Genomic DNA, 51,466 nt, shown 5'->3' on the forward strand with positions numbered 1-51,466 from the left:
CCCAGCCCCTCCCCGCCTGCGGGGAGGGGAGACAAAGCGTAGCTTTGGCGGGGTGGGGTTCTTCGGGTTTAATAAGTAATCAAGCGGACATGATATAGGATTACTATTTGATTTTTGAACAACACGTAGGGTGTGTTATAGCGAAGCGTAACACACCATTTTCAAGGGTTTGGTGCGTTAGACTAAAGTCATAACGCACCCTACAAATACTTAATGTTTTTCATAAATCAAACCGCATTCCTATATAACTCAAAAAATTAAAGCTGTAGTTACTACAACTCTTTCTGTGTTAACTACAAAAGAAGCTGTAGTTAATAACGTTTCTACTTTTATAAGTAATGCTTAAGTTGTTGTAACTACAGCTTAAACAGTATTTATCAATGCTCAGGGTGTTATAACTAATCCTTAAGTCGTTGTTATTACAGTTTAAGCTGTTGTTATGAATGTTTAAGTTGTAATTAATAATTTTCCTCGTTTGATAAGTAACGCTTAAGTTGTTGTTATTACGCTTGAAGTTGTGCTTAGAAACATTCAAGTTATCGTTAAGGCACAAAAACACGAGCATAAATTAATTTTCCCAGTTTTTATCTGTTTTATCTGGATTTTTAACTGCCTGCTACTCAATTGCTATTCAAAACGGTAGCCTAAGAGAATCCAGCAACTCACACATTACATCATGTTACCTAAACCTAAAAAGCACTGGACTCCTTCAAATTGGGCAAGTTGGAAGCCTTTTGGTATCGGCGAACAGTACCCCAACAATTTTTGGGAGGTATTTCGCGCAATCTGGCTGTCTCGTGACAAACTACCTTATGCGTGGAATATTCTCGATAAAGGTGTCTGTGATGGTTGCGCTCTCGGAACAACCGGGATGAAGGATTGGACTTTAGATGGGATTCATCTCTGCAATGTGCGGTTGCGGCTATTGCGGATGAATACGATGCCAGCTTTTGACCCTGTGCTATTGGAGGATGTCTCGCAGTTACAGAAGCAAAAAAGTGCCCAATTACGCGACTTGGGAAGACTCCCTTATCCGATGATTCGTCAACGAGGGGAAAAAGGCTTTCGTCGTGTTAGTTGGGATGAAGCTTTAGAAGTGATTAGCGATCGCATCCACTCCACAAAACCAGACCGCCTCAGTTTTTATGTTACCAGTCGCGGTACTGTCAACGAAACTTATTATGCTACCCAAAAAGCTGTGCGGGCAATGGGCAGTAATAATGTTGATAACGCTGCCCGCATTTGCCATTCTCCCAGTACAGCAGGACTAAAAGCTGCTTTGGGTGCTGGTGCTACCACCTGTTCTTATAAAGACTGGATTGGAACTGATTTATTAGTCTTCATTGGCTCCAATGTTGCTAACAATCAGCCTGTTACCGTCAAATATCTCCATTACGCTAAAAAAGCTGGCACAAAGATTGTAGTTATTAACACTTACCGCGAACCAGGAATGGAGCGTTACTGGGTTCCCTCAATTGTAGAAAGCGCCGTTTTCGGTACAAAGTTTGCCGAAGACTTCTTCTTAATCAACATGGGCGGGGATATCGCATTTTTAAATGGCACTATTAAACATATAATTGCTAACAATTGGGTAGACCAGTCATTTATAGATTTATACACAGATGGTTTTGCTGAACTCAAAGCATCTTTAGAAAATCAATCTTGGGAAGAATTAGAGCGGCTTTCTGGTACATCCCGCGAGTCAATGTACGCTTTTGCCAAAATGGTCAAAGAAGCAAATAAAGCCGTATTTGTTTGGAGTATGGGCATTACCCAGCATGAATGCGGCGAAGATAATGTGCGAAGTATCATCAACTTAGCTCTCACCAAAGGTTTTGTCGGTCGGGAAGGCTGCGGTTTAATGCCAATTCGCGGCCACTCTGGGGTGCAGGGTGGTGCAGAGATGGGATGTTACGCGACAGTATTTCCTGGTGGTAAATCCATCACTCCAGAAAATGCTGCCCAATTGAGTCAGCATTGGGGCTTTGAAGTGCCGGCAAGTAAAGGTTTAATTGCCCCAGAAATGATTAACGCCGCACATCAGGGGGAATTAGATGTGTTGGTTTCTGTGGGTGGAAATTTTTTAGAAGTGCTGCCAGAACCAGATTATGTGGAAGCGGCGCTGAAGAAAATACCACTGCGGGTACATATAGATATTGTTCTCTCCAGCCAAATGTTGGTGGAACCTGCTGATACTGTGGTGCTTTTACCTGCGACGACTCGCTACGAAATACCAGGAGGAGTCACAGAAACTAACACCGAACGCCGGGTAATTTTCAGTCCAGAAATTCCGGGGCCGCGCATTGGGGAAGCGCGTCCAGAGTGGGAAGTCTTTTTAGAATTGGCAAGGCGGGTAAAACCAGATTTGGCAGATAAGCTAGCTTTTGCTGACACAGCTGCTATCCGTCAAGAAATTGCTCAAGTTGTCCCGCAATATGCCGGTATTCAACATTTACAGCAAGCTGGCGATCAATTTCAATATGGTGGCTCACATTTGTGCTTTGGTTGGAACTTCCCTACAGCCGATGGTAAGGCACATTTTGGCGTATTATTGCCACGCCAAAGAGAATTACCAGAAGGTTATTTTTTATTAGCAACCCGCCGAGGCAAACAATTTAATAGTATGGTGCAGGAACGCAAGGATGCAATTACTGGGGCAATGCGAGAGGCGGTGCTAATCAATGCTGCTGATGCTGCACAGTTGGATTTAAAAGATGGGGATAAGGTAATTCTCAAGAATGATTTAGGTGAGTTGTTGTGTCAAGTCTATATTGCGCCAATTCAGTCAGGAAACTTGCAAGTACATTGGCCAGAAGGGAATGTGTTATTAGATAAAAGTAAGCGATCGCTTGAAGGTGTTCCTGATTATAATGCAATAGTACGCTTAGAAAAGCAAACCTAATATTAACGCTTTCCGACTGCTACGCTCAACTTAATATAACTCCAAAACTTGCAGCCATGTCTGTCGCCAAAGATTTTGAAACCCCAGAAGATGTTATATTTCCACCAGGGGATTTAGAAAGTAATGAGCCACCATTGGAAACATACCTACATTTGCAGCAAATGCTGCTATTGATAAAATGCCTTGATTGGTGGTGGCGAGACCACAACGACTTTTTTGCTGCCGGCAATCTTAGCATTTATTACAGTCCACGCCAGCTTAAATCCCAAGACTTTCGGGGGCCAGATTTCTTTGTCGTGTTGGATACTGAACGCAAACCCCGTGATAGTTGGGTTGTTTGGGAAGAAGACGGCAAATATCCGAATTTGATTATAGAACTACTTTCAAAGTCAACCGCAGCGACTGACAAGGGCTTAAAAAAACAAATTTACCAAGATATCTTTCGCACTCCTGAATATTTCTGGTTTGACCCCAAGAATTTAGAATTTGCTGGGTTTATTTTGTTGGGTGGTACGTATCAACCTATAGAACCCAACCCACAAGGATTGTTGTGGAGTCAGCAGCTAAATTTGTACTTGGGCGTTTATGAAAATCAATTACGCTATTTCAATGCGGAAGGACAGTTAATGCCTACACCTGAAGAAATTGCACTGTGGGAAACGGAACACGCCGAACAAGAAAGACAACGCGCTGAACGCCTAGCAACCAAATTACGAGAACTGAATATTGACCCAGAAAATTTCTAATAAAGGTGCTTACTCAGTGATGTGAAGTTTATTTAACAAAAATTGGCTTGTTTGAAAGCTGATACTAGAGTTATTTCCAAGGCATAAACCAATCCGGTTAAGTTCAGTAAATTTAACATTTTTGTTGTTTATTATTAGTCATGGCAAACCTAGATTTACTACTCTATTACGACTAGCAATTATTATTCCACTGGCATCAAATTCATATTAGGATCATTTATTCTCAACAACTTCTATACCTGTCCTAGCTACTGATTTAATATCAACACCCTGAGCGTTTAGCAGCACTATTATAGTAGTATTTTGATTGGGGAGATATGCCAGCAATGTTGTGAAGCCATAAGCTATACCACTATGGCCAATTGCTTTTTCCATAGGAGATGAGAAGCGTTCTACACCTAACCCATAGCTATAGCTTTCGCCATTATCTTTAAATTTCAGCATTTCTTTCATCATCTTTGACGAAAGTAAGCTTTTTTTGACAAATAGCGCTTTAGCGAACTTGGCTAAATCCTCTGCTGTTGAAACCAATCCACCATCTCCCAAACCATTGCCATCATTGACATCGGCGTAGCTATCTAGCTTACCATCCTTATTGCGATCGCTATAACCTGTAGCTACTTCGCCAATTGTCGGTTCGCGCAATTCTGTGAAGGTATGTTTTAATCCCAATGGTTTTAAAATCTGACTGCGGATTGCTTGGGCGAGAGTTCCCCTAGTGATATTTTCAACAATCAGTTCCAAAAGAATGTAGTTGCAATCAGTATAAATAAATTTTTCTCCGGGATTTGCCTTTGGTTCTTCTTGGTACATATACGGAATAGCTTCTCTGGCTGTCCAAGGCTGCGAGCGACTTCTTTTTGCAGTAGCTTGAATAAACTCTTTTGTATCTAGGTATTCAGCAACACCACTGGTATGGTTGAGCAATTGACGAACTGTAATTTTATCGCTGTTGACAATATGAGGAGTGATGTCTCTTGGTAAGTATGTTGCGATCGCCCCATCTAATCTTATCTTCCCTTGCTCTACTAATTTCAGCACAACCACCGCCATAAAAGTTTTACTCATACTGGCGATGGAAAAACCATCCGTGGTTTTCATCCGGGTTTTTGTTGACAAGCTATTGACACCAGATGCTCCCACCCAAGAACCTTTGGGTGTAGAAATATACATTACTGCGCCAGGAATTTTTTCTTCAACAACTATCTCATTTAAGAGTGTCTGTAGTTGAGAACTTTTTCCGACGGTGGAGGTAGACATGATTTGTTTAGCAAAAGATTTTTCAATTACTTTTTGACTAATGTTATTACCCACTAGATATCCTGCTAAACCAAGAGAAATCACAAAGACTATTGCAAATAAAATTTTCCTGAAAGCCAAAAATTTTAGGTTCATTTTACTTCCTAAACAGAAACCTAGCAATTTAGTTCAACTGAACAAAGTAGTTGGTGAGCATCAAAGAGACATCTGATATACAAATAGCATTACTCTGTTTCCAGATTAGTATCAAAATTTCAATTTACCAACTCTCATAAATATGACAATGCAAACTAAAAGCAAAACCCAAGCCACTGTTTGGGTAATGGAAAAAGGTCAAGTCCGGCCTCGTTTAGATCATCTCACTACTGAGGAACCTTTGGAAATTCGCCTTACCCCTTTCCAGAAGACGGTAGCTGTAACAATGCGAACACCAGGGGCAGATTTTGAACTAGCAGCTGGTTTTCTCTACAGTGAAGGAGTGGTTAGCCGCAGAGAAGATATCCGACGGATAAGCTACTGCGTTGATGAATTAGTAGATGGCGAGCAACGCCATAATATCGTAAATGTAGAATTGCGGGATGGGTTGATTCCAGACTTACAGCCTTTGGAACGTCATTTTTACACTAGTAGCGCCTGTGGGGTGTGCGGTAAAGCTAGCCTTGAGGCTTTGCGTATGCGGGGATGTCCCATGATTCCTTCTGGCCCAACGGTAACACCTGAAATCGTATACAGCTTACCTGATAAGCTCCGCGCGGCTCAAGGTATCTTCAGGGCTACAGGAGGTTTGCACGCTGCGGCTATCTTCGATACTCAAGGAAATTTATTGAACCTGCGGGAGGATGTTGGGCGACACAATGCTTTGGATAAATTGATTGGTTCAGCTTTTCTCAGTGACGAGTTGCCTTTAAATAATTGTATTGTCTTAGTGAGCGGACGCTCTAGTTTTGAAATTTTGCAAAAGTCTACAACTGCTGGAGTTCCCATTGTTTGTTCTGTTTCCGCTCCCAGTAGTTTAGCAGTGTCTGTCGCCAAAGAATTTGGGATTACCCTAATTGGATTTTTGCGCGGAGAACGGTTCAATATTTACACTGGTTTACAAAGAATAAACACCCTAGAGCAACAGTAGACTCTCAAACCTCCATTCAATCAACCATTTTTTGTACCTAAGATTATATTTAGGATTTGTCTAATGACTAATGAATTTTCATCAAATATTGTGTCAATGTAAACGCATCTACACCCAATTCAGTCCGCTCTTGGGCGGCTATTATACCTGCTTGGGAATGCCACCAAGCAGCAGTTGCTACTATATCTTCTACGGGAATCTGTTTAGTTGCTGCTTGCGCCAACAATCCACCCAGTAGCCCAGTTAACACGTCACCGCTACCGCCACGCGCCAGGGCGGGTGTACTTTCAGGAACGATCCAAACACCACCTTGAGGGTTTGCGATCGCAGTTCTTGCCCCTTTCAACAACACCACCGCTCCACTTTGCGCTGCTGCTTCCTGTACTGCTTTCACCCTGTCATTTTTGGCATCGGCGACATCAGGAAACAATCGCTGGAATTCGCCAGTGTGGGGTGTGAGTACGGTTACGGCAAGACGTTTTTTTAAAGTAGCGATCGCTCCCATTTGTGCGAGGATATTTAAACCATCGGCATCGAGAATTAAAGGGCGATCGCTCTTAATTACCTCTTGGACAACGGGAGTAGCATCTCGTGTTAAACCGGGGCCACAAGCGATCGCATTAAAGGAACTCAGATCGGTGTTTTCTGGTAATTGTAGGTGAGCAATGGCTCCACTTTCCGTCTCTGGACAACCGACAATTAGCGCTTCTGGCAAGTGTGACACCAAAAGAGATTTCAACGATTCGGGTACGGCAATGGAAAGCATCCCCACACCACTAGCCCTAGCACCCAAACCAGTTAAAATTGCTCCACCTGCATAGCGCCGCGAACCACAAATCAACAGTAAATGTCCTTCCTGATATTTGTGGGTAACTGGTGGACGAGGTAGAGGTAGAGTAGCGAGTGCCATTGCTGGCGTAATGCGTTTAATCCTGGGTGCGTCTTTTAAAACAGCTTCTACATCAGCTAAAGGAATATCAAAATCGATTAACTCAGCTTTGCCGAGATATTCCAGCGCCCGATCTTGGAAGAAAGCTAGTTTCCATAAACCTAAACAAAAAGTATGAGTAGCGCGAATGGCAGTTCCTAATACAACGCCAGTGTCGGTGTGTAAACCTGAAGGTAAATCGATACTATAAATTGGCACAGACAATTCATTTAGCTGATTAATTGCAGAGGCGATGGGATCGGTGAGGTTTCTTTCTAAACCAAACCCAAACAAGCCATCAATCAACAAATCAGAATCTGGCAGTTGCTCAATTGTTTGATAAATTGGAATGCCCAAACTTTGAGCATATTGTAAGTGCTGTGAAGTTAATTCCTTAAGCTTAGAGAAAGGAGAATAAATCCAAACCTCATCCCCGCGAAAGTATAATTCACGGGCTACTACTAAAGCATCCGCGCCATTATGACCGGGGCCAACAAGAATTCCGACACGATATCCCCTTTTTAAAGAGATGTTTGAAGGAACATAGCCTCCCTTATTAAGGGGAGCCAGCGCCGTCTTCTCCCAAGGGGAGACGCTAAGGGCGATGGAGTCTCCCCAAGTGGAGCGACTGGCGTAGGTTGGGGGGATCTCTTGAATGCGACGAGCAATTAATCCCGCCACCTTTTCCATCAAAGCTACTACAGGCATTCCCGCAGCAAAGATGCGATCTTCAATATCGTGCATTTGCCCAGCAGTTACTACCACTTGCGAAATTTTTTCTTGCCTATTCTGCATTAGTGTTGATTCCTGTTGAGGGTAGCGGGGCCTTTAGAGGATGTTTGAAAAGTCCTCTCATTGGTAGCAAAACATTTCAGATCCCCCTAAATCCCCCTTAAAAAGGGGGACTTTTATTCCGATTCCCCCCTTTTTAAGGGGGGCTAGGGGGGATCTCTAAGTGCCTAAAATCACAGCCAAATACTTTTCAAACAACCTCTTAGACCATACTGAGTTATGAGTTTTAAGATAACTGAAACCTTAGCAGATTTCAAAACCCTTCATACAAAATAACCGTTAATAGTATCAGGACAAGGAAATTATTTCAAATAACTCCCCTTTATAAGGCAACGGTGTACACACAAGTCGCAAAAACTTCATCCACCAAAGATTCGCGCTGCATTACGCTGGCGTGACAAAGCTAAAACGCATTTGTTATTTCGGGGTACTCATTTGTTATTTCGGCATACTCATTTGTTATTTCGGCATACTCATTTGTTATTTCGGCATACTCATTTGTTANTTTCGGCATACGCATTTGTTATTTCGGCATACGCATTTGTTATTTCGGCATACGCATTTGTTATTTCGGGGTACTCATTTGTTATTTCGGCATACGCATTTGTTATTTCGGCATACGCATTTGTTATTTCGGCATACGCATTTGTTATTTCGGCATACTCATTTGTTATTTCGGCATGTCCATAACACACCCTACGAAACTACTAGAAGAGTTGAAACCTATACTGGTCATACTTGTGTGTACACCGTAGCCTTATAAAGGGGAGGGAACCGGATTTTCTGTTTCCACCCTTTACAAGGGGGGATTAAGGGGGGGTAATTCAACTAGCACCTTAAGTTGACACCTATAGGAATCATATTTGATTTTTGAAAAAATATAAGTATTTGTAGGGTGTGTTAGACGGAACGTCGTAACGCACCATCAGCTTGGGATGGTGCCGTACTCTCCCTGCTAACGCACCCTACCTAAGATTTCAAAAATCAAATACTAGTAGTCTGTCAAATTCATTTTGACGGTTAGAGAGACGCGATAAATCGCCGTCTCTACAGGAAATTTATCCATCAATTATTTATTGACAGACTATTAGTCCTATATGAGCATTGTTATGCCCTTACCACGCGATCTATTTACCTGAAAATAGCTGTAATTAAAAATTATTTGTTGAGTCTACTTTGTTTCTGCAATTGGTTGCACGCGCAAACCCTCCGTCTCATCAACCGTAGGATTGGCAATCAGCGATTCATTTCCTGTCAGACCGGATGTAATTTCTACTTCAGTACCATAATCTCGCCCAACGCCAACTTTTTGATAATGTACTGTTTGGTTTTTAGTTATAGTTGCTACCTGTGTACCTTTGGCATCAATGACTAAAACACTATCAGGCACAACAAAGGGAGGATTAGTGCGGTTAATGGCAAATTTGACACTGGCATACATCCCAGGTCGCAGCGCCCCGTCCAAATTATCGATTTTTAGTTGTGTTAGCAAAGTACGAGTATTTGGATCTATGGCGTTGCTAGTACGTACTACTTTACCCGTAAATACTCGTTGTGGTAACTCTCTGACTGTAATTTGTGCTGTTTGTCCAGTGTTAAGTAAAGCTGATGAACTTTGGGGGACATTCACGTTCACATTTAGGGCATCGTAAGCAGCAATGGTATAAAGGCTGGTATTTCCAGTATTTGTACTACCATTACCTGATGTAATCAGAACACCTGTATTTACGTTACGGGCTGTGACTACTCCTGCGAAGGGAGCAGTGACTTTCTTATAAGACTGCAATATGGTATTACGCTGGTAGTTTGCTTGAATGGCGTAGGCGTTAGCTTGGGCTACCTTCACATTGGCAGAGTCAGAACTGATAGTATTTTGTGCGGCTTCAACGTTGGCCAGGTTCGCCTGATATGTGGCGTATTTTGTATCTGCATCTTGTTGAGCTACTGCACCTTGCTTGACAAGAACTTGCCAGCGCTCCCAGCTTTGACGGGCAATTAATAAATTAGCACGGGCTTGCTTCAAATCAGAAACACCTTTAGCTAAACTAGCACGGCTTTGCAGCACGTTAGCTTGTGCTTGGATTAACTCTGCCTTTGCTTGCAAAACTTGCTGATCTATGTCTGGTGAATCGATTTCTGCTAACAACTGACCAGCGCGGACGCGATCGCCAATATCAGCATACCATCGCCGCAAATACCCAGTACTGCGAGCATAGACGGTGGTTTGATTAAGGGCTACAACACTCCCAGGTAGTTCCAAATTGCTAACACCAGTAGCGCGACGGGGAGTCATAACGTTAACTGAGGGGATAGTGCTAGCTTCCTTGACTGCTGCTTGTAATTCTGACCTTTGGGTTAACCGAGGCAAAATACCTATGGTTAAGAGAGTACCAAAAAAAACAACACCAATTACAGCCCAACCAATTCCACCAATGCCGCGTCTTTGTTTTCTAGAAGTCGTTTCTTGTTCAGAATCAGGAGATGGAGGATGTTGAGAATCCATAGTTTAGCTGTCCCATATTATCTAATTTGCATCCATTCAGCAGCTAGAGTCATTACCAATGATGGTAATGACTATTTTGTGAGTTGCTTATGATTTGCCTTGGGATGATGACAAGGAGTAGGCAGTGTGTGGATCGGAGAAATTTAAATCGTCATCATCCTCAATAGGACGAGGTTGTTGACGGCGGAATATGCTATACACCACAGGTACAAAAATCAGAGTAGCAACTGTTGCAGCTGACAAACCACCAATGACAGCGCGACCCAAAGGTGCATTCTGCTCGCCACCTTCACCAAGACCGAGAGACATTGGCACCATACCAATGAGCATGGCTAAGGCAGTCATTAACACCGGACGCAACCGCGTATATCCCGCCGCTTGTGCTGCTTGATAGGCATTTTGTCCTTCTAGACGCTGTTCATTAGCAAAAGCGATCATCAGAATACTGTTTGATGTCGCCACACCTATACTCATAATTGCACCCATTAAGGAAGGAACGCTGAAGGTCGTGCCGGTGACAAATAGCATCCAGACAATACCAGCCAAGGCACTCGGCAGTGCCATCATGATAATTAGGGGATCGAGCCAAGATTGGAAATTTACTACCATTAAGCAGTAAACCAGCACGATTGCAAACACAAGTCCTAAACCGAGTCCCAGAAAGGAAGAGTTCATTGTTTGCACTTGCCCACGAATATTAATCTGACTACCGCGAGGCAATTTTTTCTGATAATCAGCGATAATTCGATTCACATCGCGAGCAACTCCCCCCAAGTCACGACCGGAGGAGTTAGCGTAGATATCGAAAACCGGCTGAATATTGTAGTGATTAACAACTTGCATTACTCTATCGCGTCTGACAGTAGCCAAATTACCCAAAAGTTGGGGTGCGGTTTGACCGTTGCCAACGGGCATATTCTTGAGGCTGTCAATAGAGTCAATTTTATACTGGGGAACTTGGACAGCAAGGGTGTAACTCACGCCTTTTTTGGGATCGAGCCATTGGTTGATTGCGGCTTGACCGCTTGAGCTTAAAGAAGTGAGGACGCTATTAGCAACATCACGCTGTGTCATTCCCAGTTGTTGAGCCTCGGTGCGGTCTACATCCAGGTGTAACTCTGGAGCATCGACAACTTGCTGCATGTGTACATCTACAGCCCCAGGAACGCGCGTCATCCGGGCTTCGATTTGTTTGGCTATTTCAAAATTGCCCTTTGAGTTTTTTAGAGGCCCAGATATTTGCACGTCAACAGCAGCAGGTAAACCGAAATTCAGAATTTGAGTAACAATATCTGCTGGCTCAAAAAAGAAGGTATAGCTGGGAAATGTCGCTTTTAATTTCTGGCGGAGTTGCTTAACATAAGAGAAAGTTGAACCAGATTCTTTTAGGGATACAAGAATATCAGCATCAGCCGGGCCAATTGTGGCTCCGTTGTAGCCATAAGTAAGGTTAATACCACTGTTGGGTAAGCCGATGTTATCCAGAATTATCGAGAGATTTTCTTTTGGTACAGTCTGGCGGATAACATTTTCGACTTGGCTGACAATTCTTTCTGTCTCTTCTAAACGAGTGCCAGGTAAGGCACGAACGTGGAGACTAAACTGACCACCATCGACTTGAGGGAAAAAGTCTTGACCGACGAAGGGTAGCAAAACTCCGGCACTGACTATAAAAGCACCAAACAGCACAAAAACTATGCGGCGGTAATTTAATGCTGAGGTCAGGACATTGTAGTACCAACTGCGAAATTTCTCAAATACTCGGTTAAACTTCTCGTGTTGCTGCCAGATCCAATCTTTTTTATTTGTGGTTGTGGCTGTAGTTTGGTGGTTTTCATGACCATTACCATTATCGTCTAAGGCTTCGGTGTGGCGATCGCCATGACCATTACGATCCTCGCTTTCTCTGTGCAAGTGAGCTTCATAAGGTAGCAGATAGCTGGCCATTGTCGGGACTACAGTCCGAGATAGCACATAAGAAGCAAGCATACCAAATACTACCGCCATCGCTAGCGGCACAAATAGGTACTTTGCCACTCCACTGAGAAACACCACCGGCACAAAGACTATACAAATACATAATGTGGCGACGAATGCTGGTGTGGCGATTTGCTGCGCCCCATCTAAGATTGCTCGCTTGATTGCTTTACCTTGTCCGAGATTTCGGTGGATATTTTCAATTTCTACTGTGGCATCATCGACAAGAATACCGACAGCTAAGGACAAACCACCCAAAGTCATAATGTTGAAAGTTTGTCCCAAACGACTCATTACGATAATCGAAACCAGCATCGACAGGGGAATCGATACGGCGACAATTACAGTGCTGCGCCAACTTCCCAGAAAAATCAAAATCATCAGCGCGGTGAGAACTGCTGCAATCAATCCTTCTTTGAGAACGCCTTGAATGGAAGCTTTCACAAATAGAGATTGATCGAACAAAAACGCTAAATTCAGTTCTGGGGGTAAGGTGGATTGGATGCGAGGCAAAGCTTTTTTCACCCGATCGACGATCTCAATTGTCGAGGCACTGCCACTCTTAAGGATACTAAGTAAACTCGATCGTCTCCCATTCTGACGGACAATGTTCGCCTGCACACCAAAGCCATCTCTTACTTGCGCGACATCACGAATGTAAGTCACATTGCCATTAACTTGCTTAATTGGCAAGTCGTTGAGCGCTTCCACCACGTCTGGACTATTATTGATTTGCACGGCGAACTCACGAGTGCCTATCTTCATCCCGCCCGCCGGCAAAACCAGGTTTTGGGCGCTAACAGCGTTAGTCACATCTTGAGCAGAAATACCTTTAGCCAACATCGCCTGGGGATCGATATCAACCATTATTTGCCGAGCTTTACCGCCATAAGGCAGAGGTACACTCGCTCCTTGCACTGTTGCTAGTTGGGTGCGGACGAAGTTGGTAGCATAGTCGTTGAGGGCTTGTTCTGGCAAGCTTTTGCTACTAACACTCATCTGAATAATCGGCACGCTGGAAGCGTTGTATTGAATGATGAATGGCGGTGTAATACCGGGTGGCAAAGGGCGGAGAATGGTTTGACTGACAGAGGTGATTTGAGCGACTGCTGAGGCTATATTGACGCTTGGTTGGAAAAAAACTTTGACGACGCTAACACCACTTAAGGATTGAGATTCAATGTGTTCGATGTCACTAACGGTTGTTGTCATGGCGCGTTCGCTAATTGTCACGATTCGCTCTGCCATTTCCTCAGATGTTGTGCCAGTATAAGTCCAAACTATACTGACAACTGGAATATTGATTGCGGGAAAAATATCAACCGCCGTGCTAAATATCGTTATTACACCCAAGATCACAATCATCAAGGCAGCGATCGCGAATGTATACGGAAGACGTAAAGCAATTTTTACGATCCACATGCAATTTCCTTTTAAATGGGTTTAGCGCTCTACTGTTGCGAAAAAATAATTTAGAATCTTTATTTTTACAAGTACAAGTAACTTTTCTCAAGATATTGTATATGACAATTCTCTGCCTCGCAAAAATCACAAGCTGAATTGAGCCTCTTCTTGTCGAGTTTTAGGGGCGGGGATCGTCAAAGTTAAACCAATAAAGTGATATTTAAACCACCGCCAACCCTAGAAAAACCAAAGTTTATTCATCATTCTCTGCTCAATGCTGACATCGCTGGAATCTTTGTGTTACAACTTGGCAGATCGATTTGATACATGGAGTGAGTGAATCAGATTTTGGGAATAATCCTCATAGTGTTTGAAAGCATCGTTTTAGTTAGGCTCACGCTATGAGAGCGCGATTTCTAGGGAAAAAGCGGATTTTTGGCTGTTTATTTCTTGTATTTTGCTGGATTTTGTGGATATGTTCGGCATTAATTCCAGCCTACGCAACGTCTAGCGGTTCTATTGATACTCTGCGACAACAGCAGCAACAAATGAACCAGCAGCATCAGAGTGTGATTAACGAGCGCGATCGTTTAACAAATCTTCAACAAGAGGCTCAAAAACACCTCACTGGTTTAAAGCAAAATCTGCAAACCACAGATAGCTATATTCAAGAGAGCGAATCTCGATTACAACTCGCTACTCAACGCCTCCAGCAGTTGGAAACTGATTTAGCTGTAGCACAACGTTCCTACGAGGAGCGGCAAATAGCAACAGTAGCACGATTGCGTTATCTCCAGCGATCGCCAGCATCTGTAGGATGGGCTGTTTTGCTCCAAAGTCGAAATATCAGCGATTTTATCAGTCGTCGTCATCAGTTGAAGTTAGTGTATCAGGCAGACCAGAAAATTTTGGTAAAACTCAACGCCCAAGCAATCCTGCTTAATAAACAAAAAACGAATGTAGAACAGCAAAAAAATGAAATTGCTTTAATTCGTGAGCAAATGCTGGCACAAAAAGCCGATTATCAAACTCAGGCGCAGTCACAATCAGAAATGATTCAACGCCTCAATAGCGATCGCCTCGCCTTGGAAGCAGCACAAAATCAGCTAGAAAGAGATTCCAAAAATCTGGAAGTCTTGATTCAACAAAAGGTAGCAGAAGCTGAAGAGGCGCAAGCAAAAACCAACAGCCGGACAACTATAATTCGGGGAACTGGTGTAATGGCATATCCTAGCGATGCTGCTACTAGCAGTCCCTTCGGTTGGCGGATACACCCAATCCTTGGCTATCGTCGCTTTCACGCTGGGTTGGATTTTGCCGCTAGCTATGGCAGTAAAATTCGAGCAGCCGATTCGGGCAGAGTAATTTTTGCTGGGTGGTATGGTGGTTATGGCAGAGCGGTAATTATCGACCACGGCAATGGTATGACTACACTCTACGGTCATACCAGCGAGTTATATGTTACCGAGGGACAAGCAGTTGAACGCGGACAAGCGATCGCTGCTGTCGGTTCCACAGGTTTCTCAACTGGCCCCCACCTCCACTTTGAAGTCCGTCGGAATGGTACACCCGTAGACCCAGCTAATTATCTGTGAACCCAAAAACCAAGTTTCTATAGGCTGCAAATTTTATCACAGACATGCTATAATGTTTAAGACTAAAGGGCGCGTAGCTCAGTGGATAGAGCAACAGATTCCGGTTCTGTGGGTCGGGGGTTCAAATCCCTCCGCGCTCGTTACCTTTGTAAGACTAACCACAAAATCGAAAGGTTATTTTCTCTCAAGGGATAAACCAAATTAACCCGATGAGACAGAGTTGTAAAGGAGAGCAGCAAGACAGAAAAATTATAAGTTAGACCTAGTAATATAATTTTTTGTTATAAGTTACTTATAAAACCTGTCTCCGATAATTCCTAAGAACTTGCTAGAAAATTTTTAATAAATATAATCTATACTAAACTTGACTTTTTTAAAATCTTGTGCATCAACAATGTGCTGATTTTATAATATTTTATAATATTTTATAATAGCGCTGTATCTGCGTTAAAGTGCTATTACCTGTATTCATGTATACACTTCAGTATGCAAAACTGGGCGTTGCAGAATATAAATAGAAATTAGGGCAATCCCTATGAAATGTCCAAGGTGTGAATCAACTCATACTCGTAAAAATGGGCGGCAACGCGATCGACAAAATTAGGCGTTACATAATTGCGGGATGATTTTGGAATTTGCATCAATTAAGAATCACCGCGTCTTTACGTCTCCGTGTCAGTCTCAATTATCCCATTATTCAGCAATGCCTAAGTTTTTCGTGAGCAACCAAAATAATTTTTTCGGTTTCTTCCCAGCCAATGCATTTATCAGTTACAGAAATACCATATTTTAATTCTTCTTGTTTCCCAGTAATTGGTTGACTACCTTCATACAAATTTGATTCCAGCATCATGCCAACTATTGATGTATTACCATCCACTATTTGCTGAACAATATTTTCTAAGACAGCACCTTGTAATTTGTAATCTTTATTGGTATTGCCGTGGCTACAGTCGATAACAATTCTCGGTGGTAAATTTGCCTGTTTTAACTTTTCTTCTACCAATTTTACATTTGCTGGATCGAAGTTAGGTTGACTACCACCCCTTAAAATTACGTGCCCGTAGCCATTACCTTTAGTTTGAAAAACGCTGACTTGTCCGTTTTGATTAATTCCCAGAAAATTATGTGGGTTTCCAGCAGATTGCAGGGCATTCAAAGCTACTTGGATATTGCCATCAGTACCGTTTTTAAAACCCACAGGCATCGAAAGTCCACTTGCCATTTCGCGGTGAGTTTGGGATTCGGTTGTGCGTGCCCCAATGGCAGACCATGTAATCAGTTCGCTAATATATTGAGGGATGATTGGATCTAGTGCTTCTGTACCCGCAGGTAGTCCTAATTCTGTAATTTTTAATAACAGATCCCGTGCAATTAATAAACCATTCTCTACATGGAAAGAATCATCCATATCTGGATCGTTAATCAATCCTTTCCAACCAACAGTTGTTCTTGGTTTTTCAAAGTACACTCGCATAATTAGTAGCAGCTTATCCTGAACTTGTTCGGATAACGCTTTCAACCTTTCAGAATATTCGAGCGCTGCTTTTGGATCGTGAATTGAGCATGGGCCAACTACTATAAATTTTCTCCGATCCTGAAAATCTAGGATACCTTCTATTTCCTGCCTGTATGCTAAAACTCTTTGTTCGGCTAATTGTGTTAAAGGTAATTTTGATTTGATTTCATTGGGAGTTAATAAAATGCGATCGTTCTCAATATTAGCGTTGTCGATATTACTGTTAAATAATTTGTTGTGCATGGGGATGCTCTGACAATTTTATATACGCACTTCAATTCAGGAGTGTAACACAAACTCATGAAATTTTAAAACAGCTTATTTCTGGCTTGACAAATTTATAGTTAAACTGTATGTGATGAAAAAAATAACTGAAAAAGGGAAATATTTCCCCCTTTTTCTTTGCTATTGTAATACTGGCTCAGTCATGATATATCATTATTGCCATACAAAAACTTTGGCTTCGTATGGTCCCAAATCAACTGTGATGCCTTCTTCAACAGCTTCGACATCATAATTGCCTGTCCACTCGTGCCATGTTCCACCGCTTCCTAAATTAGCAACATGATAGCCACCGAGAAAGTTTTCTGAGAAATTTGCTATTACGACTACACGAGAACCTTCATCATTCCAACGAGTATAAGCTAATACTTTTGCATCTGCATTCTCGTGGATAAAATCAATATTTTCTGTGTAGAGAGCGTGATTACTTTTACGCAGGTTGGTTAAGCCTTTGTATGATTCAAATAAACCACGATTTAAATCGTTACCTAATAGTGTCCAGTCAATTTTGGATGATTCAGGTTGTTTCGGTTTATACTCTCCAAATTCCTCTCCCATCCAAATTAAAGGTACACCAACAGCAGTCATTAAGATGGCGACTCCTAACTTAGCCCGCCTGAAGGCTTCTTCGTCAAAAATCTCACGGTTCCCCAGTTCTACCATGACATGGTTATGGTCGTGGTTGGTGAGGTAATTTACTACATTCGTGGCACCTAAGAAGCCTTGACGTTTGCAGTCAATGACATCTTTGAGACGCTCTAAATCAAATGTATCACCGCAGATATGTTCTAGAATGCAGTGATAGAAACTGTCATGCCAACAACCATCCATTGGCCCATCTATATTAGTAATGCTGGTAGTTTCAGGAATGTGTTCGGCAATATTATAAAAAGGCTTCATGCTAGCAGTATTTTTAGCTTCCTGAACAATCCAGTGCATGAAGTCGTAATTAGCAATTTGCCGTGCTGCATCATAGCGAATACCATCAAGATGATATTCTCCAATCCAAAAACGAATTACCTCACTAATAAATTTCCGTGCTGGATGAATCTCTAATTTTTCGTCATAATGTTCGTAATTAAACTCAGGCCCCCAGTTATTATCAGGATCGCGAGGTTCATGATGATACCAATAATCGTGGTCAATTTGTGTTAAAGGAGCAGATGCTTCTGAGTGATTATAAATACCGTCAATAATTATACGAATGCCTCTGCCGTGACACTCATCAATCAAATTTTTCAATTCAGCAGTAGAACCATAACTTGATTCTGTTGCAAAAAAGTGGCGGGGATTATAACCCCAACTATAATCACCAGGATATTCTTTGAGTGGCATTAACTCAATAGCATTAATTCCTAGTTCACATAAATAATCTAACTTTTCAATGACGTGTTTATACTTGCCTCGTGCATAAGGATCGTCCTCACCACCAGAAAAGTCACCAACGTGTAATTCATAAATTACTAATTCGTGGTCAGCAGGTAAAGGTTTATCATCATGTTGCCAATGGTATGTATCGGTAATCTTTTTTCCATCTTTTACATGGATAACACCATCATCTTTTCCACTCAGTTCATCTATATCAGTTGCACAGGGGTCTGTAACATCAACCCATTGTTCTGGTTCAAAAAACCATGAATTTGATTGGACACGAAATTTATATTTATAATCGCCATCTTCTAGTTCAACACTTGTACGAAAATAACCATCATCACCTTTTTCCATTGGAATTTCTTGCCAATCAGAAAAAGAACCAATTAATGCGGCTCCTTTGTTGTAAGGTGCAAATAAATTAAATTCAATTGGCTTTGCCATAGAAGTGTTTGTAATATCAAGGGTTCATATAAGTATTCTCTAATGCTCAATTGAATTAGCAAATCGCTCTAGAGAAATAATTATATAAATAGCGCTTCTATCTTCAGGAGTAATTTATAAATACCTTATAAAAATCATTGTTTTTTGACAATTTTTGACTATCGATCGGATTGTTTTTTTGAATTTGTATATAAATTTTATATTATATGTTTTTTCGTTAAAAATACTACTAGCTTTAAAATATTTTTGTAGTAAAGCACAAAGTTTTAATAAATAAATTAATGGCTTTTTGTTGAGTTCTGAAATAGCAGATATTTAGCAATCAATATCTGCTATGGGACTTCCAAATAAAAAAATATCCCAAATTTTCTTGTGGGACGGGCAAGATGCCCATCCCCAATATTAGGATGGGCATCTTGCCCGTCCCACAAATGAATAATTTATTTCTTGGAAAGCCCTATTTCAGATTAATCAATTTTGCCGTTAGTTTGTTGTAGATAACTTAAAAACCAATTTGCCGCCGTCGCTCTGCGAGTTTGCCGAGGCCCAAATTCTCCAATTTTGTAACCTTTGAAACCAAGTTTCTCCTTGAGCATTTGTTTATTTTCAGCAGGAATAGAACGGGTCAACTTGACTATTGCAGGGCGAGACTCTATGAAATCTGGTGGTTGGGGGTACTCATCTTGCCATTCTGGTGCAACTTGGCTATTTTCCCATTGTGCAGTTGAGGAATCATAGCGATATCCTAAATAATGCCATAGCAACTGGTTAACTGTGGCATCATCAAGTTTATCGTCAATAATTGCCCAAATTGTTTCTGTATTTAGTGGTGGCAGGTTAGACATGTGTGATTAAAAACAGATAGTGTATACATAAACTAGGTAGACTGGAATCGTAAAGATTAGACCAGTTTATGCAGAATTCTACAGCACTACCAAAGATCGTCCGTGCCCATGTATTCATTTCTGGCCGAGTCCAAGGAGTGGGCTATCGCTATTCCACTGTGGATACAGCTAGACAGTTGGGATTAACCGGTTGGGTGCGAAATCTCCCCGATAGTCGAGTAGAGGCAGTCTTTGAAGGGGCGCGAGAGGTTGTAGATAACATGGTTCGCTGGTGTCATTCTGGGCCACCTGCTGCTGTGGTTAAAGATGTTGTGGTTGAGTATGAAGTCCCTGAAGGGTTACAAAGATTTGAAGTTAAGCGGGTTGAATAGAAAGTCATGCTAATATGCAGCTTTAGATACTGCATTTGCTGGGCATTAAAATCACATAAATTAGCGATCGCTAATGACAATATGAGGATGGGCTAAATTTGCAATCATACTTTGTATGGTAGTTCTGCACGCACTTTCAAATTTCATCGACTGCGATTTTGTTATCAGCGATTCAACTCCGAGTTATTGGTATGAAGGGCGTTGTCTCCAAAGTGGCGATCGCTTAAAATTACCCCGCACCTCAATGTCTGAAGCGATCGCCCACGGACTAATGCAACAGCTTGCTAAAAATGACTGTTATTCTCGTGAAGGCAAGATGTATGGAATACTGTTGGTTGAACTGCTTAATGGCGAACAACGAATACTAAAAGCTTTCTCCGGTCTTTTAAATGGTTGCAGTGTAGTTGAAGGGTGGGTTCCACCAATTCCAGGACGGGACGAAGTTGCTTTGGAGGAAGCCCGCACTTTAGCACAGTTGGACGCGATTAAACAGGAAATCCTTAGCCTGAAGCAACTAACCGAACGCCAGCAATATGAAACTTTATCCGATGATTTTGAGCAACAATTGCAAGCAATGAGCGATCGCCATCGCCATTGCAAACATCAACGACAGCAAAAACGCCAGCAAATCTGCAATATACTTACTCCAGAAGCACTCGCGATTGCCCTTGAACAACTAGACGAAGAAAGTCGTCAGCAGGGAATTGAACGACGACAACTTAAACGCCAGCAAAATGAAGTATTACAGCCCCTTCAGCAGTTAATTGCAGCAACGGATACGCGAATTAGCGAACTGAAACAACAGCGTAAAGCGCTATCCCGTCAATTACAAGCTCAGATGCACGCTACCTATAGCCTGACTAATTTTTCGGGGCGATCGCTATCATTGCAACAATTGATGCCGGGAGGTTTGCCTACTGGTACTGGTGACTGTTGTGCCCCAAAGTTACTGCATTATGCAGCAACACACAATTTAAAACCAATAGCAATGGCAGAGTTTTGGTGGGGTGCGTCTTCAGTAAATCAAGATAAAATTCAGGGAGAATTTTATGGCGCGTGTATTGAACGATGTCAGCCATTAATGGGATTTTTACTCTCAGGGTTAAGACCTAACCCCCCGGCCCCCTTCCCTGCAAGGGAAGGGGGAGATGTCATACCGATTATTTATGAAGACAAATGGTTAATTGCTGTAAACAAACCTGCTGGGTTACTTTCAGTACCTGGGCGTTATAGCGATCGCCAAGATAGTGTTTTGAGTCGCTTGCGTCATCTGTTACCGGATGGGATGATGCTTGTATCTGTGCATCGCCTAGATCGGGAAACTTCTGGGATTTTGTTGTTAGCACGCGATCGCCAAACCCACCGACAACTCAGCCAGCAGTTTCAGCAACGCCAGATTCACAAGGTTTATGAAGCCATACTTTCTGGTGTTGCGATCGCTGAACAAGGTGTAATTGACTTGCCATTGTGGGGAGATCCTGAAAATCGCCCTTATCAAAAAGTTGATTGGCAAAACGGTAAACCCAGCTTGACACAATTCCAAGTAATGGCGAGAGAACAAGATTACACTCGCGTAGAATTTACGCCGCTAACAGGACGTACCCATCAATTGAGGGTTCATGCAGCTGATACGCGAGGACTTGGGATAACTATTTTAGGCGATCGCCTTTATGGATGCGATGCAGTTACCAGTCGCCTACATCTGCACGCTAGGGAACTTCGCTTCAAGCATCCGCAATTAGAAAAAACCTTGTATTTACAAGCAATTACGCCTTTTTGATAGAATATCTCATTGACGATGATTAATTATTTGGTCACACGTCTAAAAAAATACTCTAAGCTAGGTTAAAAGGTACACAAGTGTAATACTAGGTTCCATGTCATTAACACTTCTAGGATTATTGGTATTAGTAGCCGGACTTATTGCTGCATTAGTACAAGCATTAATTGCAGAGTCTCAGGTGAGGGAGAAGTTACGTAGGTATGATACATTAGCTGACAAGGAAGAGTATCAACGGCAATTGGCATCAAATATTGATTTACTAGAAAATCAACAGCTATCTCTTAATACCCAAATCATAAATCTTCAACAGCAATTTTCTGAACTTGATGCAAAAACTTATCTTCAATCTATAGATTATTATGAGCCAAAGTATGAGTTTATCAGTTCTGAAGACTACATACATAGACTGAAGAATATCAAGTTACAACAGGAAAATATGGTAAAAAATAACCAAGCGTATATTTGTGATACTAAATGGACTGTTGGTGATAGTACAAGAAAAGGCGACAAAATGATAAACGACATTCTCAAATTGGTTGAGCTTGCGTTTGAAGAACGATGTAAGTATGCGGTAAAAGAAGTTAGATATAACAATGTTGACTCTTTGAAAAAGAGAATAAATAATACATTTAATAAATATAATAAATGTTTAAAAACCTTAAATTCTAAAATATCAGAAGAATATTTGCAATTGAAACTAATTGAGTTAGATTTACAGTACGAGCTAGAAGATAAAAAACAGCAAGAGCGTGAGAGAGAGCTAGAAAATAAAAAGCAAAACAAAGAACGTGAATCAATTGACAAGGCCAGACAGAAAGCTGAAGAAGCTGAAGAAAGAGAAATACTTCATCAACAAGAGCTTGAAAAAGTTAGACAAGAAATAGAACTGACTGAAGGCGAAAAGCGACAACAACTATATTTGAAAATTCAGGAACTAGAACGACAAATTGCTGAAGATAAAAGTGATCAAGAAAATGCTCTTTCTGAATCTAAAAGACTCAAGTCAGGATACATTTATATAATCTCTAATATAGGCTCTCTTGAACGAGATGTATACCGAATATGTAGAACAATTCGTAATAAAGAAGATGAATATATTAGGGACATGAACCCCGCAGTTCCATTTCAATTTGATGTCCACTTCAAAATATTCTCGGAAGATGCTTTTGATACATTGCAGCGCTTACATCAACGTTTCGATGATAAAAAGGTGAATACAGTTAACCCAAAGAGAGATTTTTTCAAAGTTTCAATGGATGAGATTGAGCAAGCTGTTAAAGAAATTCAGAAACAAACTGGCGTTTTAAGGATTGATGTATTTGAACGAGCGCCTCAAGCATACGAATATCGCCAAACTCTTGCAGCACGTAAAAAGCATCAACACCTCACCATCGACAATTCATATTTAGAAGAGGATGGAATAGCATAAGTTATAAATAAAATGTAAAAAATTTACAATACATTCAGTCTAGACAGAGTAAACAATTCTAAAACCAACATGGTTGAACATCTCACTTACATTTTTTTGGAAGCGGTAACTTGATCGGCACAGGTCAGGCTCGTTGCGCCATGAGCCACCACGCATTACACGAGTTTGATTATCACTACAGTCCCACCAAGTATCTCCACTATTTGGTGCATGATTATAATTTTCATGCCAATGGTCTAAGCACCACTCCCAAACATTTCCGTGCATATCAAATAGTCCAAAAAAATTAGCAACCTCCAAACTACCCACAGGAGTAGTTATTTCACGATAAATTCCCTTTCTTTCTGATCTATAAGAGTAACCACCATCATAATTAGCTAGATCGGAAGTAATAGTTTCGCCGAAATGAAAAGGAGTTGTGGTTCCAGAACGACAAGCATATTCCCACTCTGCTTCGCTAGGAAGACGATACTGTTTGCCTGTTTTTTCAGATAAGCGATCGCAAAACTCAACAGCATCAAACCAAGAAACTTGGGTAATAGGATGACTTTTGCCTCCATTGCGTGACGGGCGAAGTTTTAAGTTTTGACGAACTTCTCGTAAAGTAGCAACTTCTCTCCATTGTGCTTGTGTAATCGCGTACTTGCTTATCAAAAATGGTTTAACTATTACTTGATGTTGAGGTCTTTCATTGGAATATCGCCTACCTTCAGATTCTGGTGAACCCATCCAAAACTCTCCACCTGGAATATAGACCATTTCTAAACTTACCCCGTTACCAAGGTCTTGAGTTAAGTAGTAGTTTTGTCTTCGACTACGTTTAATCTCTTTGCCTTGGGCATCTACTATCACAACTGTAAATTCAAAAGGCTGAGTTCCCAGAATAGGTGGAACAAGCAACTTTGTATGTTGTTCTTCCTCCAAACTTTCCTCACGTTGACTGGGAGTAGGAACAATACTAACTGCTTGAGTACTCTTACGTTCAATAAAATCGCTATTCCGTTGGTGAAATTCTAAAGTGGAAATCTCTGCAATAATAGCATTTAGTTTTTGCCTAGTCTCCAAACCACTAAATTCACTATTCGCAAGCATCCTAACAAATGTCAATAATTGATCTTGTCCTTCAGAGAATACGAGTTCAATCAATTCTGTAAAAAAGACAATATTACTTTTCTCAAAGGAGTTGATTCTAGTATTCAAATGATCAAATCCCGTAACCATCAAGAGAGCCTTACGCTCTCCAGTCTGTAGAGTAGCTGGCATCTTGACTAGCAACTGTAGCAATTGGGATTTGATACTCATACATCATAGAACCTTAGATACTTGTAGGATTTCTCTAAAGCGAGGTATTCCTTGCTGCCTTAAGCAAGTTTACAAGCTCTAAGGGTAAATCGGCTAAGATGCTCTCTACCTGTATCCCCTCGTTTCTAAAGTAACGCTGCTGAGTTGTTGGTTCAAGTCTATTACCCCCAGCATGATGCAGAGCAATAATCTGCCAACTATCATTAAAAACTGGAGAACCAGAGGAGCCTTGCAAGGTAGAAGTTGTATACTGCACAACATTACCACCTACGTATTGAACAAAATTGTTCTGGAGCGAAATCTGCTTAGGTTGTCCTGATGGGTGCTGAATTATATTAACTCGGCTACCAACACTAATCGCTTTAGATGTAAGTGGCAACCAACCCCATTTTTTTCCAGGTTCTCCTTCGAGTTGAACTAAAGTGTAATCAAGAGCTTGGTTGGTATGAAAAGCTCCATTGGGTTTAGGGCGATACTCATCGGTTTGTTGAGCTTCTCCCTGAAAATTCTCTTCGTAGTTAAAACGAAAAATTGTATCTGCCAGTAGATTTGAGCTAGGCAGAACATGATTGTTAGTCAATAATAAATCTTGAGCCACAAGAAATCCGGTTCCTGACCAGCGTTCTTGGCTAGTTATTACCCCAATATAGGCAACTGACCGCGCTACCTGAAGTCCCTGCTGTAAAAATGAGATTGGGCGTAGAGTATTCTCACCAATTATTTTCTCTAATACATCTGAAGTCGTTTTCCCTCCCCGCCACTCATTGATAGTAGGTAATCTTGCGATCGGAGTCATCATGTCATACTTAGTCAGCAGCATATCCAAAAACTCTTGCTGCTGCACTCCCATAAAGCTTTTCAAAGTATTCAATAACTGCCCCAACGCCTCATCGTCATAAGTTAAACGCCCGTAATTAGATAGATAGCTAACGATCTCACTAACTGCCACAAATGAAGCACCCGAAAGATCGATCATGGGTATTAACTGTTTCAGACCTGCTAGCTCCAAAATTTGCTGACGCGATCGCTCTGTAGCCAGTTCTGGTAAATCTTTGAGGAGAGTTATTAATTGTTTGCGATCTTCTATTTCTAAGTTGAGCATGTTTTTAGTCTTTGAGTGAAGTTGATAAGTTGGTACGAATAAAGCTTTTCCTTGCTTTTTGGCATTCTAAACGAACGATAAACTGTAGTTGAGATGGACAATTCTACTTTTTCGCGTTGTTCTCACCTGGAGATACTAAGAATCGACTTGCTTTTTTAATTTGGATGTGATAATTTTTGCTTGTAGTTAATTCAACGGTTAGCCTATCGATTTACCGTATTTAAGGAAATAAATATCACAGTTAAAAGACTTCCCAATAAAAATATCCAACGAATTATTGTGAGATTACTTCACAAGGTTGGATGATTTATTCCTTGAAAATCCCTAGTGAGTGGTAAGAACGAGAGTCCTGGAGTTTACTTTTAGACTCTCATTCTTATCTTTTATTTAATCAAAGGAGTATAAAAAAGTTGTTGAATGAGTTCAAAAATTTATTATTTTTATTGCCACAATACTCAATCAAGCCCTTTAATGCCTTATTTGTTGCTACTTCCTGGTTAGGTTTAGCGATTTCTGGCTGCGCTCCAAGTAATGAAAATACTAATATCACTGCTAAAACTGTCAGTAACCAGACTCAAGAGAAAACCAATTTGATTCGTCTGGGATACCAAAAAGGGGGTGTAGTACCGGTTGCACGTCAAAGAGGAGAGTTAGAAAAGAAGCTGGCAGCTGAAAATATCAAAGTTGAATGGGCTGGCCCCTTTGATCGGTGTGCTACCTTACTTCAGGCAATTAGCGCTAATCAAGCCGATATCGGCGGGTGCGGAGACATCCCTGGATTGTCAGCGATCGTTGCCGGTCAGGATCTTTGCATTGGCGCTGTCCAGCGTCCCAGAGCAGAATCATTGGTCAATGCGATCGTAGTGCGTGGTGATTCTCCTATCCGCAAACCTGCTGACCTTGTAGGTAAAAAAGTTGCAGTCAATCAGGCTGGTGCAGGTGAGTATCTATTATTAAAAGTATTAGAAAAAGAGAAAATTCCTAAAGAAAAAGTTCAGCGTATATTCTTAGCTCCAACTGATGCTGCACCCGCCCTCTACCAAGGAACTGTAGACGCTTGGGCAGTTTGGGAACCTTATGTTTCAGTTGCTGAATTAGAGCATGGTGCTAGGAGAATCACTACAACCCATCCAGCCCCTACCTACAGTCTAATGCTTGTCCGTAATGAGGCTGCGGCTAAATCTCCAGAGGCGGTAAAAGCAGCTTTTAGTGGTTTAAGCGAAGAATACAATTGGTTGAATGCAAATACAGCAAAATCAGCAGAATTTCTAGTCAAGGACATCAAAATTTCCCCAGTCGTAGCCAAGCAGGTAACTGAGAATCAAGGGTCACAGCTACTCGTAACACCTAATGCTGATGATGTTGCCAAAATTCAGAAAACTGCTGACTGGATGCTAGAGCAAAAGATTCTACCGAAAAGGGTAGATGTTGCTACTACCATCTGCCCCACGGCTAAATGATGGGGGCAGGGAGTAGGGGAAGAAAGAATAACTAAATTAATGCCCAATTCCCAATTCCCAATTCCCAATTCCCAATTCCCAATTCCCAATTCCCAATTCCCAATTCCCAATTCCCAATTCCCAATTCCCAATTCCCAATTCCCAATTCCCAATTCCCAATGTAATTAAGGAGATACACTATGCCGATTGAATTTATTGGAATGATTGGAACGCGACAAATATCTGAGTTAGATGGGCCGAGAGTTGCAATCACTGGCGGTTCCATAGATGCCGCTTATGTTCGCAAGTTTGCTAAAGCACATGAAGACGGTGGCTTCGATCGCGTACTAGTTGGTTATGGTTCAACTGGCCCTGATGGCTTAACTGTGGCATCATTCGCGGCAGCAGCAACAGAACGGTTAAAGTTTTTAATCGCTCATCGCCCTGGTTTCGTGGCTCCGACACTCTTTGCACGCAAGACAGCAACTTTGGATCATTTTACTAATGGTCGCATCGCCGTACACATTATTACAGGTGGTAGCGATGCTGAACAGCAGCGCGATGGTGATTGGCTCGATCGCGATACTCGCTATCGCCGTACAGATGAATATCTTGACATTGTGCGCCGAGTATGGGTTAGTGATATTCCCTTCGACTATGACGGCGAATTCTATCGGTTGAAAGATGCTTACTCAGATGTGAAGCCTCTGCAACAGCCCCATATACCCGTGTACTTTGGCGGTGCTTCTGGTGCAGCAGTACCTGTGGGTGCAAAGCATAGTGATGTGTACGCTATGTGGGGAGAACCCATTGCAGCAATTAAAGAGCGGATACGTGAAGTAAAAGCTGTAACACCACCGGGGCGATCGCCACGCTTCAGTGTATCTCTGCGGCCGATTTTGGGTGATACTGAAGCCAAAGCTTGGGAACGGGCGCACTCAATTCTATCGCGTATTAAGGAAATTCGGGCGGCAAAAACAGCAAATCAACCGCCGTTAACTCCCTACTTGAATTCAGCGCGTCCGCAAGCAGTAGGTTCAAATCGGTTATTACAGTTTGCTCAAGAAAGTGAAATTTTCGATAAACGTTTGTGGACTCCAATTGCTGCCGCGACTGGTGCTTATGGTAATACTACCGCCCTCGTTGGTACACCTGAGCAAGTAGCAGAGTCCCTTGTGGATTATTATGATGCGGGGGTAACAACTCTGTTGATTCGGGGATTCGATCCATTAGAAGATGCGATCGCTTACGGTCGCGATGTGATTCCTCTAGTCCGGGCAGAAGTGCAACGGCGGGAGCGACAAGCAGCTGTTATTGCTTAATACAGCTTTGCATAAAATTTTAGTGTTTTTAAACGCAGAGGTACGCAGAATCTTTTCAAGCAATTTAACTACTCGCCATTCCTAGCTTAAATACCTGAAAACTGTTGTAAATAATTTGATTATTTCCAAACTGCATGACTAAAGTATTAATTCTTGATGCCAACCAACAACCGTTGTATCCAGTCCGCATCAGCCGTGCTAGGCTGCTATTGTCACAAGGTAAAGCTACTGTATTCCAGCGATATCCCTTTACTATCATTCTGAAGGAGTCTTTATCTCATCTAAAACTTGAGCAACTTGGCTTCAAAATTCACCCTGACATTAAAATAACTCGTAATTCGTAATTAGTTAATCTTAGTCGCCTCCCAAACCGAGGAATATAGATGACGCACACTATCTTAGAACCATTGCCAGAAGACCAATGGTTTATTGAGAGCCAGGAACTACGATCCTTTGTAGCAACAGTGCGAGAAATTAGCGCGATCGCAGATGACGATCGCCCCCAAACTCTCGCCAGATTAGAACCATATTTCCAAGAACTCCTTGCCCAACAGGAATGGCTACCTGAAAAGTTTGCCCAAATTAATCCTGAAAGCAAGATGGGTGGCGGTATAGGTCAGTGGTTACTTTATCGCGCTAAAGACCGTTCCCTCTCAGTCTTCAGTTTGGTGATTCCCCCAGGTTCCACGACTCCCGTCCACGACCATTTAGCCTGGGGATTGATTGGTTTATACAAAGGCAATCAAGAAGAAACAGTCTATCGCCGTGTAGATAGCGGTGATGCTGAAGGACACGCACAATTACAAGTAACTGAAGTGCGTAGGCTTCAACTAGGGGATATCTACCGCCTCTTACCCCCAGATGGTGATATCCACGCCGTCAAAACTACATCCCAGAGCGCATCTGTATCTATTCATATTCTGGGTAATGATACTGGCTGCATCTTGCGTCACCAGTTCATCCCAGAATCTCATAGCGTCAAATCCTTTCGCTCTGGATATTCTAACGCTCCCTGTAAAGAGGAAGAAGAAAAAGAACATGCCCAGGTACGATAGACCACAACCCCCTATATTCGAGCAAGTTGAAGACGAACGTCTGCACCGCAAACAACGCCTAGCTGCTGCTTTTCGCCTGTTTGGTAAATTTGGTTTCAGCGAAGGAATCGCAGGGCATATTACGGCTCGCGATCCAGAATTTACAGACCATTTTTGGGTCAATCCATTAGGAACATATTTCGGTCATATCCGAGTTTCTGACCTAATCTTAGTTAACAGAGAAGGTGAGGTGGTTAAAGGCGATGCTGAAGTAAATCGAGCCGCTTTCGCCATCCATTCTCAGATTCATGAAGCTCGACCTGATGTAATTGCGGCGGCTCATGCTCATTCCCTTTATGGTAAAGCCTGGTCTAGTTTAGGTCGTCTCCTTGACCCCTTGACACAAGATTCTTGTGCTTTTTACGAAGATCATGCCCTATTTGATGATTTCACCGGTGTGGTTTTAGAAACTTCTGAAGGTCAACGACTGGCAGAAGCTTTGGGGCCAAAGAAAGCGATAATTCTCCGTAACCATAGTATTTTAACTGTGGGACAGACGGTAGATGAAGCTGCCTTTTGGTACATTAGTTTAGAGCGATCGTGCCAAGCCCAACTGCTGGCAGAAGCTGCGGGTAGACCCACTATTATCAAACACGAAACAGCCCGTTTAACACAAACTCAAGTTGGATCGCGTACAAGTGGGTGGTTTGGTTTCCAGCCCCTTTACGACAGAATTGTCCGTGAGGAGCCTGATTTCCTCAATTAGTCATTAGGCATTGGGGATTGGGCATGGGAGCAATGCGATTTTGTGAGCTTGGTGGGATTCGTTGGCTAGAAATAAAGTCCAGCAAGGGTTATGAAGGATTAGCCGCATGGTCATGAACCCTGACAACTTAATGACAATGTAGGTGCGAAACCTACCATCCAGGTGCAGGATTGAAAGCACTTTCCCAAAGGCAACGCGACTAGCCATCAATCCGTAAAGCGGGAATGAAAGGTAGCTCTACTGATAGCCTAAGTTGGTATATATCAAGCATAGTATCCATGAGTAAAGCGATCGCTTAAAGATGCGTTTGAATCACCGTTACAAAAAAGTAGCAAAATCAGGCTGCCGCTACAACCAAAAGGTGAAGGATATAAGGGGCTGGCAAGTCGATATTCCTAAATCGAAAGGTGGAAGGAATGATTACAAAAATCTACAACTACTTCACAGACATTGCCATGATATGAAAACTACCATCTTTGGTAGTAGGTATGCATGACTTGTATCAAATGATTGAGGAGCCGTGTGATGTGAAAATATCAAGCACGGTTTTGAAGACCAGCAGGGTTGGTGACAGCCTTGCTGAGTTTAACGATCGAGAACAAGCGATCGCTAAAAATTGGATAATTTTACTGAGTCAGGAGACTTAAAATTACTTTTTAGTTGCATTTAAAAATTTTACAGGTTATTACCCAGAATCAGTTCATGTTGATAAAATTTATCGAACCAGAGACAACCGAGCTTGGTCTAAAGAAAGAGGTATAAGTAATGAGTGGTCCGCCCTTGGGAAGACCTCCAGAAAAATTTCCGCCTCCATCCATACTTCCGCCCAAGAGGGGCTTTGCTTCTAGGATAAAAATATTCCCGCCAGGGATTCCGCCCTCCCGAATCATGAAGGCTGCGGCTGCCAAACAGCCGATGCCACCACCCAACAGGTAGGCATTAGATTTTTTACCCATGTCAACTAAGTAAGAGCAAAGGTTGGTTTAATTGTGTCTTACGTCTTTTGTCAGCCTAAATCTAAAGTTCTTGACGTGTCGGACGGATGATGATTTCATTCACATCAACATCATCGGGCTGCTCAATGGCATAAACGATCGCACGGGCAATAGCATCTGCATCAATGGCGATCGCATAAAGTTGATTAATTCCTGCTGCTGTATCTTTATCGGTAATAGTGCTGGTTAACTCAGTAGCAACGGCTCCTGGTGAAATATTAGTTGAACGGATTTCACCATTTGACTCTAGCCGCAACCCTTCAGAGATCGCTCGCACTGCGTACTTGGTAGCACAATAGACTGCTGACCCCGCAAACACCTTATGTCCGGCCACTGACGATAGGTTAATGACATGACCAGACTTTTGCTGACGCATAATCGGCAAGACGGCAGCAATCCCATAGAGAACGCCCTTGATGTTGACATCGATCATCCGATCCCACTCCTTCACCTTTACTTGGTCGAGGGGAGAAAGGGGCATCAAACCGGCATTATTAATTAGTACATCGATCCGGCCATAAGTACTCAAAGTTTTCTTCGCCAAGGCTTCCACCTGGGAGCGATCTGTCACATCTATCACTTGATAGGTTGCAGTTCCTCCTGATTTAGCGATCGCTGTAAGCAGTTCTTTCAGCCGATCTTCTCTGCGGGCGGCCAGCATCAGTTTGGCTCCACTAGCAGCAAGTCGCTTCGCTGTGGCCTCACCTAACCCACTGCTGGCTCCGGTGATGATTACCACTTTGTTTTCAATAAGAGACATATTGATTCCTGTGGGTTAATGAAACGTTGGGTATTATTTAAGCTGAACTCAGCATTATTTAATCATATCAACTAGATTGTAACTGGATCAACGTTTTTGTACCGGCAGCGTCACTAATCCTAACCGCTATCATCACACCATTTGAGTCCTGTCCTGTTAAAACTTCTGTTGGTGAATCGATCGTGTGAGCATAGGTTACTTCATGTTTTCCCACTTCAATCACCAAATCATCTCCCTTTCCAGGGCGATCGTAAACCATTGCCATCAAAGGTGCGTTTTGAATCAGTTCTGCATTATCGAGTTCTGAATCGATGATTTCGATTGAAATATACCGTCCACGATTACCACTTGAAAACAGATCAAAAAATTCACCCCATCGCTCACGCGGCACAGATTTTTTGATGTCAATTTTACTTACCATGATGATTCCTTTAAATATCTTCAGAAATTAAATATGCGTTATCCAGAACCGAATGGCACTAAGAAAACCGGAAACGGTTATCAATTAAGCGCTTTGCAACTGCTTACGTAATTCATGCCGTGCTTTGATCGTTAAGGGGTAAGCTTTCGCTTCCAACCAACCCGCCAACACTCCAGCAATGGGGCCAGCAATGATAATAGGAGCTATTCCGGGAATAAAAAGCACTTCAGCCCCTGCTAAAATGCCAAATAAACCTCCGACGAAAGTACCCCAATAAGCACCTCCTGTAGCTCCAGCAATGGCCGTATCTTTCCAGGTGAGAAATCCGCGCACATGTTCAGTGGTTTGGTAGTCTTTGCCAATGATCGAGAGCTTTTGCATATCGAAGCCTTCTTTTTCCATCTCCAATACAATCCTTTCTGCTTCTGCATGGGAGGGGAAACGAGCAACAACTGTATGTGTATATGTCATGACTTTGTTTCTCTTCTTTATGTCAATTCTTCGATAAGCTTGCTTTCAGGAGGCAGAGGGTAGGATTCCTCTTGCCTTCTTCACTTATGTCTTACTTCTCGGTAGTTTCCGCAGCAGCTTCAGCATCTAGTCTGGCAGCGATCGCTTCTAAAGTTGCTTTTTCAGCTTCTTCCATTGTCGCCATTGCTAAGAAAGCTACGGTATTTGCATGGTTTTCAGCCCTATCTGCCCGATGTTCGAGTTTTTTGACTTTGCGACTGGTTTTCCATTCCTCAACCTTCGACTTCACCTCAGATTCTTTTTCCTCGAATTGAGCTTTGAGCTTTGTCCGGTACTCATCGAATTCTTTTTTCTTACCGTCTAGCCTTGTCTTCGCTTCATCAAGTTGAGATTCAATCTCAGCTTGAGTTTTTTTCGGTACAGATTGAATGCTTTCCCTGAGTGATTTTGCCCGTTCTTCAACCGCTTCTAAATTGTCATGAAGTTTTTTAGTGAAGTTATCAATGGTAATACTCATGGTGCTTCCTATCGTATTGTTTAATCTCTGGAATTTGGCTCTATCCTCATCAAGTTTTTATTGAATACTAAATTGAGTTTTATCACCACAAATTCAATTCTTACAAATTTCGTTAAACATAACCTCTATCTTTGGAAAGTTTTAGTAGAACTTATACAAATCACACACTATTTAAATCATTTTTAAAACATAATTTATCTGGCTAAAATATAGCTATAAAAAGTAGTCAAAATACTATGCCGATAAAGGAATAGAGTTTTAATGATGAATAAAATTTAAAATTTATTTTGCCCACAAAGGGCAAGGTTTTAAACTAATATTCACCACCGCATCGTACAGAATTAATACCTGTTTTCTGACTCCTGAGTTCTGAATTCTTCTTCATAAAAGTTTTGCAGTATTTCAATCACTAACTAAATGCGATTCCATTGGTGGCTCAAGTGGTAACGCCAACCAAAACAAAAGGTATAGGAACAAAACAAGTCCAGGTATGATGACTGCTAAAGCAACTGTGACAATCCGTACTCCTTGAATTGGTAATTGCCAGCGCTGTGCAACTGCTGCACACAATCCTGCAATTACTTTGTGGCGACGACTGCGGTGAAAAGCAGGAGTTGGTGTTCCTGAAATATTTGCTTTTGTTGGCGATGGATTAACTTTTAGAACTAAAGAAATAATGAGTCCTATAGAACCCAAAATAGCCGATGGAATGGTAATCATTTCCAGCCAGTGAGCGAAGACCATCCCTGAAAGTATTCCTCCAAGCCAAGAAGGGGAAGGACAATGATAAACTATAACTTCTGCCTTACAAGCAAAGCGATCGGCCAAACTTATTCCTCCCCAAGCTAGTAGGAGTGGGGCAGTTCCGTATAAGATACATAAGCTCAATAAAACCAAGTGCCAACGCTTCGATTGCCCTCGTAGAATTGCAATTGAAGCCAGCGCTGGGCCAACAAATAACAGGATCAAAATCAAAGGATAGTAAATCAAAGATTTTCTGGGATAGGTTTTCTTGAATTGGATTGAATAACTCGTTTGGGTCGATTGAGAAACTTTAACTGTTCAAACCAAAGTAGTGCGATCGCACCACCCCCTAAACAAATTGCTAGGTCGATTGGGTGTAAAAATGAGAAGCTAAATAATTGACGTAAGAACGGAACATACAGCACTAATAAAAGAAAAATCAGTCCCCCACCAATCACCCACTAAAGGGCATTGTTAGGAGATTTCAGAATTTTTAGGCTGAGGCGCGATGAAGAACTTTCGCTCAAAATTAAGAATAAATTTGCCAAAATCAAGGTTGTAAATGTTAAAGCATTCACCAACCGCAATTTTTGTTCGGGAACGGCTCTTGCAAAGATATTCGTACTTTGAATACGTTGATCGAGTTCAGCGTCACTCATGAGATCCAGAATGGCTCCCATTTGCATCAATCCAATTTGACGGGCAATGGTTTGAGCGGTTCCGGGATAATCACCCGTAATCATCACTACTCGAATACCTGCGGTATAACATTCTTGAATTGCCGCCGCAACGTTTGGACGCACTGGATCGGACAATCCCACTAATCCGACAAATTGAAAAGGAAAGTCATGTTGCTCGTTGGGTAAATGCTCAGGATTTAGGGATGGATGAGGCGGCAAAAATGGGGGCGGTGCATCAATAAGAGACGCTTTGGCAACACCTAACACACGCAATCCTTGATTTGCCATTTCACTGATTTGGGTTGCCAGAATTCTCTGCTGTTGGGGTGTGAAATGACAGAGATCCGCGATCGCTTCCGGCGCTCCTTTCGCTGCAATTTCATACTGCTTACCATCGGGTGACTGCCAAACGTGAGACATTGCCAATAGATGCGGTGAGAGCGGATATTCTCGCAACAGTTTCCAATCGTCGTGCAGATGTTCGGTATGTGCGAGATAATGAGATCCCAATTCCTTAAACGCTTTCTCCATTGGATCAAAGGGATCTCTTTGACTCGCCAGAATGGAGAACTCGACTAATTCATGAACTGCTTCGGGGAGAGTCTCTCGTGAATGCAATTCCAAATTATATGGCTGAGGATTTTCTGTCTGGTTATATGCAAATAGCTGTTGCACAGCCATCTGATTCAATGTTAGTGTCCCGGTTTTATCCACACACAGAACGGTTGCAGAACCCAAGGTTTCAACAGCTGAGGCGCGACGAGCTAAAACGTGTTTCTGAGAAATGCGCCAAGCACCCAATGCTAAAAAGATGGTAACAACAACCGGAAATTCATTCGGCAAAATTGCCATTGCTAAGGTAATACCTGCAAGAAATCCCTTGAGCCAATCTCCTCGCGTGATTCCATAAATAACAACGATCGCTATACACAATAATAAAGCGATGCCAAACAAACGGCTCACTAACCGAGTCATTTCTTGTTGTAGGGGAGTCGGTTCCGGCTTGAGTTTTTGTAAGGCGTTGCCAATCTTGCCCATCTCTGTTTGAGCGCCCACCGCTTGGACTTGAGCAATTCCCTGTCCTTGAACTACCAATGTGCCAGAATATACAAAGGGCAACTCATCTCCGCCAGGACGCGCCATTTGCATACTGCCCACAGCTGCAACTTTGCGAACAGGTAGCGATTCCCCGGTTAATAACGACTCATCGGTTGAGAGATTTGAGCAGGAAAGCATGATTGCATCCGCAGACACGCGTTCGCGAAGCGTCTCTGAAAGAGAATCGCCTTCTGCTAGAACTAAGATATCTTCTCGAACAACTTCTCGCCCTGCAATCCGTTTTCGCTGTCCATCCCAAATTACTAAGGCGCGAGGACTGGAAAGATCGCGTAATGCTTCTAGGGCGTGTTCGGTTTTACCTTCTTGGTAAAGGCTGATCCCTGTGATGAAGAAGACGAAACCCAGCAAAATTAAGGCTTCTTGTAGATCGCCTAAAATCCAATAGATGATCCCACCACCAACCAGCAAGAGGAAGATTGGATCTTGAACGGTTTCCCAAGCGAAGGATAAAATACTCCGAGATCGCGACGAGGGGAGTTCATTGTAGCCATCTTGCTTGAGCCGAGCGATCGCCTCTTGCTCAGATAAACCAACCACGGTATTGAGATTGACGGTTGAAACCATAATTCTGCTTTTTCCTCTGAAACATAAAAAACAGATCAATAGCGGTTCTCAATTACATGAAATACAGACCTAACCCCCTGCCCCTTCCCTACTAGCGTTGGGGAGTAAGATTCAAAGCCTCTCTCCTTTTAGGAGAGAGGTTTGGAGAGAGGTCAAAGTGTATTGCTTCCATTCGAGAAGCGCTATAGATTCTCACCGGCTGCTAAGTCCATCAGTGGTTCGCCCGGCCATCTCAGTAGGATGGATACAATAGAGCGCCATTTCTTCCGCACGACCCCAGGCATCAATCCAGGTGCGATTAATCGCGGGTGAAAGCGTTGGATTTTGGGTTTTGACAAATTGCATCACGCGATCGATGTCTTGCTCAATAGTGATGTGTTCAGCAAGACCTGTTACAGTAACGCTACGCCAATGCTTTTGATCGTGGATTTCTTCAACCTGCAAACAAACTTCTGGATTCGCATCCATATACTTGGTCTTCATCCCAACCGTAGTAAAGATGTAGATGTTTGGCTCTTCAAAATAATAGCGCATAGGTACAACAGAAGGATGTCCTTCAAAGGCACAAGCTAAGTGCCCATGTCCTACTTTCTGCAAGAGTTCATGTATCTCTTTTGTACCCATTTCATCGATATCTAACATAGTGATTCTCCAGAACAAATATTTAATTGATTAATCGAGTCGCAAATGTGTTATTGACATTTTGCCTACTTTCATCGTTGTTTTATAGCGTTTCAAAAATGGTGATAATAACTGAGATATGCCTTTTTTAACTGCTTTTAAAGACTTAGTTATCCATTTCTAGGACTTGACCCAAAATCTGTTAAGCGATTGCTGTCGCAGACGGCAAGCCGTTCGCAGATGATGGCTGTTGGTAAATAGCTAAACAAGCAAGCATAGCAAGGAACTCATCAAAATCCAGGGGTTTGGTGAACCAAATATCAATCAAGAGGTGAAAAAGCACTTTTGCTCTCTTGTTAATTTTCTATACCATGACATAGTGTTGTTTGATTTCTAGGGTTATTTGTTTGATTACAATATAAAAAGTAAGAAAAATGTCAAATATAAATTTAATTTTTTCTATAACGGCGACTAAAAAAATACTATGTCAAAAGAATGAGATTTAATGTGATACTTTTTTGGTAAAATATAGCTGTTATCATAAAAATATAAAAACACCGACAACGCTACACGTTATACCCTGAAATTCTGCCAACAACTTTAGTAGCAATAACCAACTAACTAATGAATAAATCGGCGGTCTTCTATCTTTTCAAGGAATGAGAGGGATAGCCAATTTTTTTTGAGGTTATAGACAAACTTTTATCAAGACTTTTGTCGCGTCTTCGAGCTTTTTATTACGATATATGAATTCACGTAGGCAGCAGCAGCCTATGGACTTGCATTTTTGGTTATAAAGATTATCTGATAAGAATGTAATTGAGCCAAGATAAGTTTTGTACCATATTTAATCAATTGATTCAATTCATTCAATAAATCAAACAACAGCCTGTCAGGGTAATCGTAGAAGCAGAGTTGTTAATTCACTTCAAGCAATCCTCATATTCAATATACGCAAATACTTTGGAGATAACCATTATGAGTTTGCATAATCTAGCAGTTCTCCAGCCCTATCTCAGCTTTTTCCACCCGATTACCATGTGGATTTTATTAGTCGTTGCCCTCTACGCCATGTATCTGAGTGTGCAAGTTCGGCGGACGAGGCTGGCAGAAGGAGAGTCTAAAAAAGAACTGGTAAAGAGTCGCTTTGCCATCCGCCATCATCAAATTGGCTCGATCTTGCTCGCGCTAATGGTAATGGGGGCGATCGGGGGGATAACTGTTACCTATCTTAACAGTGGCAAAATTGTGATTGGCCCCCATCTATTTGCCGGGTTAGGAATGGTGGGGTTGATTTCCACATCTGCTGCGTTAGTTCCCTTCATGCAGAAGCATGACTGGGTTCGCAGCATCCACATTTCGCTGAACCTGATTTTACTGGGATTGTTTGGCTGGCAAGCTGTGACAGGGGTGCAAATTGTCCAGAAGATTTTGAGCCAAATGATGAAGAATGGCGCAGGATGACGAGTATTCAACCTGCTGGGCTAAAGTGTTTCAGCCCAACTGCTTTATATGTCAGTCACACAACTTGAGGAGAAAAATATGAAGAATCTTTTTCTAAGATTATTGCTAGGAATATTATCATTCATTTGTATTTTGGCGATCGCACCCATCCCCGTCGCATCTGCTAGTTCGATGCCCCAAGCCCAATTATCGGAAGCGATCGATCATTTTTTGACTTCTCTTCCTAACGATTATTACACGATCGCAAATACAGAAGCTCTCAAAAATATTATCAAAAACGATAATGCAACATTTAATGCAGAATTAATTGATGTCAGACAGCCTTCTGAATATAACTCCGGTCACATTCCCAATGCCATTAATATCCCCTTGCAAACCTTAATTGCCAATCTTGATAAAATTCCCCAAGATCGCCCTGTAGTTCTCTACTGCACAACAGGCTATCGAAGCGCAATGGGAGTTATGACTTTGCAAATATTAGGACGTACTAACGTGCATGGTTTTCCTCCTAGCATTCAAGGTTGGAAAGCAGCAGGAGAACCTTTACAAAAGTAGGATGCGATTACACAAATAAAGGGTTTAATACCAGATAAAACAGCGCCAAAGCCAATAGTAAGCGGATCGAGCGATCGACTGATCCAACATTCGTTTTTATAGCTTTAGGAATAGGAATCGAAAGAAATTCAAAAGGCACTTTAAAAAGTCGTCAATTAATGATGATTTACATAGATTTAGAGAGGAATAAAAATGAAATCAATTTATCGTTTCATTGGAGCAACACTCATACTCGGAATGCTAGTCTGGACGTTGACTATTAATCTGGCGATCGCGCCAGCGAGAGCTACCATTCGTCAATTAGAAGAAGCCCCAGGACAAATGGTTTACCAATCTAGACAAACCTTGAAAGATCAGCACGGGAATAACTGGCAGGCGATCGCCTTTAAACGTACTCCTCCCAATGGCAAAACTAGTCTTGAACTCCGTTTGGTGGGGTTTATTAGTGCAGTAGAAATTGACCGCAGTAAACCTTTATTGTTGGCTGATTCAATGGGTAAAACACTTGCTGCGGATGATACCTCCAGTACTCTGTTCACTGATTTATCTGCTCCCGAATCTAATGTAGGACAGTATGATATTCAGCCCTTGTTACCGCAGTTGCAGCCAGAAATTCCTCTAAGCTTGACAGTGCCAGCGATCGGTGGTGAGGCGATTAATCTATCGGTTCCACCATCCTTTGTACAAGATTGGCAAACACTCTTTTCTTCAAGAGAGTAGCTAGAGTTGACTAGTCGCGCAAGTATAGAGAAAAGGCTGACGGGGTGACAAAGCCGATGAAGCAAAGAAAATAGAGGAGCGTGACAGTTACGCGATCGCAGTTTTGTTGATGTGAGCTACGATCGGGCTGTAGTTGTGGTGAAAGGCGATCGCTACTTTTAGCCATCAGGCAACAGCAAACCCTGTATATTGTCGAACTTAATGATTTCTCGATATCCTATTCGGGTATCCATTGAACAATAACTTCACTTTCATCATCAAAAAAAATTAATTTGACAATCTGATTTGTAAGTAAAATATGTCCTAATTCTATCGTCAATATACTGTATGCGATCGCGAAGCGTCTGCCTGAGCAGAAGCGCTGCTGCAAGTAGAACGCATATATCTAGAGTTCCAGGGTATCAAAAATGTCACGCAGAATCTGTGCAGAATGAATCAGCTGTTGTTGTTCCGTGTCATTGAGGGTAAGGTTGACCCTCTTAATCACACCTTTTTCATTCACCACAGAGGGCAGACTGAGACAAACATCGCTAATGCCGTAGAAGTCATTCACCAGGGAGCTAACGGTAAGAATACGCTCTTGTCCGCGCAGAATAGCTTGGACAATTTCAGTCGTTGCCAGTCCAATAGCGTAGGAAGTACACCCTTTGCGTTTGAGGATTTCGTAGCCAGCGTTTTTAACACGCTCAAAAATCTCCTGTAGTGCAGCCTTGTCTACTGCTGAACTACCCTCTCGGTCATAAAGGGGCATTCCGGCAATATTCACCTTGCTCCAAACGGGTACTTCACTGTCGCCATGTTCACCAATGATGTAAGCATGAACGCTGCGTGGATCAATGCCCATTTTCTGCGCTAACAGGGTACGAAAACGGGCAGAGTCAAGCACCGTTCCAGAGCCAATTACCCTGGCAGCAGGAAAACCGGAGAGTTTTAGCGTCACGTAAGTCATAATATCTACTGGATTGCTGACAATCAGCAGGGTGGCATTGGGACAATATTTGACGATATCTGCAATCAAGCTCTTGAAGATAGCAACATTGCGTCCAACTAGCTCCAGGCGGTTTTCTCCCGGCTTCTGACTGGCTCCAGCAGTAATAATCACTATGTCTGCATTCTGTCCGACATCAGCAACAGTGCCAGCTTTAATCTCAATAGGCTCGACAAAAGGAATGCCATGCATCAGATCCATGACCTCTCCCTGAAGCCGCTCTGTCTGAATATCTTGAAGAATCAACTCATCAAAACAGTTTTGGATCATCATGGAGTAGGCACAGGCCATACCTACCTGTCCAGCACCAATAATCACACCTTTGCGAGGACGGATGCTGACTTTCTTTTCAACACTGGGATTGGACGTAAAGAGGGTTTCAAACATATTCACTGCTGCAATAACTTCTAAGCGATCGCCAATACCAAGATATGAAGCAAATTGTGGACGCAATGCTAAAACCTCGACGGGGCTGGTTCAAGAAGGTGTTTTTGATACCCAAATGACGTATTAATAGTGATTTACGCGCTTCGTTAACCCAGATGACGAAATTTTACTGTAATTTAAGCAACAGCAAACTCAGTTAACTTACGAGTTTCTGGATCGTGGAAAGCTAGAACAATATCCTCTTTCGGCACATTTTCCTTTAATAACTCAGTAGCAATTCCTTCCTCCGTCCAATCTTCCTCAATATAAATCTTCTGATTTTTAATGCGAATATGAACTTGAATATTTCTGATTTTTTTCTTCCCTTCCCAACCCATAAACAGCCAAAAATATTGATCGTGTATCTCGTCAAAAACAAGGCAACTTTCTCGATCTAAATTGGCTGAACCAGAAACCCATTCGTGATATTCTGTTAATATTTTTTTAATATAACTACGATATTTCTCTAATTTATCCATTGTAAAATTTCCTCCTTTTCCATATCGACAACAATCAAAAATAAGAGCGATCGCTTTTTGGTGTGGTTTATGGAGTGCGATCGCGCTGCCGCCTACGGCAGATCGCTAATTTTATAGAGACAGTCTGCACTACAATATCGGCGATGACTATGCCCAACTCAAGCATCGCACTAGCTAATATACTTCATCATGAGATCCCAAATTTATGAGTAATATCGCTTCTTCTTGATCTTCAGGATTTTCCACAAATTCAAATAAAAAGACGATAACTATAATCAATTGATGATGACAATACAATTGCATCGACTCGCAAACATTAAATTACCTTAGCGAAGCAAAGCAGGTTGGAGTAATTCACATCAAGATTGTAAGGCTTTTAACCTTGCCCGCAGTTGGGCGATTTCCTGCGCCATATCTAAGACCATTACCGCTCCGACGAGATTGACTCCTAAATCCTGGCGTAACCGTTGAATTTGAGCAATTCGGGCAATTTCTCGCGATCGCAGCATGGAACCAATCGGCTCAATCAATCCCACTTGCACATATTGTTCAATGACGATGGTTGAGGTTTCCGTCACCAAAGCTGCATATTCAAAGGTATAAAGGCGATCGCCTTCTGGAGAAATAACCGTAGTGGAGAGTCTAAACTCGCTCATAATTTCATCTCTTCTATTGCAGAACGGGGGTTAAAACTGCTATTAGACTGAATCTTTTCATAGCAATCCTGCTCGATTTCGCTCAACTCCTGCGGCGACACGATCTGAAGTTTCAAAATTAGATCGGTTCGATTTCCTTTCGGCAATATCCAACCTTTGCCTCGCAGCCGCAGCGATTGCCCGGAATTTACCCCTTTTGGAACGGTCATCATCACATCACCATCTGGGGTTGGCACGTGAATTTGAGTACCTAAGACGGCTTCATCGGGGCGAATGGGAACTTCACAGGTTAGGTTATCACCTGAAAACTGAAAAAATGGATGGGGAAATAATTCGATTGTGAGATACAAATCCCCTCGCTGTGGAGAAAAAGGACTGAGGCGACCTTTTCCTTTAATCCGAATCCGACTACCTGGTTTAGCACCTGGGGGAATCCGAACGTTAATGGTTTCATCATCCAACTGCAACCGTTTTTGCACACCATGAAATGCTTCTGAAAAGGAAAGTGCGATCGCAGCTTCAGTATCAGGTGCTGGTGCTTGGCTACGAAATCCAGTAAAATCGTCAGGCTGCTGAGTCGAGGTGCGGTAATGAGTCCCACCTGCTCTTTTTCTGCCGCCTAAATTACCAAGCAAATCATTGATAAAGTCATCAAAGTTGCCATATTGGTCAAATCCTGCGGCATTTGCGTTGGTTTCTCCAGGAGGAGCAACCAACGCAAATGCCCCTTGCTTCCAATATTGTCCAAACTGGTCATACTTTTCGCGCGTTTCTGGATTCGATACAACCTCGTTGGCTTCGTTGATGGCTTTGAATTGTTCCTCTGCTTCTGAATTACCAGGATTTACATCAGGATGATGTTTACGAGCAAGTTTGCGGTAAGCTCGCTTGATTTCTTCAGGAGTTGCAGTTTTGCTGACTCCTAAAATGGCGTAGTAATCTTTGAAATCGGTTGCAGTGGGCATGATTTGATACTCAAAATCTGATTATTCTGCGATCGCAATATTCTTGGTAAGTCAAAATAATTCATAATTAATAATTCAGTTAGAATTGCTTGTATTTGTAGCTGCTTGGGCGTGGACAGCACTAGTAATTTTCATGACTGCGATCGCTTGTCCTTTTAGAATTACTCTAAGCTCGTGAGACGATTTCCTTCCTTCACTACTTTGGGCGACTAGCGTTTGATTTACTGTATGAATTAATTGATTACGATATAAATTGTAATTAAAAGTAATAAAAAGCTTGAATATGTAATAAGGGTTAAAGGTATAAAAGATACCTTTAACCCTATAAATAGCAGACTTTATATCCTCAAGAGTTCTTGGGTGAGGTTGCTGGATTCTGCTTCACTCATGGCTTTTAATCGTGTTGTGCTGTATCTATATATCTACAGCTTATGCCCTGATAGTTTTTTTACTCAACTGCCAATTTTTCAAACATCTTCTAAGAGGCTGTTTGAAAAGTCCTCTCGTTGCTAGCAAAACATTTCAGATCCCCCTAAATCCCCCTTAAAAAGGGGGACTTTGATTCTTCCCCCTTTTTAAGGGGGGCTAGGGGGGATCTCTAAGTACCTAAAATCACAGCCAAATACTTTTCAAACATCTTCTAAGCAGGACTGAGAGTTTTTTGCAAGTTATCAATTTTGTCTTGAGAAAAACTTGTTCTAATTAACTTTCCTCCAAAACGATTAATTTCTGCAATTATTTTCTCTAGATTAGCATTGGAAATTATAACAAACAATGATGAAGAATTTGGTTTTAAAGATTCTTCAACTTCTGTTAAAAAACTACCATCAAATACGCCCTCTTTAATAGTAAGAGCGCGATGAAAGAAAACTGCGCTGATGATTCCACCCCAGAGTTCATTACTCAAGTCTCCAGGTTCCACTAAATCATGATATGGTTTAACCCTAATCTTACCAACCGCATTTTTGGTAATCACAACTGCATCTTTCAAATCTGCTAAGTTTTCTCGCTCAAGTTTCAGTAGTTCTAGAAGTACTTCATCTGCTTTATATTTGTCATCAAAACTGACTACAACTAATTCACTCATACTCTGCGATTACCTCCAATATATTAATGGTTGAAAATCTTATTTAATCATTTTTTTGTTGGATCATCACCAACCTGAATAATTAACTTACCAAAATTTTTGCCTTGTAGTAAACCAATAAAGGCGGTGGGTGCATTTTCCAGACCTTTTACTACATCTTCTTTGTACTTGAGTTTGCCAGCTTGTAACCACTGAGAAACATCATTGATAAACTCTGGCTGACGCGCTTGGTAATCACCAACTAGAAACCCTTCGATCGACGCTCGTTTAATCAAGAGAGGCATCAGATTTGGCCCAGGTGGTGGAGTTTCGGCGTTGTACTGGGAGATTAAACCCACCAAAGGAATTCTCGCGCCCAGATTGATCTGTTGCAACACTGTTTCTAAAATTGCCCCTGCTGTATGATCGACATAGATATCAATTCCATTTGGGCAAGCCGCTTTCAATGCAGAATTCAGGTCTTGAGTTTTGCGATTAATGCCAGCATCAAAGCCTAATTCATGCACAATGTAATCACATTTCTCATCGCTACCAGCAATACCCACAGCGCGACAGCCTTTGATTTTGGCAATTTGACCGACAACTGCACCCACAGCACCAGAAGCCGCAGAAACCACAACAGTTTCGCCTGCTTTGGGCTGGCCAATATCTAGCAAGGCAAAATAGGCTGTCATTCCAGGCATACCAGCAACACCTAAAGCAGATGAGATTGGTAATTGTTTGGGGTCAAGTTTTCTCAAGGTTTCGCCTTGGGATATTCCATAAGCTTGCCAACCGTCATACCCCAGCACAAAGTCTCCCTCGGCAAATTGGGGGTGGTTTGATTTCACCACTTGGCTGACAGTGCTACCCACCATGACTTTACCTAATGCTGCGGGAGTTGTATAGGAAGCGCGATCGCTCATCCTTCCTCGCATATATGGATCGAGGGATAAGTAAATCGTGCGGGTGAGTATTTCTGACTCTCCCAGTTCTGGAATTGCCGTTTCAATAAGGGCAAAATCGCTTTCTTTCGGTTCGCCCGTTGGGTAACTTTTGAGCAGAATTTGTTTGTTTATGGAGTCAGACATGGATGTCTCCTTCATTTATATATTGCCTTATCGATCGTACAGTGGAAGAATTCACCTTCTGACTCAAAGCGATCGCGCCCCTCTGGAGAATCAAAATACCAACCAACGCGGAGGCGAGTCGGGATTGTGTAGCCGTCAAATGTCCTGCTTTCGTCGATGATTCCACCAAAATCAACATAGTGGCAATCTCCGCCTTCGGGATTCCCCCAGCGACGGATTTTCATTCGCTCTAACATACCTTGGTTATTAACTGTTAAAGTGAGTTCGGCTGGTTCGCCGAGTGCTGTGAAGTTAGCCTGTACTACCGATGCGCTTAATTCCGTCCATGATACATCAGAGCGACAAAGGACAGAAGGTAGCCACACCGCCTCTGTCTGAACTCGTCCCACACACGATCGAGTGATATCCTCTCCGCTTCTCTGTATGGTATTCCACGAAGCATTTCCAGCACCATCTACGACGCGATCGCATCCCAAAATCGGCAAGCCGTTCATCTCAGTCGTCGCCTGCCAAATCATGCCTCGATCCCAGCAAATCACTTCTTCCGCTTTAAATGAATGCCAATGTTTTCCGAGTTTCATTTCTCCCTGCATCCACAATCTCACTGCTGAGGCTAGCTGCGTACCAGGAGTGATCGCCTTCTCCAGATAGCGACGGGCTACAGGGGGAAGATTGATTAGTAATTTGGGCTGGAAAACTGCATTATCGATGGATGCCGATTGCCACAAATCATCTAGAGAAATCTCTTGAGGTTTAGTAATAGCTTCAACCATTGTGACCATCTACTCTATTTATTCTTTGACTGTGACAGGCGGTTGGGTTATTTCCTGTATGAGTTGATTAAATATAATACAAAGCTTAAAAACTAAAATGGATATAAACCATGAGGAGAATAAAAATGCGATCGCACACTGTCCCCTCTGGGGAATCGTAACAATATTGAAATAATTCAGATATGAAACTTTCTTTACTTTTCTTGTCGAAGTTAATCAAATAACCCCAGAAATGAAACCGTAACTTGTCATAATGCAGGGGACTAAATAAGACATCAGTCACCATCCAGTTAAAACCTGTTTGGGGCGATCGGCTTTTTACAACTACTTGCAAATAAAATCTTGATTGGAGTTGTGATGTATACAAATAATGGATTTCCTACTAATTTTTCATCCCTCCAAGGACTGCGAGTACTTGTTGTAGATGATAATGTCGATTGCTGCGATTTAATTAAGCTACTGTTGCAACTCTATGGTGTTGAGGTACAAACAGCGTTTTCAGTCCAACAAGCTTTGAAAATATTTAGGCAATGGCAACCTGATGTCCTCGTGAGTGATATTACTTTGCCACAAGAGGATGGTTTTGCTCTGATTCAACAAGTGAGAACCAAAGCAGGAGAGGGAGGGAAAGTGGTCTTAGCCATTGCTATAACGGGCTATGCTGATGAAAAAATGACCAAACGTGTGCTGTCTGCTGGATTTGATCTGTTGTTCACCAAACCCCTAGATTTTGATGAGTTCCTTGCTGTGCTTGCCTGTTTAGCAATTTGCCAACAGTCCTCTTATGCGATCGCTCAACGGATTTTGGGTGATTTCTCTAGACACAGCGATCTAAGTCTTGAAAAGCAGTTAGCTCCGGCATTTCCAAGTTAGCTAATCACGGGAAAACCCCACAACCAGGGGATGAAAATCCTTATTCTCCTCTTTCCTGTTCCCTGTTCCCTATGTTCAAGCTAGCGTCACCATTTTTGAAACACAATCAACAAATTAATCTAATTTCGTGAACCAATTGTCGGTCAAGAATCTATCCTTGCATATATGCGTGAAGAATGCTACGGACTCAAGCTGCTTCCCGAAGGAGGGGTATCTGAGTCAGCAGCAGAAGGGTTCACACAAATTAAAGTCACAGGGAAAGTGCAAACTTCCTGGTTTGGTGACAATGTGGGAATAAACCTAGCATGGCGGTTTTTGATCGATCCTCAAGGCAAAATTTTCTTTTTGGCAATTGACATTCTGGCTTCTCCCGAAGAACTGCTAAACCTCGGCTTAGTAAGAAATTGACGGATTAGGATTTAAGACTCTAACCACGAGCGAGGAGGCAGGGGAGCAGGGTGCAGGGGAGAAAGATTCTGGAATTCCCCTGCCAGAAAAATTTCTTAAGCTCGATCGCAATTATGATTTAAACGGATCATAATTTTTTCCGGCTCGGTCAAATTTTTAAAACCATAACGGCGATAAAGTCCATGAGCATCTTTTGTACCTAACATCCACCTTTGAACATCTTGCAATTCTGGATATTCCAAAATATATTGTACAAACCATTTTCCTAAACCCTGTCCCCGATAAGGCTCCAGAATAAAAACATCTTTTAACAACGCAGAAGTTGCATAGTCAGTGATGACTCTCGCAAAGCCAACTTGTTGATTATCTTCATAAAGCCCAAAAGATAAAGAATTGTTTATTGATTTTTCCACAGTGGCTAATGGGATCTTTTCAGCCCAATAGGAAGTTTGTAAAAAATCATGAATCATTTTAATATCCAACTTGGATGGATCGGTGCTGATGTAAAATTTATGTTTTAATTCTTCGTTCATATATCTGAATCTTCTATTTGATATATAGTAATTAATTCTAATTCATTCTTATAGTCAGTGCGTTGCAGCCTGAGATGATGAAATTACTGAACCATTAGTTGGAGAGCAGAAGCTATATTCAGTGTTCAAGGATATGGATGCATCTAGCATTAATTATGAATCAGCCTACAACAAAATCTTGGCAAGAAGTCCGCGCGGCTTTTCAAAAAATCTGGGGTTATGAAGATTTTCGTCCGCCACAGGGAGAAATTGTCAGCAGTTTATTGGCACAAAAAGATGCGCTGATTATTATGCCCACAGGTGGCGGGAAATCGATTTGTTTTCAACTTCCTGCATTGCTACAAACAGGATTAACTTTGGTAGTCTCGCCCTTAGTGGCACTGATGGAAAATCAAGTGCAGGAACTACGAGAAAGCCACCAAAAAGCAGCACTTTTGCATAGTGAATTATCTTCATCTCAACGTCGTGCAACTCTGCAATCTTTGGAACGTCAACAGCTAAGATTACTTTATTTATCACCAGAAACTTTGCTCAGTGCGCCAGTGTGGGAAAAATTATGTCACCCGCAATTGCAAATTAACGGTTTGATTTTAGATGAAGCTCATTGTTTAGTGCAGTGGGGTGATACTTTTCGCCCAGCTTATCGCAGATTAGGGGCGGTGCGTCCGGCATTGCTAAAATCAAAACCACCAGGAACAAAAATTAGCATCGCCGCTTTTACCGCGACTGCTGATCCCTTAGCCCAAAAAACTATTCAAACAGTTTTACAATTACAGCAACCAGAGATTTTCCGTTTAAATCCTTACCGTCCGAATTTGCATCCCAGCGTTCGCATTGCTTGGACACCACGAGGTAGGAAACAACAATTATTAAAGTTTATTCAAAATAGACCTCAACAATCGGGGTTAGTTTACGTTCGCACTCGGAGAGATAGCGAAGATTTAGCCCAATGGTTAGCAGAGATGGGTTATGCTACAGCTAGTTATCATGCAGGATTGGGTGCAACAGAACGCCGTGAAGTAGAAGCAAGCTGGTTAAGTGGCAAAATACCCTTTGTGGTGTGTACCTGTGCCTTTGGTATGGGGATTAATAAAAGTAATGTCCGGTGGGTTGTTCACTTCCACGCACCACATCTGCTTTCTGAATATGTGCAAGAAATTGGCCGGGCTGGAAGAGATGGGAAACCGGCTGAAGCGTTAACATTGGTGAGTGAACCTACGGGGTGGTTAGATCCAGAGGATAAGCAAAGACAGCAGTTTTTTCAAGAGCAAATGCGATCGCAACAACAAATAGCGCAGCAACTTGTGAAAAAATTACCAAAGCAGGGAGAAGTGAATGCTGTAACCCGACAATTTCCTGACGGTGCTACGGCGTTGGCTTTACTTCACAGCAGCGGTCAGTTAAACTGGCTCGATCCTTTCCATTACACCATTGGGCAAAAAGCGGGAAATCAGCCACCGACGCAATTACATGCTGCTAAACAGATGCATCAATATCTGACTACAAAGCAGTGTCGTTGGCAGTTTTTGTTAAACGCTTTTGGTTTTGATAAAGACGCAGCTAACTGGCGTTGCGGACATTGTGATAATTGCCGTCAATAAGTCACGCTAGGGACTATTTTTAGTGCAGGCTGCTGGTTCGTAGTTGCGTACTTGCCACCTTACTCTCCTGATTTAAATAAAATTGAGCGGTGCTGATCTTGGCTAAAAAGTCGTATCCGCAAGCAACTGGAGTACTTTCCTACCTTGCGAGCGGCGATGGAGCATGTTCTGAGTTTAGTGTCCTAATCAACCTGGCGGTTGCTATACCTCAAAACCTGTATTTTTTGGGGTAAGCGTCTCGCCCGCCCTGATTAATAAGCGTGCAAGATGCCTACCCCACAAAATTGAGTAATTTATTTGTTGGAATTCCCAGTGCTTTGCGCTCAATTAAGGTGCAAGAGCATTACCCCGAATTAGACTACCAATGGTTTTGGCAGTAATTTTCAATTGGGTAATGGGATTAGCTGGGACAACTGTCTTATACAGATAGCTATCGAATGTTAGCCGTTGTACATCAAGGTCATCGCACATTTCCACGAACGCTTCGCGGGTAGCGTTGGAACGATAGAATACATTTTGCAGAATGTCCAGCACTTTGTAAGTGAGTCCATATCTCTTATCCCAACGCTTCAGGTAAACCTTGAGGTCGCCTTCTGTAGGAATACGGCTACCACTATTAGATGCTTCTACAATAGTTTCGGCACACATCCGCCCAGATTTAGCGGCAAAATAAATACCTTCACCAGAAGATTTGGTAACATAACCAGCAGCATCTCCCACCAAAGCGATGCGACCAACAACACGACGGGGACGGGGATGTTCGGGAATGGGGTGGGCTTCGACTTTGATGATTTTACCGCCTGCTAGCTTCTCGGAAGCACGGGCGCGGATACCAGCTTGTAACTGTTTGATGCTGGCTTTATTGATGTGCATCGTACCAGTACCGACAGCTACGTGGTCATGTTTGGGGAAAACCCAAGCGTAGAAGTCAGTAGAAACGTCATCACCGACATACATTTCGGCGAGGTCGTTGTAGTAGGCCATTTTGTCTTCGGGTAAGCGAATTCGCTCTTGGAAAGCGATCGCATAATTGTAATCCCCAGCGTCCATTTCTTTAGCAACGCGAGAATTAGCCCCATCTGCCCCAATGATTAAATCCACCTTCAGAGTTTTGGCAATACCCTGCGATATCCCTTCTGTATGGTCAACGTAATGGATGGTATAGGGGTCAGTATTATTTCCTGGTATATCAAGTTTGTGAACAGTGGCATTAATTAAATTTGCACCTAGTTTTGCCGCGCGATCGCGCAAAAAGCCATCTAGCACTTCCCGGCGGCACATTCCTATATATTCATCTTCATTTACCAGATTAATATCAACTTCCCGATTAGAAGGTGAAATCATTTTCATCTTCCGTACCCGGCGATCGATAATCTCTGGTGGTAAGTCAAATTCACTCACCATACATAGGGGAATTGCGCCCCCACAAGGCTTTGCATTGTCTAGCTTCCGCTCAAACAGGTAGGTTTCAATCCCAGAGGCTGCCAGTGTTTCTGCGGCAGATGAACCAGCAGGGCCTGACCCAATAACAGCAACCCGTAGTGTCAAAGGTCTTTCTCCCAATCTTCACATTTACCCAGAGCATACTACCACGGTCTTTCTAGTGATTTGGCGCTTTACCTTCAGGTTTCTGCTTAAATGCAATATTCCTTAATGTTTCGATACGAATTGAGGCATTGGGAATTGGGAAAAATGAAGAATATTACCCAGTCCCCAATCCCCAATCCCCAATCC

General features: G+C 42.2%; 47 protein-coding genes, 1 tRNA gene and 4 pseudogenes. 22 read left to right on the top strand and 30 right to left on the bottom strand.

Features of this window, described 5'->3' with window-relative positions; genetic code table 11:
• Positions 1 to 676 precede the first annotated feature (676 nt).
• The gene (locus CDG77_RS13590) at positions 677 to 2,902 is read left to right on the top strand and encodes an FdhF/YdeP family oxidoreductase (RefSeq protein ID WP_094329895.1); all 2,226 of its coding nucleotides are present in this window, start codon (positions 677 to 679) and stop codon (positions 2,900 to 2,902) included.
• Positions 2,903 to 2,958: 56 nt separating this feature from the next.
• The gene (locus CDG77_RS13595; RefSeq protein WP_094329896.1) at positions 2,959 to 3,648 is read left to right on the top strand and encodes a Uma2 family endonuclease; all 690 of its coding nucleotides are present in this window, start codon (positions 2,959 to 2,961) and stop codon (positions 3,646 to 3,648) included.
• Positions 3,649 to 3,861: 213 nt separating this feature from the next.
• Here CDG77_RS13595 and CDG77_RS13600 read toward each other — a convergent pair whose 3' ends face one another.
• Complete coding sequence (locus CDG77_RS13600; protein ID WP_094329897.1) at positions 3,862 to 5,043, bottom strand: serine hydrolase domain-containing protein; 1,182 nt, start codon at positions 5,041 to 5,043, stop codon at positions 3,862 to 3,864.
• Between the two features lie 142 nt (positions 5,044 to 5,185).
• On the opposite strand from CDG77_RS13600, the gene fdhD reads away from it, so the two are divergent.
• Entirely contained in the window at positions 5,186 to 6,034 is an 849-nt protein-coding gene (gene fdhD, locus CDG77_RS13605; protein ID WP_094329898.1) for a formate dehydrogenase accessory sulfurtransferase FdhD, read from the top strand.
• Between the two features lie 67 nt (positions 6,035 to 6,101).
• On the opposite strand, the gene CDG77_RS13610 is transcribed toward fdhD, so the two are convergent.
• From CDG77_RS13610 to CDG77_RS13625, 3 genes are all read right to left on the bottom strand, one after another.
• A complete protein-coding gene (locus CDG77_RS13610) occupies positions 6,102 to 7,757 on the bottom strand; it encodes an NAD(P)H-hydrate dehydratase (RefSeq protein WP_094329899.1) in 1,656 nt (551 codons plus the stop codon).
• 1,168 nt (positions 7,758 to 8,925) lie between these two features.
• The gene (locus CDG77_RS13620) at positions 8,926 to 10,257 is read right to left on the bottom strand and encodes an efflux RND transporter periplasmic adaptor subunit (protein ID WP_094329901.1); all 1,332 of its coding nucleotides are present in this window, start codon (positions 10,255 to 10,257) and stop codon (positions 8,926 to 8,928) included.
• Positions 10,258 to 10,344: 87 nt separating this feature from the next.
• The gene (locus tag CDG77_RS13625; protein WP_094329902.1) at positions 10,345 to 13,656 is read right to left on the bottom strand and encodes an efflux RND transporter permease subunit; all 3,312 of its coding nucleotides are present in this window, start codon (positions 13,654 to 13,656) and stop codon (positions 10,345 to 10,347) included.
• Positions 13,657 to 14,039: 383 nt separating this feature from the next.
• Between CDG77_RS13625 and CDG77_RS13630 the strand changes: the two genes are divergently transcribed.
• Positions 14,040 to 15,233 carry a murein hydrolase activator EnvC family protein gene (locus tag CDG77_RS13630; RefSeq protein ID WP_094329903.1) on the top strand — a complete coding sequence of 398 codons (1,194 nt, stop codon included), beginning with the start codon at positions 14,040 to 14,042 and terminating at the stop codon, positions 15,231 to 15,233.
• Between the two features lie 67 nt (positions 15,234 to 15,300).
• Positions 15,301 to 15,373, top strand: a tRNA-Arg gene (locus CDG77_RS13635).
• Between the two features lie 557 nt (positions 15,374 to 15,930).
• On the opposite strand, the gene CDG77_RS13640 is transcribed toward CDG77_RS13635, so the two are convergent.
• From CDG77_RS13640 to CDG77_RS13650, 3 genes are all read right to left on the bottom strand, one after another.
• Positions 15,931 to 16,995 (bottom strand): 3-deoxy-7-phosphoheptulonate synthase, encoded by a 1,065-nt coding sequence (locus tag CDG77_RS13640; RefSeq protein WP_094329904.1) that lies wholly within the window; start codon positions 16,993 to 16,995, stop codon positions 15,931 to 15,933.
• A gap of 195 nt (positions 16,996 to 17,190) precedes the next feature.
• Positions 17,191 to 18,849 carry an alpha-amylase family glycosyl hydrolase gene (locus CDG77_RS13645; protein WP_094329905.1) on the bottom strand — a complete coding sequence of 553 codons (1,659 nt, stop codon included), beginning with the start codon at positions 18,847 to 18,849 and terminating at the stop codon, positions 17,191 to 17,193.
• Between the two features lie 467 nt (positions 18,850 to 19,316).
• Positions 19,317 to 19,694, bottom strand: a complete 378-nt coding sequence (locus CDG77_RS13650) for a DUF1823 family protein (RefSeq protein ID WP_094329906.1) — start codon at positions 19,692 to 19,694, stop codon at positions 19,317 to 19,319.
• Between the two features lie 68 nt (positions 19,695 to 19,762).
• Between CDG77_RS13650 and CDG77_RS13655 the strand changes: the two genes are divergently transcribed.
• From CDG77_RS13655 to CDG77_RS13665, 3 genes are all read left to right on the top strand, one after another.
• Complete coding sequence (locus tag CDG77_RS13655; protein ID WP_094329907.1) at positions 19,763 to 20,065, top strand: acylphosphatase; 303 nt, start codon at positions 19,763 to 19,765, stop codon at positions 20,063 to 20,065.
• A gap of 115 nt (positions 20,066 to 20,180) precedes the next feature.
• Positions 20,181 to 21,845, top strand: coding sequence for an RluA family pseudouridine synthase (locus CDG77_RS13660; protein ID WP_094329908.1), 1,665 nt, complete (start codon positions 20,181 to 20,183; stop codon positions 21,843 to 21,845).
• A gap of 97 nt (positions 21,846 to 21,942) precedes the next feature.
• Positions 21,943 to 23,277, top strand: coding sequence for a DUF4041 domain-containing protein (locus CDG77_RS13665; RefSeq protein WP_094329909.1), 1,335 nt, complete (start codon positions 21,943 to 21,945; stop codon positions 23,275 to 23,277).
• A gap of 39 nt (positions 23,278 to 23,316) precedes the next feature.
• Here CDG77_RS13665 and CDG77_RS13670 read toward each other — a convergent pair whose 3' ends face one another.
• Together CDG77_RS13670 and CDG77_RS13675 are read right to left on the bottom strand one after the other, a co-directional pair.
• A complete protein-coding gene (locus CDG77_RS13670) occupies positions 23,317 to 24,579 on the bottom strand; it encodes a formylglycine-generating enzyme family protein (RefSeq protein WP_094329910.1) in 1,263 nt (420 codons plus the stop codon).
• Positions 24,580 to 24,613: 34 nt separating this feature from the next.
• Complete coding sequence (locus CDG77_RS13675) at positions 24,614 to 25,681, bottom strand: trypsin-like peptidase domain-containing protein (RefSeq protein ID WP_094329911.1); 1,068 nt, start codon at positions 25,679 to 25,681, stop codon at positions 24,614 to 24,616.
• A 410-nt stretch (positions 25,682 to 26,091) separates the two neighbouring features.
• Between CDG77_RS13675 and CDG77_RS13680 the strand changes: the two genes are divergently transcribed.
• From CDG77_RS13680 to CDG77_RS39100, 7 genes and pseudogenes are all read left to right on the top strand, one after another.
• A complete protein-coding gene (locus CDG77_RS13680; protein WP_223269804.1) occupies positions 26,092 to 27,141 on the top strand; it encodes an aliphatic sulfonate ABC transporter substrate-binding protein in 1,050 nt (349 codons plus the stop codon).
• A 179-nt stretch (positions 27,142 to 27,320) separates the two neighbouring features.
• Positions 27,321 to 28,442, top strand: a complete 1,122-nt coding sequence (locus CDG77_RS13685) for an LLM class flavin-dependent oxidoreductase (protein ID WP_094329912.1) — start codon at positions 27,321 to 27,323, stop codon at positions 28,440 to 28,442.
• 134 nt (positions 28,443 to 28,576) lie between these two features.
• Complete coding sequence (locus CDG77_RS13690; RefSeq protein WP_094329913.1) at positions 28,577 to 28,786, top strand: RRXRR domain-containing protein; 210 nt, start codon at positions 28,577 to 28,579, stop codon at positions 28,784 to 28,786.
• Positions 28,787 to 28,825: 39 nt separating this feature from the next.
• Positions 28,826 to 29,497, top strand: coding sequence for a cysteine dioxygenase family protein (locus CDG77_RS13695; RefSeq protein ID WP_094329914.1), 672 nt, complete (start codon positions 28,826 to 28,828; stop codon positions 29,495 to 29,497).
• Positions 29,481 to 30,242 carry a class II aldolase/adducin family protein gene (locus tag CDG77_RS13700; RefSeq protein ID WP_094329915.1) on the top strand — a complete coding sequence of 254 codons (762 nt, stop codon included), beginning with the start codon at positions 29,481 to 29,483 and terminating at the stop codon, positions 30,240 to 30,242. Before CDG77_RS13695 ends, CDG77_RS13700 begins: the two co-directional genes overlap by 17 nt.
• Positions 30,243 to 30,543: 301 nt before the next feature.
• Positions 30,544 to 30,738, top strand: coding sequence for an HNH endonuclease (locus CDG77_RS37570; RefSeq protein ID WP_223269805.1), 195 nt, complete (start codon positions 30,544 to 30,546; stop codon positions 30,736 to 30,738).
• Between the two features lie 169 nt (positions 30,739 to 30,907).
• Positions 30,908 to 31,040 (top strand): annotated as a pseudogene (locus tag CDG77_RS39100) (transposase); the annotation flags it as partial.
• A gap of 50 nt (positions 31,041 to 31,090) precedes the next feature.
• Here CDG77_RS39100 and CDG77_RS38855 read toward each other — a convergent pair.
• From CDG77_RS38855 to CDG77_RS36480, 10 genes and pseudogenes are all read right to left on the bottom strand, one after another.
• A pseudogene (locus CDG77_RS38855) lies at positions 31,091 to 31,198 on the bottom strand (oleate hydratase); the annotation flags it as partial.
• Between the two features lie 61 nt (positions 31,199 to 31,259).
• Positions 31,260 to 31,997 (bottom strand): SDR family oxidoreductase, encoded by a 738-nt coding sequence (locus CDG77_RS13715; protein ID WP_094329917.1) that lies wholly within the window; start codon positions 31,995 to 31,997, stop codon positions 31,260 to 31,262.
• Between the two features lie 67 nt (positions 31,998 to 32,064).
• Complete coding sequence (locus CDG77_RS13720; protein WP_262985155.1) at positions 32,065 to 32,388, bottom strand: DUF5335 domain-containing protein; 324 nt, start codon at positions 32,386 to 32,388, stop codon at positions 32,065 to 32,067.
• Positions 32,389 to 32,502: 114 nt separating this feature from the next.
• Entirely contained in the window at positions 32,503 to 32,889 is a 387-nt protein-coding gene (locus CDG77_RS13725) for a general stress protein (RefSeq protein ID WP_223269806.1), read from the bottom strand.
• 91 nt (positions 32,890 to 32,980) lie between these two features.
• Complete coding sequence (locus CDG77_RS13730) at positions 32,981 to 33,406, bottom strand: hypothetical protein (RefSeq protein WP_094329919.1); 426 nt, start codon at positions 33,404 to 33,406, stop codon at positions 32,981 to 32,983.
• Positions 33,407 to 33,808: 402 nt separating this feature from the next.
• Positions 33,809 to 34,396 (bottom strand): PspC domain-containing protein, encoded by a 588-nt coding sequence (locus CDG77_RS13735; RefSeq protein WP_094329920.1) that lies wholly within the window; start codon positions 34,394 to 34,396, stop codon positions 33,809 to 33,811.
• Complete coding sequence (locus CDG77_RS39005) at positions 34,393 to 34,608, bottom strand: cation transporting ATPase C-terminal domain-containing protein (protein WP_333783402.1); 216 nt, start codon at positions 34,606 to 34,608, stop codon at positions 34,393 to 34,395. Before CDG77_RS39005 ends, CDG77_RS13735 begins: the two co-directional genes overlap by 4 nt.
• A 3-nt stretch (positions 34,609 to 34,611) precedes the next feature.
• A complete protein-coding gene (locus CDG77_RS13740) occupies positions 34,612 to 36,513 on the bottom strand; it encodes a cation-translocating P-type ATPase (RefSeq protein ID WP_223269807.1) in 1,902 nt (633 codons plus the stop codon).
• A 192-nt stretch (positions 36,514 to 36,705) separates the two neighbouring features.
• Positions 36,706 to 37,173 carry a pyridoxamine 5'-phosphate oxidase family protein gene (locus tag CDG77_RS13745; protein WP_223269808.1) on the bottom strand — a complete coding sequence of 156 codons (468 nt, stop codon included), beginning with the start codon at positions 37,171 to 37,173 and terminating at the stop codon, positions 36,706 to 36,708.
• 163 nt (positions 37,174 to 37,336) lie between these two features.
• Positions 37,337 to 37,477 carry a hypothetical protein gene (locus tag CDG77_RS36480; protein WP_190233972.1) on the bottom strand — a complete coding sequence of 47 codons (141 nt, stop codon included), beginning with the start codon at positions 37,475 to 37,477 and terminating at the stop codon, positions 37,337 to 37,339.
• A gap of 635 nt (positions 37,478 to 38,112) precedes the next feature.
• Between CDG77_RS36480 and CDG77_RS13750 the strand changes: the two genes are divergently transcribed.
• The 3 genes from CDG77_RS13750 (at position 38,113) to CDG77_RS13760 (ending at position 39,873) form a co-directional block, all read left to right on the top strand.
• Positions 38,113 to 38,598, top strand: coding sequence for a DUF4079 domain-containing protein (locus CDG77_RS13750; RefSeq protein ID WP_094329922.1), 486 nt, complete (start codon positions 38,113 to 38,115; stop codon positions 38,596 to 38,598).
• 78 nt (positions 38,599 to 38,676) lie between these two features.
• Positions 38,677 to 39,153, top strand: coding sequence for a rhodanese-like domain-containing protein (locus tag CDG77_RS13755; RefSeq protein WP_094329923.1), 477 nt, complete (start codon positions 38,677 to 38,679; stop codon positions 39,151 to 39,153).
• 192 nt (positions 39,154 to 39,345) lie between these two features.
• Complete coding sequence (locus CDG77_RS13760) at positions 39,346 to 39,873, top strand: DUF3122 domain-containing protein (protein ID WP_094329924.1); 528 nt, start codon at positions 39,346 to 39,348, stop codon at positions 39,871 to 39,873.
• Positions 39,874 to 39,883: 10 nt separating this feature from the next.
• Here CDG77_RS13760 and CDG77_RS36485 read toward each other — a convergent pair whose 3' ends face one another.
• From CDG77_RS36485 to CDG77_RS13810, 9 genes are all read right to left on the bottom strand, one after another.
• Positions 39,884 to 40,039 carry a hypothetical protein gene (locus CDG77_RS36485; protein ID WP_190233973.1) on the bottom strand — a complete coding sequence of 52 codons (156 nt, stop codon included), beginning with the start codon at positions 40,037 to 40,039 and terminating at the stop codon, positions 39,884 to 39,886.
• Between the two features lie 219 nt (positions 40,040 to 40,258).
• A complete protein-coding gene (locus tag CDG77_RS13770) occupies positions 40,259 to 41,314 on the bottom strand; it encodes an L-lactate dehydrogenase (protein ID WP_223269809.1) in 1,056 nt (351 codons plus the stop codon).
• A 110-nt stretch (positions 41,315 to 41,424) separates the two neighbouring features.
• Positions 41,425 to 41,766 (bottom strand): XisI protein, encoded by a 342-nt coding sequence (locus CDG77_RS13775; protein WP_094329925.1) that lies wholly within the window; start codon positions 41,764 to 41,766, stop codon positions 41,425 to 41,427.
• Between the two features lie 359 nt (positions 41,767 to 42,125).
• Positions 42,126 to 42,422 (bottom strand): chaperone modulator CbpM, encoded by a 297-nt coding sequence (locus CDG77_RS13785; RefSeq protein WP_094329926.1) that lies wholly within the window; start codon positions 42,420 to 42,422, stop codon positions 42,126 to 42,128.
• On the bottom strand, positions 42,419 to 43,387 hold the full coding sequence (locus CDG77_RS13790) for a DnaJ C-terminal domain-containing protein (protein WP_094329927.1): 969 nt from the start codon (positions 43,385 to 43,387) through the stop codon (positions 42,419 to 42,421). Before CDG77_RS13790 ends, CDG77_RS13785 begins: the two co-directional genes overlap by 4 nt.
• A gap of 640 nt (positions 43,388 to 44,027) precedes the next feature.
• Positions 44,028 to 44,474 carry a DUF1269 domain-containing protein gene (locus CDG77_RS13795; RefSeq protein WP_094329928.1) on the bottom strand — a complete coding sequence of 149 codons (447 nt, stop codon included), beginning with the start codon at positions 44,472 to 44,474 and terminating at the stop codon, positions 44,028 to 44,030.
• 47 nt (positions 44,475 to 44,521) lie between these two features.
• Positions 44,522 to 45,544 (bottom strand): NADP-dependent oxidoreductase, encoded by a 1,023-nt coding sequence (locus tag CDG77_RS13800; protein ID WP_094329929.1) that lies wholly within the window; start codon positions 45,542 to 45,544, stop codon positions 44,522 to 44,524.
• 11 nt (positions 45,545 to 45,555) lie between these two features.
• Positions 45,556 to 46,317: a DUF6544 family protein gene (locus CDG77_RS13805; protein WP_094329937.1), complete on the bottom strand. Its 762-nt coding sequence runs from the start codon at positions 46,315 to 46,317 to the stop codon at positions 45,556 to 45,558.
• Positions 46,318 to 46,402: 85 nt separating this feature from the next.
• On the bottom strand, positions 46,403 to 46,684 hold the full coding sequence (locus CDG77_RS13810) for a hypothetical protein (RefSeq protein WP_094329930.1): 282 nt from the start codon (positions 46,682 to 46,684) through the stop codon (positions 46,403 to 46,405).
• On the opposite strand from CDG77_RS13810, the gene CDG77_RS13815 reads away from it, so the two are divergent.
• Positions 46,675 to 47,190, top strand: coding sequence for a response regulator (locus CDG77_RS13815; protein ID WP_094329931.1), 516 nt, complete (start codon positions 46,675 to 46,677; stop codon positions 47,188 to 47,190). The genes CDG77_RS13810 and CDG77_RS13815 overlap by 10 nt on opposite strands.
• A 123-nt stretch (positions 47,191 to 47,313) precedes the next feature.
• Positions 47,314 to 47,598, top strand: a pseudogene (locus CDG77_RS13820) (ketosteroid isomerase family protein); the annotation flags it as partial.
• A 95-nt stretch (positions 47,599 to 47,693) separates the two neighbouring features.
• On the opposite strand, the gene CDG77_RS13825 reads toward CDG77_RS13820, so the two are convergent.
• Positions 47,694 to 48,131, bottom strand: coding sequence for a GNAT family N-acetyltransferase (locus tag CDG77_RS13825; protein WP_094329933.1), 438 nt, complete (start codon positions 48,129 to 48,131; stop codon positions 47,694 to 47,696).
• 155 nt (positions 48,132 to 48,286) lie between these two features.
• Here CDG77_RS13825 and CDG77_RS13830 point away from each other — a divergent pair, with 155 nt between their 5' ends.
• Together CDG77_RS13830 and CDG77_RS13835 are read left to right on the top strand one after the other, a co-directional pair.
• Positions 48,287 to 49,732 (top strand): RecQ family ATP-dependent DNA helicase, encoded by a 1,446-nt coding sequence (locus CDG77_RS13830; protein WP_094329938.1) that lies wholly within the window; start codon positions 48,287 to 48,289, stop codon positions 49,730 to 49,732.
• A 24-nt stretch (positions 49,733 to 49,756) separates the two neighbouring features.
• Positions 49,757 to 49,918, top strand: a pseudogene (locus CDG77_RS13835) (transposase); the annotation flags it as partial.
• Between the two features lie 141 nt (positions 49,919 to 50,059).
• Here the strand turns inward: CDG77_RS13835 and chlP are convergent.
• On the bottom strand, positions 50,060 to 51,280 hold the full coding sequence (chlP, locus tag CDG77_RS13840) for a geranylgeranyl reductase (protein ID WP_094329934.1): 1,221 nt from the start codon (positions 51,278 to 51,280) through the stop codon (positions 50,060 to 50,062).
• Positions 51,281 to 51,466 lie beyond the last annotated feature (186 nt).

It is taken from the genome of Nostoc sp. 'Peltigera membranacea cyanobiont' 213, from assembly GCF_002245975.1.
GTDB lineage: Bacteria > Cyanobacteriota > Cyanobacteriia > Cyanobacteriales > Nostocaceae > Nostoc.

What these genes read in the sequence shown, in the direction of transcription:
- CDG77_RS13690 (WP_094329913.1), top strand. Translation starts at nt 28,577, where the DNA reads ATGACTAAAGTATTAATTCTTGATGCCAACCAACAACCGTTGTATCCA.
- CDG77_RS13795 (WP_094329928.1), bottom strand. Translation starts at nt 44,474, where the DNA reads ATGAGTGAATTAGTTGTAGTCAGTTTTGATGACAAATATAAAGCAGAT.
- CDG77_RS13725 (WP_223269806.1), bottom strand. Translation starts at nt 32,889, where the DNA reads ATGACATATACACATACAGTTGTTGCTCGTTTCCCCTCCCATGCAGAA.
- CDG77_RS13700 (WP_094329915.1), top strand. Translation starts at nt 29,481, where the DNA reads ATGCCCAGGTACGATAGACCACAACCCCCTATATTCGAGCAAGTTGAA.
- CDG77_RS13660 (WP_094329908.1), top strand. Translation starts at nt 20,181, where the DNA reads ATGGTAGTTCTGCACGCACTTTCAAATTTCATCGACTGCGATTTTGTT.
- CDG77_RS13670 (WP_094329910.1), bottom strand. Translation starts at nt 24,579, where the DNA reads ATGAGTATCAAATCCCAATTGCTACAGTTGCTAGTCAAGATGCCAGCT.
- CDG77_RS13640 (WP_094329904.1), bottom strand. Translation starts at nt 16,995, where the DNA reads ATGCACAACAAATTATTTAACAGTAATATCGACAACGCTAATATTGAG.
- CDG77_RS13830 (WP_094329938.1), top strand. Translation starts at nt 48,287, where the DNA reads ATGAATCAGCCTACAACAAAATCTTGGCAAGAAGTCCGCGCGGCTTTT.
- CDG77_RS13600 (WP_094329897.1), bottom strand. Translation starts at nt 5,043, where the DNA reads ATGAACCTAAAATTTTTGGCTTTCAGGAAAATTTTATTTGCAATAGTC.
- CDG77_RS13620 (WP_094329901.1), bottom strand. Translation starts at nt 10,257, where the DNA reads ATGGATTCTCAACATCCTCCATCTCCTGATTCTGAACAAGAAACGACT.
- CDG77_RS13775 (WP_094329925.1), bottom strand. Translation starts at nt 41,766, where the DNA reads ATGGATAAATTAGAGAAATATCGTAGTTATATTAAAAAAATATTAACA.
- CDG77_RS13785 (WP_094329926.1), bottom strand. Translation starts at nt 42,422, where the DNA reads ATGAGCGAGTTTAGACTCTCCACTACGGTTATTTCTCCAGAAGGCGAT.
- CDG77_RS13730 (WP_094329919.1), bottom strand. Translation starts at nt 33,406, where the DNA reads ATGAGTATTACCATTGATAACTTCACTAAAAAACTTCATGACAATTTA.
- CDG77_RS13655 (WP_094329907.1), top strand. Translation starts at nt 19,763, where the DNA reads ATGCAGAATTCTACAGCACTACCAAAGATCGTCCGTGCCCATGTATTC.
- CDG77_RS13695 (WP_094329914.1), top strand. Translation starts at nt 28,826, where the DNA reads ATGACGCACACTATCTTAGAACCATTGCCAGAAGACCAATGGTTTATT.
- CDG77_RS13800 (WP_094329929.1), bottom strand. Translation starts at nt 45,544, where the DNA reads ATGTCTGACTCCATAAACAAACAAATTCTGCTCAAAAGTTACCCAACG.
- CDG77_RS13790 (WP_094329927.1), bottom strand. Translation starts at nt 43,387, where the DNA reads ATGCCCACTGCAACCGATTTCAAAGATTACTACGCCATTTTAGGAGTC.
- CDG77_RS13755 (WP_094329923.1), top strand. Translation starts at nt 38,677, where the DNA reads ATGAAGAATCTTTTTCTAAGATTATTGCTAGGAATATTATCATTCATT.
- CDG77_RS13590 (WP_094329895.1), top strand. Translation starts at nt 677, where the DNA reads ATGTTACCTAAACCTAAAAAGCACTGGACTCCTTCAAATTGGGCAAGT.
- CDG77_RS13675 (WP_094329911.1), bottom strand. Translation starts at nt 25,681, where the DNA reads ATGCTCAACTTAGAAATAGAAGATCGCAAACAATTAATAACTCTCCTC.
- CDG77_RS13715 (WP_094329917.1), bottom strand. Translation starts at nt 31,997, where the DNA reads ATGTCTCTTATTGAAAACAAAGTGGTAATCATCACCGGAGCCAGCAGT.
- CDG77_RS37570 (WP_223269805.1), top strand. Translation starts at nt 30,544, where the DNA reads ATGCGTTTGAATCACCGTTACAAAAAAGTAGCAAAATCAGGCTGCCGC.
- CDG77_RS13760 (WP_094329924.1), top strand. Translation starts at nt 39,346, where the DNA reads ATGAAATCAATTTATCGTTTCATTGGAGCAACACTCATACTCGGAATG.
- CDG77_RS36485 (WP_190233973.1), bottom strand. Translation starts at nt 40,039, where the DNA reads ATGGCTAAAAGTAGCGATCGCCTTTCACCACAACTACAGCCCGATCGT.
- CDG77_RS13815 (WP_094329931.1), top strand. Translation starts at nt 46,675, where the DNA reads ATGTATACAAATAATGGATTTCCTACTAATTTTTCATCCCTCCAAGGA.
- CDG77_RS13630 (WP_094329903.1), top strand. Translation starts at nt 14,040, where the DNA reads ATGAGAGCGCGATTTCTAGGGAAAAAGCGGATTTTTGGCTGTTTATTT.
- CDG77_RS13645 (WP_094329905.1), bottom strand. Translation starts at nt 18,849, where the DNA reads ATGGCAAAGCCAATTGAATTTAATTTATTTGCACCTTACAACAAAGGA.
- CDG77_RS13650 (WP_094329906.1), bottom strand. Translation starts at nt 19,694, where the DNA reads ATGTCTAACCTGCCACCACTAAATACAGAAACAATTTGGGCAATTATT.
- CDG77_RS13805 (WP_094329937.1), bottom strand. Translation starts at nt 46,317, where the DNA reads ATGGTTGAAGCTATTACTAAACCTCAAGAGATTTCTCTAGATGATTTG.
- CDG77_RS13825 (WP_094329933.1), bottom strand. Translation starts at nt 48,131, where the DNA reads ATGAACGAAGAATTAAAACATAAATTTTACATCAGCACCGATCCATCC.
- CDG77_RS13610 (WP_094329899.1), bottom strand. Translation starts at nt 7,757, where the DNA reads ATGCAGAATAGGCAAGAAAAAATTTCGCAAGTGGTAGTAACTGCTGGG.
- CDG77_RS13665 (WP_094329909.1), top strand. Translation starts at nt 21,943, where the DNA reads ATGTCATTAACACTTCTAGGATTATTGGTATTAGTAGCCGGACTTATT.
- CDG77_RS13625 (WP_094329902.1), bottom strand. Translation starts at nt 13,656, where the DNA reads ATGTGGATCGTAAAAATTGCTTTACGTCTTCCGTATACATTCGCGATC.
- CDG77_RS13685 (WP_094329912.1), top strand. Translation starts at nt 27,321, where the DNA reads ATGCCGATTGAATTTATTGGAATGATTGGAACGCGACAAATATCTGAG.
- CDG77_RS13750 (WP_094329922.1), top strand. Translation starts at nt 38,113, where the DNA reads ATGAGTTTGCATAATCTAGCAGTTCTCCAGCCCTATCTCAGCTTTTTC.
- CDG77_RS13740 (WP_223269807.1), bottom strand. Translation starts at nt 36,513, where the DNA reads ATGGTTTCAACCGTCAATCTCAATACCGTGGTTGGTTTATCTGAGCAA.
- fdhD (WP_094329898.1), top strand. Translation starts at nt 5,186, where the DNA reads ATGACAATGCAAACTAAAAGCAAAACCCAAGCCACTGTTTGGGTAATG.
- CDG77_RS13595 (WP_094329896.1), top strand. Translation starts at nt 2,959, where the DNA reads ATGTCTGTCGCCAAAGATTTTGAAACCCCAGAAGATGTTATATTTCCA.